The organism is Leisingera sp. ANG-DT (assembly GCF_000813785.1).
In the GTDB taxonomy this organism is placed as follows: domain Bacteria; phylum Pseudomonadota; class Alphaproteobacteria; order Rhodobacterales; family Rhodobacteraceae; genus Leisingera.
In genome coordinates, this window is the sequence record NZ_JWLE01000001.1 from 328,225 (window position 1) to 385,895 (window position 57,671).

Consider the following 57,671-nt stretch of genomic DNA (forward strand, 5'->3'; position numbering starts at 1 on the left):
CACTGTGGTGCTGCTGCTGATGTGCTGGGCCATCTTCCGCGGCCTGCAGACAGAGGCACGCTAGGGTATCTTGCAATGCGTGACAGAACACCCCGGCAAACCTGCCGGGGTGTTCTCTTTGTCAGCTATTGTACTTGAAGAACCCGAGCGAGTTGCCGTCCGGATCAATGGCATAGAAAAACCGCCCGGGCGGGATCTCGATGGTTTCGGAGACCACCTTGCCTCCGGCATCCGTGATCCGCTCCATCACGTCTTCCAGTTCGCCTTCTGCAGTCAGATGCAGAGTTGGGCCGCGGCCGTCGCCTGCGGGTTTGCCGGGATAGAGATGCAAGGCAACGCCGGTTGTCTCATCAGCAGGCTTGAACATCGCAATCGGATTGGGTCCGCTGCTGTCGATGGTCAGATCGGCGCCGGTCACCTTGCTGTAAAACGTGACCGCCGCGTCCAGGTCGCTGACGGGCAGTTCGCCCCAGACCAGAAAATCCTTTGGTGTGAAAGCCATATCTAATTCTCCATGATGTGATGCCGCCAGACTGCCATGCCCTGATGACAGTTTCCGGCATCAGCCTTGCCGCTTGACCGGACCTCAGCCGCTACGTTACGACCCTCGTGTCCTGCTATGGCTTTTCCGCCTTGCAGGGCTGCCTGCGATCCCTCAATCCTTGTGCGGGAGCGCGGCTCGGCTGGAAGACCTGCCATGTTCGGGGTGATCCCTGGCATGTGCCGGTCGCCCCCTGAACCGCAGCGATTGAGGAGACACGCGATGAGCGTTTTGGATATTGATTTCGTCCGGGCACAGTTCCCCGCCTTTGCGGAACCCAGCCTTGAAGGGCAGGCGTTCTTTGAAAATGCCGGCGGGTCCTACACCTGCCGCCATGTGATCGACCGGCTGACCCGGTTCTACACCCAGCGCAAGGTCCAGCCCTACGCACCCTATGAGGCGTCCCGCCTGGGCGGCGAGGAAATGGACGAGGCCCGCACCCGCCTGGCCGCGCTGATGGGCGTCGCCACGGATGAGCTGAGCTTTGGCCCCTCGACCACCCAGAACACCTATGTGCTGGCGCAGGCCTTCCGCAAACTGATGAAGCCCGGAGAAGCCATCATCGTCACCAACCAGGACCATGAGGCCAATACCGGCCCCTGGCGGCGTCTGGCCGAGGAGGGGATCGAGGTCCGCGAATGGCAGCTGGACCCGCAGACCGGCCATCTGGATGTGGCGCAGCTGGAAAACCTGCTGGATGAAAACGTCCGCCTGGTCTGCTTCCCGCATTGCTCCAACGTGGTGGGGGAGATCAACCCGGTGGCAGAGATCACCGCAATGGCCCATGCTGCGGGTGCCTTTGTCTGCGTCGATGGTGTCTCCTATGCGCCGCACGGGCTGCCGAACGTGGATGAACTGGGCGCCGACATCTACCTGTTCTCCTCCTACAAGACCTACGGGCCGCATCAGGGCGTCATGGTGATCCGCCGGGCGCTGGGCGAGCTGCTGCCGAACCAGGCGCATTACTTTAACGCAGGCGACCTCTACAAACGCTTCACTCCGGCCGGCCCCGACCACGCCCAGGTGGCGGCTTCGGCCGGTATGGCGGATTATTTCGAGGCGCTGGCGGTGCATCACGGCCACAGCGGCAGCGCTGCGGAGACCGGTGCCTTTGCCCACGACCTGATGCGCGCGCATGAAATCAAGCTGCTGCAGCCGCTGCTGGACGCAGTGAAGGACCGCAACGATCTGCGCCTGCTGGGTCCGTCCATCGCCGAAAACCGTGCGCCCACCGTGGCCCTGGCCCTCAGCCGTGCGGCAGAGCCGGTTGCGGCCCAGCTGGCAGAACACGGCATCATGGCAGGCGGTGGCGATTTCTACGCCGTGCGCGCGCTGGAAGCGATGGGGGTGGATCCAAGCGAGGGCGTGCTGCGTATCAGCTTTACCCACTACACGTCCGAGGCAGAGGTCGCCAAACTGACTGAGGCCTTGGACCGGGTGCTGTAACAGGAACCGCATAAGGACGAAGACATGAGCAGCCGTGCCCCGGTCATTTGGTGGATCAGGCGGGACCTCCGCCTGGCAGACAATCCGGCCCTTACGGCTGCCGTGAACAGCGGCGCCCCGGTGCTGCCCGTCTATATCCTCGACGAACAGGAGGCGGCGCTGGGCGCCGCCCCCAAGTTCCGTCTTGGCCTCGGGCTGGAGTGCTTTGCCAGGGCGCTGGAAAAGGCCGGATCGCGCCTGATCCTGCGCCGCGGTTCTGCACTTGCGGTGCTGCGGGAGCTGGCCGAAGAAACCGGGGCAGGGGCGGTGCATTGGTCCCGCCTCTATGACCCGCAGGCGATTGCCCGCGACACGGAAGTCAAGACGCAGCTCAAGAAGCAGGGTGTCGAGGCCAAATCCCACGGCGGGCGGCTGCTGTTCGAACCCTGGACCGTCGAAACCAAGACCGGCGGCATGTACAAGGTCTTCACCCCGTTCTGGAAATCCGTGCGGGTGCGCGATGTCTCCAGCCTGCTGCCTGCGCCGGGAAAGCTGCCCGCGCCGGACACGTGGCCCGCCAGTGAGAACCTCACTGCGTGGAACATGGGTGCCGCCATGCGCCGCGGTGCCGATGTGGTGGCCCGCTATTGCCGGGTGGGTGAGGCAGCAGCGCAGGACCGCCTGGACGAATTCCTGCAAGACAAGGTGTCCGCCTACAAGGACCGCCGCGACTTTCCGGGCGAAGATGCAACCTCCGGCCTGTCGGAAAACCTCGCCTGGGGCGAAATCAGCCCGCACCGTTTGTGGCACCGGGGCCGGGCAGCGATGGAACAGGCGAGCCAGGGGGCTGAGACCTTCCTGAAAGAGGTGGTTTGGCGCGAGTTCGCCTATCACCTGATGTACCACTCGCCGCATATCCTGACTGCCAGCTGGCGCGAGGAGTGGCAGGATTTCCCCTGGTCGCAGGAAGTTACGCCGCAAGTGCAGGCCTGGCAGCGTGGCCAGACCGGATACGGCTTTGTCGATGCCGCCATGCGGGAGCTTTTCGTCACCGGCAAAATGCACAACCGCGCCCGCATGATCGTCGCAAGTTTCCTGACCAAGCATTTGATGTCGCATTGGAAAATAGGCATGGAGTGGTTCGCGGACACGCTGGTGGACTGGGACCCGGCCTCCAACGCCATGGGCTGGCAATGGGTAGCTGGCTCCGGCCCCGATGCGGCACCTTTCTTCCGCGTGTTCAATCCCTCCGGCCAGCTGGACAAATTCGACCCCTCCGGCGCCTACACCAGCCGCTGGATTGCCGAAGGCCAGGGCAAGCCTCCGCAAACCGCGCTGGATTTCTACGACGCAGCCCCGCGGTCCTGGAACCTCGCCCAGGACATGCCGAGGGCAGATCCAATCATCAGCCTGCAGGCTGGCCGGGACCGCGCGCTCACGGCTTATCACGACAATCGTGACAGCCGCTAACACACAGTTTTCTTGCCTCAAAGCCCCCTCCGGCCTAGCTTTTTCCCTGTAGCACGCCCGTATCCTGCACAGGGGGAAGCGAATGAAGCTCACGTCCGTTGAGGGCCAGAAAGACCTGCCGCGCTATTTTCCGGCAGTGTTTGCCAAAGTGAAGGCCATGGAGGTCGGGCAGCTGGATATCCAGCTGCCGGACGGGCGCATTTTCACCGCCAAGGGCCGGAACCCGGGTCCGGCTGCGGATCTGATCATCCACCATCCCGACTGTTTTGCCCGCCTGATCCGCGAGGGCGACCTGGGCTTCTCCGACGCATATCTGGAGGGCTGGTGGAGCACCACGGACCTGCAGGCCTTTATGGACCTGGTGCATATGGGCGCGGATACCGTCTATGACGGTTTCCCGGGTCAGGGGCTGGCGCGGGCCTATGAACGCTTCCGCTTCTGGCTGCACCGCAACCACAAGCGCCAGGCGAAGAAGAACATTTCCTATCACTATGACCTGGGCAATGATTTCTACCGGCTGTGGCTGGATGACACGATGACCTATTCCAGCGCCCTGTTCCGCAGCGGCCAGGACAGCCTGGAGGCGGCGCAAACCGCAAAATACGCCTCTATGGTGGATCAGATGGAGGTGCAGCCTGGCGATCACGTTCTGGAGGTCGGCTGCGGCTGGGGCGGCTTTGCCGAATACGCCGCCAGGGAACGCGGGTTGAAGGTGACCGGCCTGACAATCAGTAAGGAACAGTTAAGGTTTGCCCGGCAGCGCATTGAAAAGGCCGGGCTTTCCGGACAGGTGGAGCTGCGTCTGCAGGACTACCGCGACTGCCGCGGCCAGTTCGACGGCATCGCCTCGATCGAGATGTTCGAGGCGGTGGGAGAGAAATACTGGCCTGCTTACTTTGGTGCCATCCGCGACCGGCTGAAACCTGGCGGCAAGGCCACCCTGCAGATCATCACCGTTGCCGACCGCAGATGGGAGATTTACCGCAAGGGGGTTGATTTCATCCAGAAACACATCTTCCCCGGCGGCATGCTGCCATCCCCGGCTGTGCTGCGCGGTCAGGTGGAAAGGGCAGGCCTTGGTGTTGTGAAGTCGATCGAATTTGGCAACAGCTATGACCTGACGCTCAGGCGCTGGCACGAGACTTTCAATGCCCGCTGGGAGCAGATCTCAGGCTTGGGGTTTGATGAGCGTTTCCACAAGATGTGGAACTTTTACCTCACTTCCTGCGCGGCTGCCTTTAAGACTGGAAATTGCGACGTGACGCAGATTACAGTTGCTCATCGCTGACTGATCTCCTGCCACGGAACCTGACCACACATGCCCACCGGAGCCCGCCTGACTGCCGCTTTGTCCCTGGCTTTACTGGCGTTTCTCGTTTCCTTCCTGGTCATGCCGCAAATGCCAGAGGGCACGGATTTCGGATACTTCGTTCATGTGAATGTGCTGCTGGGCCTGCTGTGCGGCTGGATATTCATGGGCCGGCGGGCAGGGGGTGGCCTGGTGCCCGCTATCAACAATGGCCTAACTGGTATGGCAGTGATGGTGCTGTGGGCCCTGTTCGTTCAGGGCACCTGGGAAATGTTCCGCCTTGCCATGCGGCACCGCTATGACGGCCCGTTTGAAGCCTTGTCGGCCATTTTCGTGATTGCGCTGGAATACTTCTTTGTTATCGCTGTGCCGTCAGTGCTGATTCCGCTGGTGGTCGGCGGCGTTCTTGCTGGCCTCGCCACTGAAAACGCTTCCCGCCGCTGGCGCTGAAATCTTTATCTAACAATAGGTTATTAATCGTGGCTGATCTGTTTTTCTTTGGCACGCTGCGCCATATCCCTTTGCTTGAGCTGGTTTTGGGCCGCAGCGGGGACGCCCTGAATGCGCAATCCGCGAAACTGCCCGGTCACGGTGTGTATCAGGTGGCCGGGCAGCCGTTTCCCGCAATCGAGGAGCGCGATGGCGCTATCGCGGATGGTGTTCTGGTGCAGGGTCTGTCACCGGCTGACCTGGACGCGCTCAACTTTTACGAAGGCGGCTTTGGCTATGCCCTGAAGCCTGTCACCGTGCAGCTGGCAGATGGCAAATCTGCCGGGGCGGAGGTGTATTTTCCAGAGCCTGGCCTGTGGCAGACAGCCGAGCCTTGGGACCTGGCTGCATGGGTGGCTCAGTGGGGCGCGCTGTCTTTGCGCGCAGCAGAAGAAGTCATGGCCTATCACGGCAGGATGAGCGCCGAAGAGGTGGCCCGCTGCTTCCCTTCCGTCCGCCGCCGGGCCGCTGCCTGGCTGGCCGGGCAGGCCCGGCCCGGCGACGGGGAGCACGACCTGTCCCGCGACGTGATCGTGCACAACCATAAACGCGCCTATCTGAACTTCTTCGCGACGGAGGAGATGGACCTTCAATTCCGCCGGTTCGATGGCAGCATGAGCCCGGTGATGAACCGCTGCGCCTCCATGGCGGGCCACGCAGCGGTGGTATTGCCCTACGACCCGGTGCGTGACCAGGTTCTGCTGGTGGAACAATTCCGCGCACCGCCCTTCATCATGGGCGACGCGCACCCCTGGATGTGGGAGCCGGTTGCCGGGGTGATCGACCCGGGCGAAACGGCTGAGGAAACCGCGGTGCGCGAAGCGGTGGAGGAGGCGGGCGTTACAGTCCAGCATCTGGAAACCGTTGCGCGGGGCTACCCATCCAGCGGGGCGCTAGCGGAATATATCCATATTTTCATAGGTATATCCGACCTTTCTGATGTCTCGGGCGGCGGCGGCGTTGCGGGCGAGGGCGAGGATATCCGCAGCCGGATCCTCGGTTATGATGAATTGATGGCGGGGATTGACGCGCAGGCCTATCAGGACATGCCGCTGATGACGGCTGCGCTGTGGCTGTCACGGCACCGTGAACGGCTGCGCAAAGGCAATAGCTGACCCGCTTCCCGCCTTGTGATCGACGGACCGCTTGGATACACCATGGGGGAACGATCGAAAGGGATACCATGCGCATTGCACGCGATCTGGCTGATGCCGTCGGCCATACACCTCTTATCCGCCTGAACCGCGTCAGCGAAGAGACCGGCTGCGAGATCCTGGGCAAGGCGGAATTCATGAACCCGGGCCAGTCGGTCAAGGACCGCGCCGCGCTCTACATCATCCGCGACGCCATCGCCCGCGGTGATCTGAAGCCGGGCGGCACCATTGTCGAAGGCACCGCCGGCAACACCGGTATTGGCCTCGCGCTGGTCGGCGCTTCGATGGGCTTCAAGACGGTGATTGTGATCCCGGAAACCCAGTCCGAGGAAAAGAAGGACATGCTGCGCCTGGCGGGCGCCCAGCTGGTTCAGGTGCCCGCGGCGCCCTACAAGAACCCCAACAACTACGTCCGCTATTCCCAGCGTCTGGCGGAAAAACTGGCCAAGACCGAACCGAACGGCGCGATCTGGGCCAATCAGTTCGACAACGTGGCCAACCGCCAGGCCCATGTGGAAACCACCGGCCCGGAAATCTGGGAGCAGACCGGTGGTAAGGTCGATGGTTTCGTCAGCGCCGTTGGCTCCGGCGGCACCATCGCGGGCGTGGCTGAGGCGCTGCAGCCCAAGGGCGTGAAAATCGCACTGGCCGACCCGATGGGGGCGGCGCTCTTTTCTTATTACACCAAGGGCGAACTGGCCTCCGAAGGCAGCTCAATCACCGAGGGCATCGGCCAGGGCCGGATCACCAAGAACCTCGAAGGCTTCACCCCGGATTTCAGCTATCAGATTTCCGATGCCGAAGCCGTGCCTTACGTCTTTGACCTGCTGCACGACGAAGGCCTGGTGCTGGGCGGCTCCACCGCGATCAACATCGCCGGTGCGGTGCGCATGGCCAAGGATATGGGACCGGGCAAGACCATTGTCACCGTGCTTTGCGACTACGGCACCCGTTACCAGTCGAAGCTGTTCAACCCGGACTTCCTGCGTGAAAAGAACCTGCCGGTGCCGGAGTGGATGACCCACACGCCCGCATCGATCCCCGGTGTTTTTGAGGACGTATGACACCCATTCTGACCGCATTGCGGACTGCATTGCTGGGGCTGGCCTTTGCGGCCGGCCTCGCTTTGCCTGCGCTGGCCCAGTTCACGGCTGAATCCCGCGCCTATTACCAGGACTGGCTCAAGACCGCGAGCCGCGCGGAAGAGGTGATTGACGCCAGCCGCGCCTCCAGCGCCGCATTTGAGATGCTGCGCAAGGAGCTGACCAGCTACCGCCAGCGGTTCCTGGAAGGGCGCACCAAGAACGCCGATCGCATCCGGACGCTCCAGGGACAGCTCAGCGCCCTTGGCAAGGCGCCGGAAGAGGGCGAGAGCGAGCCGGAAGATATCGCCCGGCTGCGTGCCACGCTGGAAACACAGCTGCGCGACCTAGAAGTGCCGCGCATCGTTTCCGAGGAGGCCTACAGCCGCGCCAACGGCCTGATCTCCGAAATCGACAAGATCATCCGCGAGCGCCGCACCCGCAAGCTGCTGGAGCGCGGCCCCTCGCCGCTGAACCCCGAACACTGGCCCGGCGCCCTGCGCACGCTCAGCCGGTCGGTCAGCTCCATCTGGAATGAAACCGCCTCCAGGATCGGCAGCGCCACCACCGCCGAGCGGGTCAGCAACAGCCTGCCGGCGCTGCTTCTGCTGCTGGCAATTGCGGCATTTCTGCTGCTGCGCGGACGTCCCTGGGCCCATGCGGCGGGCGATTACCTGCGCCAGTTCGGCAGCAGCGGCCGCGGCGTCTGGGGCTTTATCGTGTCCCTGCTCGAAGTCATCCTGCCCTTCATCGGCATCATCTGCCTGGCCGCCGCGGTGGAACTGTCGGGCATCCTCGGCAGCCGCGGTTCGCTGCTGCTGGATTACGTCCCGGGCTGGGCACTGCTGATCCTGTCGTTCCACTGGCTGGGCAATCAGCTGTTCTCCAGCCGGCTCGAAAATGATCTGGTGCCGGTGCAGGAGGGGCGGCTCAATGAAACCCGGCTGATGGTGGATATCCTGGCGGTGATCCTGGTGCTCCAGGACGCGTTGGTGAATCTGGAGAATATCGAAACCATTCCCACCTCCGTCCATGCAGTTGCCAGCTTCCCGCTGATCACGGCGGCGGCGCTGGTGATGCTGCGGCTGCACCGCATCGGCGCCAAACGGCGCCAGAAGCAAACTTCGGACGCCGAAGAGGATGGCGCCATCGCTGCCGGGGCCAACCGCATTCTTACACTGGTGCGCCGCGCCTCCTATCTGCTGGGGTTCATTTCACCGCTGCTGGCTGCGCTTGGCTATGTGAATGCCGCCGAGGCGCTGATCTACCCGGCGGTTTCCACTCTGGCACTGCTGGCCGCGCTGCTGGTGTTCCAGCGGTTCCTGGGCGATCTCTACGGCTGGCTGTCGGGCAAGGGGTCCGAGGCGCGGGATTCTCTCTTTGCGGTGATGATCGGTTTCCTGCTGGCCGCTCTGGCACTGCCGCTTCTGGCGCTGATCTGGGGCGCGCGGGTGGCGGATATGACCGAACTGTGGTCGCGCTTCCTTGAAGGTTTCCAGATCGGTGATACCCGTATATCGCCCACCGCCTTCCTGACCTTTGCCGTGGTCTTTGCCGCCGGTTACGCGCTGACCCGGCTGATCCAGGGGTCCTTGCGCAACTCACTGCTGCCCAAGACCAAGATCGACCCGGGCGGCCAGAACGCCATCACCTCGGGCCTCGGCTATGTCGGCATCTTCCTGTCGGCGGTGATCGCCATTTCCATGGCCGGTCTCGACCTGTCCTCCCTCGCCATCGTTGCCGGTGCGCTGTCGGTCGGCATCGGTTTCGGCCTGCAGACCATCGTCTCCAACTTCGTCTCCGGCATCATCCTGCTGATCGAGCGTCCCATTTCCAAGGGCGACTGGATCGAGGTTGGCGGCCTGATGGGCTATGTGCGCGACATTTCCGTGCGTTCAACCCGGATTGAGACCTTTGACCGCTCTGACGTGATCGTGCCGAACTCGGACCTGATCTCCGGGACCGTCACCAATTACACCCGCGGCAATACCGTGGGCCGGGTGATCGTGCCGGTCGGCGTTGCCTATGGCACCGACCCCCGCAAAGTCGAGGCCATTCTTACCGAGATTGCCAAGGCGCATCCGATGGTGCTGCTCAATCCGGCGCCCTATGTGGTGTTCCAGGGCTTCGGCGCTGACAGCATTGATTTCGAAATCCGGGCGATCCTGCGCGATGTGAACTGGGTGCTGTCGGTGAAATCCGACATGAACTATGAAATCTCCAAGCGGTTCCAGGAGGAGGGGATCGAGATCCCCTTCATGCAGCGCGACATCTGGATCCGCAATCCAGAGGCGCTGACGCCGTCCAAGCCGTCCGCTGCGGGGCAGCCTGCGGCGGCCTCCGCTTCCGCTCCGCCCAAGCCGGATCTGGATGATCTGCAGCAGGACGCAGGAGATGATGCTGATTCCGATGGAGACGCTGATGCCGACAAGTGAACCGCTGTTCCGCAAAGACGCCTATGCCCGGATAACCGAGGCGGAGGTGCTGGCCCATTCCGACCAGGGCGGGATCGTTTTGGACCGGACCTTGTTCTATGCCACCGGCGGCGGCCAGCCCGGCGACAGCGGCCAGCTCCTGTGGGCGGACGGCCAATGCTCCATCGCAACCACGGTCAAGGGCGAGGATGGCGCGATTATTCTGGTTCCGCATGAAGGGGAGGTGCTGCCTGCCGTGGGCACCACCGTGACCCAGACGCTCGACTGGGACCGCCGCTATGGCCACATGCGGATCCACACGGCGCTGCATCTCCTGTCCGTGGTGATTCCGCTGGAAGTGACTGGCGGCTCGATCGGTGCAGAAAAGGGGCGGCTTGACTTCAACATGCCGGAGGCGCCGGAGGACAAGCAGGCGCTGCAGGACCAGCTGCAAGCGCTGATCGACCGCGATCTCGCAGTGACAGAGGACTGGATCACCGACGCCGAACTGGATGCCAACCCGCAGCTGGTCAAGACCATGTCGGTCTCGCCGCCGCGCGGGGCAGGGCAGGTGCGGCTGGTGCGTATCGGCACGGAAGACGAACAGATCGACCTGCAGCCCTGCGGCGGCACCCATGTGAAGCGCACCGGCGAAATCGGCCGCATCCGCCTTGGAAAGGTTGAGAAAAAGGGCAAACAGAACCGCCGCGTGTACCTGCATCTGGAGGCCTGAAAAAGTTTTGGGGGTAAGTGAAGTTTTTGCAGTTTCAGCCCTTGCAATTCCCCGGCTGATCCTTCAAAAGCCCCCTCAACGGAGAGGTGGCCGAGTGGTCGAAGGCGCACGCCTGGAAAGTGTGTAGGCGGGAAACCGTCTCCAGGGTTCGAATCCCTGTCTCTCCGCCATAATCCCAAAATGGCACCCGGATATGCGCTGCGACGCACGCTGTGCGCCCGCGCACTGCGCTTTGCGGACTGTATCCGGTTTGATTAAATTCCCCGGCAATATCTTCTTGCGCCCCAGGCTGCAGCAGCTGGCCGTTTTACCTGTTTGATTCGTGTGCCGCGGAGGCATGTTTTGCTGAAACGCGAGACAAAACAGCGCGTTTTCCGCGATTGTTCGTGAGCCAAGTGTTAGTCCCGCTGCGGATGAGAAGGAATGCGGCAAGGGGCCGGTGGTTTGCCCCGAAATCTCCATGTTTCGATTTCGGAAACCTAGGGGCCTCCAAAACAGCCGTTACAGAACTTTGTGCGCATGTTTCTTCGCTTAGGGCAGCAGTTTTGGCCGAGATATGGAAACAGTCGGCGGAAACCTGGACCAGTTCAGATTGCATTTTCAATGCGGAGCGGCGCAATGCGGGGAATTTTAGGCAATTTTTTGGCTTTGTGGCCCGCTGAGGCTAAAGTATGGATGGTTTCGCCCATTGGGGGGCACGTTCTGCAAGCTGCTGGACTGTGGTGGACTGCTAAAATTTAATTTAAGTCTTCGTGCTGCGACGCGCGCACTCCACTGATCCGAAATGCTTCTGAAAACCGGCTGCGTGCTGCCTGGCACGCAATCCAGAGCGCATGTGCGGTCTGGCCCTCTGCCTGCATGGGCTGGTGTTTTTGATAACGGCATTCCGCGTGAGTGCCCGGCTGGTCCGAACGATGTGGCTTGGGTCCAGTCCGGCGAGGAGAGGGTGAAGAAAATGAGTGACAACAATCCGAATCCGGAGCTGGATGGAATTGTAGAAGGCACCGCAGGCAATGACCTGATTGACGGCGCCTATACCGGTGATCCCGAAGGCGACATGGTCGACAACGCGGATGCGTTCGACCCGTCGGCGGGACCGGATGATGATGTCATCATCGCGGGCAGCGGCAATGACAGCGTCTATGCCGGTTCGGGCAGCGATACCGTCGTTGGCGGCAGCGGCGACGACCTGATCCTCGGCGATGGCGTCTCCGGTGTCTATGAGCCGGTGAAAATCACCATCTCCTCGACCAGTGCTTCCTTCCAAAACCAGGTCTTTGCCTACACCATTGATCCGGAAACCGGCGAAATCAGCAATGTTGTCGTTCTGTCCGAGAACGCCAGGGCGGATGCCGGCGAGACCTACACTTACGACGCGCCTGCCGGTGCGGTGGTCGGCGTTGGTATTGTCAGCCCGCATGGCACCTACTACTCCTCGGGTTACGGCGACAATGCGGACCTGAACCCGGATGGTCTGGACCACACCAAGGGAATCTACCAATTCCCGGACGGCTCCGTGCAGCTGGGGTTCGAGGATCTGCACAATCTGGGCGACCGGGATTTCAATGACGTCAAGCTGATCATTGATCTCGGCACCTCCGGCACCACCCTGGATACCGCACATTACGACTATTCTTCCGAGCCGCAGGATCCAGTGGTTCCGGGCGGCGACAGCCTGACCGGCGGCGAGGGCGATGACACCATTCTGGGCGGCGGCGGCGATGACACCATCGACGGCGGCGACGGTTCTGACTCCGTGGACGGGGGCGAGGGCGACGATGTGATCGACACCTCCAAGGACAGCGGCGTGCCGCTGCCGGACCGCGGATTTCCGGGTTACACCGGCACCGATCCCGATATCCCGTTCATCCCGGCGGATGCAGACCCGTTTGATGACATGGACACCGTTTTCGGCGGTGCCGGGAACGACACCATCTCGACCGGCGATGACGCCGACTTGATCGATGGCGGCACCGGCATGGATGTGATCGACGGCGGCATCGACGACGACACCATCGACGGCGGCGCCGACAATGACCTTCTGATTGGCGGTGAAGGCTCCGATGTCCTGACCGGCAGCGGCGGCGATGACACCATCTATGGCGGCTTGGATCCGGCCTTCCCGGACGGGCTTAACATCACCGACGACGGCAGCGATGGCCGCCCGGCCGACCCCGATCCCACCAACGGTATGGACACCATCAACGGCGGGTCAGGCAATGACGTGATCTTTGGCCAGGATGACGATGATGACATCCGCGGCGGCTCGGGCGATGACACCATCGACGCAGGCATCGACGACGACATCGTGCGCGGCGGCTCCGGCAATGACGTGATCACCGGCGGCCATGGCGCGGATACTCTGATTGGCGGCGCCGACCGCGACACGTTCATCGGCGGCACTGCAGGCGATATTGTTGACGGCGGCTCTGACGGGGACGACTTCGACACCCTGGACCTGCGCGGTTCCGGCCCGTTTGAGCTGACGGATGTCACCGAGGATCCGGATGGCAACAGCCTCTCGGGCACCGTCAACTTCCTTGATGAAGATGGCGCCGTGACCGGCACGATGACCTTTGGCGAGATTGAGCAGATCATTCCCTGCTTCACGCCGGGCACGCTGATTGCAACCCCGCAGGGCGAGCGCAAGGTCGAGGACCTGCAGGCCGGCGACCGGGTGATTACCCGCGACAACGGCATCCAGGAAATCCGCTGGATCGGCGCCCGCTCGCTGGAGGCCGCCGACATGAAGGGGGCCGCGCATCTGCAGCCGGTTCTGATCCGTCAGGGTGCACTGGGCAACGGGCTGCCGGAGCGTGACATGATGGTCAGCCCCAACCACCGGGTGCTGGTCGCCAATAACAAGACCGCGCTCTACTTCGAGGACCGCGAAGTGCTGATTGCAGCCAAGCACCTGACCGGGCTGGCGGGCGTGGACATCGTGGAGACCACCGCGATCACCTATATCCACTTCATGTTCGACCAGCATGAGGTTGTGCTGTCCGATGGCGCCTGGACCGAGAGTTTCCAGCCTGGCGACCAGTCGCTGCGCGGACTGGACAAGGCACAGCGCAATGAACTGTTCGAGCTGTTTCCGGAACTGAAGTCGCAACAGGGCCGTGCCGCCTATTCTTCGGCGCGCCGGTCTCTGCGCAAACACGAGGCGCGGCTGCTTGTGCACTGAATGGTGCAGCCGCCGTCTTGGGGGAGGCGGCGGGTAAGAGCGTAGCGCAGGAAGGCAGGGTCTTGTGCCCTGCCTTCTCTGCTTTTGTGGGAGTGTCAGCGCTGCTGGCGCCAGGCGGCCCAATCTTCCGGTGTGTCGAGATCCGTCAGCGCGTGGCGGCCGGGCAGGGGAACTGTCCGGACGGTCTCTGCCGTCAGGATGCTGCGGGCGCCCTGATCGCCCTGCAGGCACTGCAGCACCTCGAAACAGCGCCGCGGAAACAGCACCGGGTGGCCGGGTGTTCCGTCCTCCGCAGTGGCGCGCAGGACGGGGCTGTCGGGGCCGCCGAAATGCGCCGCCAGGTGCAGCATGTCCTGGGCTGTGATCTCCGGCATGTCGGCGGGCAGGATCATCACCGCCTGCGTACCATCCAGCAGCGCGGCGGTGCCGCGGCGGATCGAGGCGGACATGCCTTCTGCCGCGTCTGGCACCAGTACCTGGGTTGCGTCGCCAGTTGCTGCCGCCCGCGGGTGGGATGGGCCTGGCAGAGTGACGTAGACCGGCAGGCCGGTCAGCGCGGCGCGGCGGCACATCAGGGTGAGCAGGGGCTGGCCGTCCACCTCTTCCATCAATTTGTCGCGGCCTTGCATCCGGGAGGACGCGCCGGCAGCGAGCAGGAGAATGGCGATGGCAGTCATGCAACCCGGTCCTTGGTTCTTGGCCGCAATGGCGGATGCCTCCGGCGGGAGTATTTTTGCAAAGAAGAAGGGCGGCGGCCAGTGAAAGCCGCATAGGTCAGCAGGGTTGACCAAATGTTTCGCGCGCGAAACATTCGGGTGCCGGCGCTGACCTATGTGTTGCGCGGGTTTCGTGGCGTCAGCGTGCGCTGCCGTGGCAACGGGGTGGATTCAGGTCAGGCGGGCTGACCTGAATTCAATGCTTTTGGGGCTCAGCCGCGCATCCGGGCGCCGTCGGCGTCGAATAGCGGCTCAGTGATGAGGCGGGCCTTGTACATCTTGCCGAGGATTTCGATTTCCACTTCCAGGTTTTCCCTGGCTGTCCCCGTGGGGACAAACCCCAGCGCGATGGATTTCTGTGCGTGGTGTGAATAGCCGCCGGAAGTGCAGAAGCCCACAACTGCGCCGTCGAGCCAGATCGGCTCATAGGCGACCACATCGGCGTCATCCGCCGCGACCTCAAAGGCGCAGAGCTGGCGGGCGGGGCCTGCGTCGCGTTCGGCCTCGGCGGCGGCGCGGCCGATGAAATCGACGGGTTTCTTGAAGGAGATGAAGCGGTCCAGCCCGGTCTCAGCGGCGGTGTAGTCAGGCGAGAACTCGCGCAGCCAGGAGCCGAAGAACTTGTCCAGGCGCAGCGACATCATTGCCCGCATGCCGAAGGGTTTCATGCCGTGCGGCTGGCCAGCGGACCACAGGGCATCCCACAGGGCGCGCTGGCTGGGCAGGTCGCAGTAAATCTCATACCCCAAATCGCCGGTATAGCTGACCCGCTGCACGATACAGTCGGCCATGCCCACGGTCAGGTGGCGGACATCCATGAAGCGCATGTCCGAGATGTCCTGGCGGGTGCAGGCCTGCAGCACCTCGCGCGCTTTGGGGCCTGCGATCTGGAAACCGTTGCGGGTGTCGGAGATGTTTTCGAGGCTGACGCCCGCGTCCAGGTTCTGCAGGAACCAGCGCATGTGGTAGGCCTGCGAGCCGTAGGAGGCAGTGAGCTGGAATTCTTCCTCGCTGAGGCAAGAGATGGTGAAGTCACCGATCAGGCGGCCCTTGGGGGACAGCATCGGCGTGAGCGACAGGCGGCCCGCCTGCGGCACCCGGCCCGCCATGATGCGGTCGAGCCAGGCGCGCGCACCTGCGCCCTTGACCAGGTATTTGCCGAAGTTGTGGACCTCGTTGATGCCGACGTTTTCTCGCACCGCTTTGACTTCGCGCGCGGTGGCCGCAAAGGCGTTGGAGCGGCGGAAAGACGGGGTCTCATACCGCGGCTCGTCGCCTGTCGCGAAGTAGTTCGGGACCTCCATGCCGTATTGCGCGCCCCAGACCGCGCCCATGCCGTCAAAGATGTCGTACATCGGGGTGGTGCGGAACGGGCGGGCCGCGGGAAGCTCCTCGTTCGGGTAGGCGATGGAGAAGCGTTTCTGATAGTTTTCAATGACTTTCGGGCGGGTGTAGCCCGGGGTGATCCAGTCGCCGAAGCGGGCGCAGTCCATCGCAAAGGTGTCGCGCTCGCATTCGCCCTCGACCATCCACTGGGCCAGCATCAACCCGACGCCGCCGCCCTGGGAGAAGCCGGCCATGACGGCGCAGGCGGACCAGTAGTTGCGCATGCCGGGCACCGGGCCGACCAGCGGGTTGCCGTCGGGCGCAAAGGTGAAGGGGCCGTGGATCACCGATTTGACGCCTGCCGCCTCCAGCGCCGGGAAGCGGTTGTAGGCAAAGGCGATACTGTCCTCGATCTTGTCGAAGTCATCGGGCAAGAGTTCATGTCCGAAGTCCCACGGCGTGCCATCGACCGCCCAGGGTTTGCAGGGCTGCTCGTAGAATCCGATGCAGAGGCCGCGGCCCTCCTGGCGCAGGTAGCTTTCGCCGGCCGGGTCCATCACATGCGGATGCTCGCCGCCGCCGTCGATGATCTCGGCGATCATCGGCACCTCGTCGGTGACGATATACTGGTGCTCCATCGGGTGCAGCGGGAAGTAGACACCGGCCATGGCGCCGACCTCGCGCGCCCAGAGGCCGCCAGCGTTGACGACGTGTTCGGCGTGGATGGTGCCCTTGTTGGTGACCACATCCCAGGTGCCGTCCGGGCGCTGGTTGGTCTCGATCACCTTGCAGTGGGTCTCGATCGTGGCGCCGCCCATGCGCGCGGCTTTGGCGTAGGCGTGGGTGGTGCCTGAGGGGTCGAGGTGGCCGTCGAGCGGGTCGTAGAGGCCGCCGATAATGCCGTCGGTGTTGGTGACGGGGGCGATCTTCTTGATTTCTTCGGGGGAGACGATTTCGGTTTCCAGCCCCATGAAGCGGTGCTTGGCGCGCTCCGCCTTCAGCATGTCGAAACGTTCCTGGGTTTCAGCCAGGGTGACGCCGCCGACGTGATGGAGGCCGCAGGACATGCCGGTGATCTCTTCCAGCTCTTTGTAGAGCTTGATGGTGTAGCCCTGCAGCGCCGCCATGTTGGTGTCGCCATTGAGGGTGTGGAAACCGCCCGCCGCGTGCCAGGTGGAGCCGCTGGTCAGCTCTGAGCGTTCGATCAGCATGACGTCGGACCAGCCGAGCTTGGTCAGGTGGTAGAGGACAGAGCAGCCGACGACGCCGCCGCCGATCACTGCCACTCGGGTGGTGGTTTTCATGGGAGCCTCCCTGAACAGGTGTTTTCCGCATTCTGGACAGAAGTGAACAGTAGTCCAGAAGAAAAACGGCACGGCGTGCCGCTTCTGGGGGGGAACGGTTACTCAGAGGTGCGGAAGTGGCTGTTCTGGATCAGGAAAATTGCGGTCAGAGGAGCGGCCAATAGGATCACGCCGACGGTGATCAGCAGCATGCCCAGCTGCGAATAATCCGCGGCTGTGGTGATGGCACCGGCCGAATCTGTGACTTCGCGGGTCACGACGAAGATCTCATTCAGGTATTTGGTGCCCAGGCTGGAGGCCGAGAGCGCCAGATTGGTGAAGGAGGCCATGACCGCAAAGAAGGTGGCCTTGAGCCCGGAAGGGGCATTGCGGGCGATCCAGGCGAGCATCGGGATCATGGCGACCTGGCCCAGCGGGGATTCGACAGCGGTGTCGACCATGGCGATGAACCGGGCGTCGACCATGCCGCCGGTCACGGCGGCGGTCCAGTGGTGGGCACCGTAGTAGAGCGCGATGTTGGGCAGGCTGAGCGCGGCCTCGGTGATCGCCAGGAAGGCAACAATCCAGGCGATCGGGCGGCTGGCCATCAGCGGGCGGAAGATCAGCATGCCGGCGAGGGTCAGCAGCGAGGTGATTAGAGAGAGCACCGCGAGAAACTGCGCATCAAAGCCAAGCACGTCGATCTCGAACCATTTGGCACCTTCGCCGCGCAAGGGCGTTGCGCGGTAAACAAAGATGATGATGGCGGTGCCGATCAGGGCGCGGGCGTGGTCCACCGGCAGGACGGACACCAGCTGGCGCATCAGGAACAGGACGATGGCCATGGAGCCGGCAAAGACGATTTCCTGCGAATAGGGCACATCGCCGAGGCCCACGGCGAGGGACAGCGCGACAAAGGCGCCGCCGCCGATGAAATACCAGTGGTTCGGGGTGACCGGGTCGCGCGGGAGGTCGATGCGGCTGCGGATTTCTGATTCAGGCACACCAGCGCGGCGCAGTGCGGCGGCCTTGCGCCACTTTTGCCAGATGGCCAGGGCAACGCCTGACAAGGAAATCACCGGGATCAGCAGGGCAAGGGTGAAGACAAAGCCGTAAAGCGCGCCCTTGTCTGCCTGCGGCAGAGTATCGGCGCCATCGAACAGGGCGACGTTCAGTGCGGCGGCGGCGCTGGAACCGCCGATCAGAGCAATGCGGCCAAAGGTCTGCATGGTGGTGTGCAGGGATTTGGTCTCTGCCTCGGGCAGCGGGGCGCCGTTTGCGTCTGTATGCGGCACCGCCTCAACCGACATGGCATCCGCCACCACATCCTGCAGAACAAAGCCGCAAGGGGCCAGCAGGGCGGCGGTGACATACCAGGCATTGAGCGGCATCAGGCCGGACATCATGTCCGGGTGCAGGACCATTGCAGCCAGAATGGCGTAGCTGGCACCCATCAGCGCGGCGCCCGCGAGGATCAGCAGGTACTTCCAGCGCCAGATCAGGTCGACCAGATGGCCGAGCGGCATTTTCAGCGCCCAGGGCAGCCCGACCCAGAACGCCAGCCCGGCCAGAAAGGCGGCGGAAAGGTCGAGGTATTCCTTGACGTAGAACGAGGCGGCGACGGTGCTGATACCCTGTGCGCCATAGGCGAAATAGATCAAGAGCGGCGGCAGGAAGGACCAGCGCAGCTGGCGGAACAGTTCCAGCACGATGCTGTCGAACCAGCCCCAGGCCAGCACTGCCGCGCGAGTCATCGGTGTTCTCCCGTCAAGAGAGCGGCCGGATCTTCAGCTCGGTCACGCGGTTGCCTTCGCGCGCGGTGACTTCGAACCGGAAGCCGTGGAAGGAGAACACCTGGCCCTTGACCGGGATCATCTGCGCCTCGTGGATCACCAGGCCTGCGACGGTATTGGCCTCGTCATCCGGCAGGTTCCATTCAATGGCCCGGTTCAGGTCGCGGATGGTGGTGGCGCCTTCGACCAGATAGGAGCCGTCGGCGGTCTTCCTGGCGACGCTTTCCTCGGCCGGGTCGAATTCGTCTGTGATCTCGCCGACGATCTCTTCAAGGATGTCCTCCAGCGTGATCAGCCCCTGCAGGGCACCGTATTCATCCACCACCAGCGCGAAGTGGGAGCGCATGCGCAGGAACTGGCGCATCTGCTCGTCGAGGGTGGTGGTTTCGGGAATGAAATACGGGGCCTTGGCGACCTGGGCGACGTCGAAGGATTTCAGCTGGTCGGAATCTCCGCCTGCGCCGCCGGCCTGCTCATACATGGCCCGGAACAGGTCCTTTGCGTGAACCACACCGATAATGTTCTCCTGCTCGCCGCGGAACACCGGCAGACGGGTGTGCTGGCTGTGCAGGCATTGTTCCAGGATGGTTTCGGGCTCAGCATCTGCGTCGATCATCTCGATATTGGAACGGTGCAGCATGATCTCCTCGACAAAGCGGTCGGAAAGATCGAGCGCGCCCAGGATACGGTCGCGGTCTTCCTTTTCGACCACGCCTTCGGAATGTCCCAGCTGCAGGGCGCCCGCGATTTCCTCGCGCACAGCCATGATGTGGCTGTCCGGGTCGATCTGCACGCCGAAGACGCTCAGCACGCCGCGCACGAACAGCCGCACCGCGCCCACGACGGGCGAAAGGATCATGACCAGGAGGCTGATCGGCGCCGACACCGCAGAGGCGGCCTTCTCGGCGTTGGAAATGGCGTAGGTCTTGGGCAGGACCTCAGCAAAGACCAGCACCAGCAGGGTCATTACCAGCGTTGCCATTGCGACACCGCCTTCGCCGAAGATCCGGGTAAAAAGCGCGGTGGCGAGCGAGGCCGCGAGGATGTTGACAACGTTGTTGCCCAGCAGGACCGAACCGATCAGGCGCTCATTGTCTTCGGTGATGACCAGCGCGCGCTGAGCCCCGCGGGAGCCCTTGTCGGCCTGGGCGCGCAGCTTACCGCGCGACGCGGCGGTCAGCGCCGTTTCCGAGCCTGAAAAGAAGCCTGAAAAGACAAGGAGCAGCACGATGGCCCCGGCAGTGGTCCAGAAGGCGCTGTCGAGAACGGTGGAGGCAGTGTCCATGAGGGGTTCAGATGTCCGGTCTGTTGAAGGTTTGCCGTATTTATGGGGTCTTGGCCCCGCCGCTTCAAGCGTTGCGGTCAGCTGCGTTTGGCCAGCGGGTGGTGTTCCAGCACCAGTTCCTGCAGCCGGGCGTCCAGCACATGGGTGTAAATCTCGGTTGTGGCGATGTCGGCGTGGCCCAAGAGCGCCTGGATCGCGCGCAGGTCGGCGCCGTTTGCCAAGAGGTGGGTGGCAAAGGCGTGGCGCAGAGTGTGCGGCGTCACCTTGTCCGGGGAGATGCCGCCGGTCACCGCCAGTTCCTTGATCAGCAGGTAGAACCGGTGACGGGTCAGGTGGCCGGATTTGCCGCGGGAGGGGAACAGGAAACGCGAGGGCGGATGGCCCTTGGTTTCACGCTCAGCATCGGTCTCGTCGCGCACCAGCAGCCATTGCGCCAGTGCTTCGCGCGCAGGCGGCGACAGAGGCACCATGCGCTCCTTGCCGCCCTTGCCCAGGATCAGCAGCATCCGCGGGTCGCCGCGGGCGGCGGACACCGGCAGTGAGACCAGTTCCGTGACCCGCATGCCGGTGGCGTAAAGCAGCTCCATCAGGCAGGTGTTGCGCAGCCGGTCGGCCTCAGTCCGGCCGGTTTGGCGGGCGGCGTCCAGCAGGCGGTCGACCTCGATCACTTCCAGCGTTTTGGGCAGGCGCTTTTCCCGCCCCGGGCCGCGTATTTGGATGGCGGGGTTGTCCTCGCGCCAGCCTTCTTCAAACGCGAAACGGTAGATCTGTTTGACCGCAGACAGCCGCCGGGCGCGGGTGGAGCGGGCCAAGCCTTGCGCGTCGCAGTTGATCAGATAGGCCTCAATGTCATCCTGGCAGGCGCTTAGGAAGCTGAGCTTGCGGTGTTCCAGCCAGGCGGTCAGGTCCTTGAGGTCGCGGCCATAGGCCAAGAGCGTGTTCTGAGAGGCGCCGGTCTCCGCCGCCTGGGCGTCGAGGAAAGTGGAGATCCACTGGAAATTGTCGCGCGGGGCCGCCATGTCAGCCGCGCTCCAGCAGCATCAGTTGCAGGGCGGCGCGGCGGGCGGTGTCCTCCAGCCCGACGGCGCGGAAGGCGGCCAGTGCAGTGGTCAGATCGCCAAGGTTGCCGTCGGCGCCCTGGGCAAACAGCACCATGCTGCGCAGGATCGCCTCGCCCAGCTGGCCGTTGTCCAGCAGCTGGCGGATAGATGGCGGTGCGGACGAGTCCGCGGCAAACCCCAGCGCGATTGCTTCTGCCAGCGGCGACGGCGCGGCGGCATCTCCGGGACGGCCCTGAGCCAGGGCGGCCAGGAAATGGTCTGCCGCACCGGAGGCTTTCGCGTCGTGGGCGGCAAGCTCATATGCGGGCGAGAGCAGGCGGATGCGCCAGGCCAGCTCCTCAGCCGGGCCTGTGAGTTTCGCCCGTGCCAGTTGCTCGGCAAAGATGTCGGCAAAGACGGTTTCGGTTCCGGCCTCCTGCATCGCGTCCCAGGCACGGGGCAGGGATTTTGCGATAGCTTCCGTATTCCCGGCGTTCAGGTCGCTCTCCAGCTGCTGCACCGCCGAGACCCGGTCCCAGATGCCGCCGGAGGCGGCGGGTTTGCGGGCGCTGAACAGGCCGAGGTACTGGTTCGGGTTGAGCGCACCGGCGCGGGCCAGCCGCTCTGCGGCTTCCAGCTGGGCCTTCCAGCCGGCGATATCGCGCAGATCAGCAGCGGCGAAGGCAGGCGGCAGCGGTGCGGTGGGCATGGTCTCGCCAATGGTTTCAAACAGCCGGAAGGTCAGCGGGTCCGGATCAGCAGGGCGGCGCAGCGGCGGCGCCAGTTCAAACAGATCCGGGTTCAGGTACCGGTCCAGCAGGTCCATCTGCTCCTTGGGCAGCAGGTCCAGCGCGTGGGCCGTTTCCAGCATCAGCGCCGCCGTGGGCCAGTCGCTGCGGCGTGCCGCGCAGAAGATCCGGGCGGCATAGCTGTCCGACAGATGCGGTGAGGCGGTGAGGGCCGCGCAGGACGCATCCTCGCTGCCGGTCAGAAGGGTTGCATCGAACCAGCGGGCGAAACGGTCCTTGCTGTCCGTGGGGCCTGCGTGTTCCACCAGCGCCTGCGACGGGTCCGTCGCCCCCAGCGCCAGCAGCCGGTCGAGCCGGGCCAGCAGGATCTGGTCGCCCGTGGCCGCGGGCGGGCGGGTCTCGGACAGCAGCAGGGTGAACAGCAGCGCTTGCATCGCCGGGCTGCCGCGCACCGGCACGGTTTCGATCAGATGAGTGATGTCATCGGCCGCGCTGCCGCGCCACAGGTCTGCCGGCAGGCCGGTGGCCGCGGCCGGCACCAGCCCGATCGGCGGCAGCAAAGCTTCCAGCGGGGTGACGGACACCCGCGGCAGTGCAGCAGTGCCCGCAACAGGCGGCTCCAGCAGCACGGTGCCGGGCAGGGCGTCCCTGGGCTGCGGCTGGTTCAGCCAGTCAATTGCCGCCAGCGGCTCATTGGCAAGCGCGCTGCCTGCCAGCATCACCCCGGCGGCAGCCGCCTTAATCCGCATTCAGCACCACCGGCTTGCGCACCTCGGTGGCGGGCGCGCTGAAATCGGCCCCGAACCAGGGACCGACATAGGCATAGCCCACCAGCCCGATAGCAGCCAGAACCAGCAAGTAGACCAAATACTTAATCAATCGCCCCATAGTGCATCCAATGCCTGTTTCCTGCTCTTTTGCCCAAGTTATATATTCCCTTTTCGGCAAGATCACGTCATTCACTGAAGAATGAGCGAAAAAGAGCAAATCAGCGGCCAGAAGGCAGCAGCGCCGGTGCCGGGGAAACTGAAGAAGACCATCGTTATGGTGGGCATGATGGGGGCGGGCAAGACCGCCGTGGGCCGGGCGCTGGCGGCGCGGCTGAACGCCCCTTTCCTGGACAGCGATCACGAGATCGAAGCCGCCGCCAACATGACCATCCCGGAGATTTTCGCCCGCGACGGCGAGCCGTTTTTCCGCCAGAAGGAGCGCCAGGTGATCGCGCGGCTGCTGGAGGAGGAGCGCGGCGTGCTGTCCACCGGCGGCGGCGCCTTTCTGGCAGAGGAAAACCGGCAGGTGATCACTTCAAAAGGTGTCTCGGTCTGGCTGAATGCCGACCTTGAGGTGTTGTGGAACAGGGTGCGCCACCGCGATACCCGGCCGCTGCTGCGCACTGCCGACCCGCGTGCGACACTCAGCAACCTGTATCACCAGCGGGTGCCGCTGTATTCCAAGGCCGATGTGTCGGTTGTCTCGGACGGGCAGGCCTCGATCGAGACCATGGTGGACCGCGTGCTGGACGCCTTGAAGGCACGCCCTGATGTATTGGAGTGGAACTGATGGAGCGCACGGTTCATGTGCCGCTGGGCGAACGCGCCTATGATGTGGTGATCGGTCCCGGCCTGCTGGCGCAGGCGGGGGAGCGGATCAAGCCGCTGCTGAAGCGGCCGCAGGTGGCGGTGCTGACGGATGAAACCGTGGCGGAGAAACACCTGGAAGCCTTGCGTGCCGGGCTGGCGGCTGCGGGTGTTGAGATGACCGCGCTGGCGCTGCCGCCGGGAGAGGCGACCAAGGGCTGGCCGCAGTTCACCCGGTCGGTGGAATGGCTGCTGGAACAGAAGGTGGAGCGCGGCGACGTGGTTGTGGCCTTCGGCGGCGGAGTGATCGGCGACCTGGCGGGTTTTGCCGCGGCAGTACTGCGCCGGGGGGTGCGGTTCGTGCAGATCCCGACGTCGCTGCTGGCGCAGGTCGACAGTTCGGTGGGCGGCAAGACCGGCATCAACGCGCCGCAGGGCAAGAACCTGATCGGTGCCTTCCATCAGCCGTCGCTGGTGCTGGCGGATACCTCGGTGCTGGAAACCCTGACCGCGCGCGATTTCCTGTCCGGCTATGGCGAAGTGGTGAAATACGGGTTGCTGGGCGACGCGGAATTCTTTGCCTGGCTGGAACAGAACGGCCCGGCGCTGGCTGCAGGCGATGTTGCCGCACGGGTTGAGGCGGTGGCGCGTTCGGTTCAGATGAAGGCGGACATCGTAGTGCGGGACGAGACCGAGCAGGGCGACCGGGCGCTGCTCAATCTGGGTCATACCTTTTGCCACGCGCTGGAAGCAGCGACGGGCTATTCGGACCGGCTGCTGCATGGCGAGGGCGTTGCGATTGGCTGCGCGCTGGCGTTTGAGCTGTCGTCGAAGCTAGGCCTGTGCTCGCAGGAGGATCCCAGCCGGGTGCGGGCGCATCTGAAGGCGATGGGGATGAAGACCGACCTAGCCGACATTCCGGGCGACTTGCCCGGGGCAGAGGCTCTGCTGGATTTGATGGGGCAGGACAAGAAAGTGGTGGCCGGCCAGCTGCGGTTCATCCTGGCGCGCGGCATTGGCGAGGCGTTTGTGACCGGTGATGTGCCGCCGGACGCTGTGCTGGAGGTGCTGCGCAGCGCAGGTGCCTGAACCGGGGCACTGAGTGCAAAAGTCAAAGGGCAGCCGCTGAGGCTGCCCTTTTTTGATGGCTGCAAATGCCTGCTCAGGCGGCAGTGCTGCTTTCGATGATGTCCTGGTCCCAGCCGTCGTCCTCCGCATCGAAGTCGATGGCGAGGGGCGGATGCGCAGCGGGCGCGGGCAGGGCGGCTGTGGCGTTTCCGACAGTGAACTGAGTCACCTGCTCCCGCAGTTCCTGTGCCTGTTCGGACAAGGAGGTCGTCGCCGCAGTGGTCTGTTCGGCCATGGCAGCGTTTTGCTGCGCCATCATCTCCAGCTCGCCCACGGCGGTGTTGACGTCGCCCATCTGCGCCGACTGCTCCTTCATGTTGCCGGCAATCTCCACCACCAGGGAGGAAATCTCGCCAACCTGCTGGTTCACGGTGGCCATCGCCCGGCCGGCCTGATCCACCAGTTCCGCACCGTTCTTGACCTGTTCGGAGCTGCGGGCGGTCAGTTCGTCGATCTGCTGCACCGCATCGGCACAGCGCTGTGCCAGCATCCGGACCTCGGAGGCGACAACCGCAAAGCCGCGGCCTGCTTCGCCGGCGCGGGCGGCCTCGACCCCGGCATTCAGCGCCAGCAGGTTGGTCTGGAAGGCGATGTCCTGGATCACCTTGGTGATCTGGGAAATCTCCTGCGAGGATTCCTGCAGCTTGTCCATGGCGGTAATGGTGTCCTTCACCACCGCGTCGCAGGATTTGACGCCGTTCTGGGCGCTGTCTGCAAGTTCTTCGGCGCGGCCGGCGTTTTCGGCGGAGCGCTGCACGTTGCCGGTCAGCTCGCCCATGGCGTGGGTGGTTTTTTCCAGCGTGGCCGATTCCGCCTCGGTGCGGTGGGCCAGGTCCATCGAGGCCTCGGCAATCGACTTGGTGCTTTCGTCGACGCTGCTGGTGAGTTCCGCAATCGTGGAGACCGCAGCGCTCAGCGCATTCAGCGAGTCGTTGAAATCCATCCGGATAGATTTGAATTCGACCGGGAAATGCGCCTCGATCGGGTTGTCCAGCCGCTTGTGCTGCAGGTCGGCAAGAGCTTCGCCGATGCTGCGGGTGACGGTCAGAATCTCCTCGCGGCGCTCCTTCTCTTCCTGCACGCGTTCTTCCTGCTTGCGCTGGGTGACGGTGCGCAGGTCCACAACGTTGCGGGCGACCTCGCCGATTTCGTCGCGCCGGTCTGCACCGGGGACCTCGACCTCCGTCTCGCCGGAGCCTAGCTTTTGCAGCGCCACGTTCAGGACGGCCAGCCCCTTGGTCATGTTGCGGGCGATGACCAGGCTGAGCAGCAGAACGCCCGCCAGCATGACGGCCGCAAAAATGGCCATCTCGATCAGCATCAGCTTGTTGTGCGCATCAAAGGCCGCCATGTCGCGTTCCAGGTGCTCGATCAGCAGCATTTCCTTTTTCTGCAGTACCTCAATCGCCTTGGTGGCTGCGGCAAACCAGTCCTCAGCCGTGACGCCTTCGCCGCCGTTGCCATGCAGGATGGCTTCGCGCATTTCGTCGAATTTCTTCATGGCAGGATCGCTGAGCAGAGTCTTGACCGCGTCCCTGTCCTCTGCGGTTGCAAAGTTCTTGAAAGCGCGCAGGCGTTCCTTGAACAATTCATGGTCGGCAAAGAATTCTTCGCGGTCCTGAGGTTTCCAGCCGTGTTTGAACCCCACGGCGCCCGCTGCACGTTCCAGTCCCGCCGCATCAATTGCCTGCATGAAGAAGGACAGTGCCACGGCTTCCTGCGAGATCTTGGGATTATCAATGCCCTTGGCCATCGCCAGGCCGGTCTGGATCAGCGCTGCGTTCAGGTCCGTGTAATAGGAAATCAGTGCCTTCAGCTTCAGCGAATGGGTGTCGATCTTCTGGCGGATGTCCTTCTTGCGGGCCAGCTCGGATTTCGCAAACGCGATCGCCTCAATGGATTCCCGTGGCAGAAGCTCCATGTCGACCCGGCTGATCTCCTCCAGATAGGCGGCCATCTTGGCATCATTCGCCTGGCGCACCTTGACCAGCTTCTCCGGCGGGGAGCTGGCGGCACTTTCAAGGTAGCTTGCGCTCAGCCCGCGTTCCAGCTGCAGATTGTGAACCAGGCTGCTCATATGTTCCAGCACCTCGCCTGCTTCGGTAGTGTCCACCTGGGCCTTGCGTTGCAGGTCGAGCAGGGTTTGCCCGATGAACCAAAGGCTGAGAAGCAGCGGAGCCGCCAGGAGCATTCCGATCTTGGTGCTGATCGAGAGATGCTGCAAAAAACGCATACCCATATTCCGAATCCTTGATGTACCTTTTTACGACCGATCCATTCAGCATCCGTGATATGTCTTAATTTTTGCCTAGCCGTGCGGTGCGCTGTGTTAAGGGGCCGTTTAGGATTTGCAGCAGGCACGCAGCATCGCCAAACGGGGCACCCTTACGCATACGATGGGTAGCCCTTTGAAATATAATCTGAAAATCCTGTCCCAGCGTAAGCGGCAGATGCTGCTGAGTAGTCAGGAAGAACAGAATCGGCGCTGACGTAGCGCCGTTTCGCTCCGGTGGCGGAACCTTCGTAAAGCCCGCGAAAATGCTGCGTTAACAGAAAAGCCCTCCACCCCGGTCGGGGCGGAGGGCTGCAGCGCAAAGCTGTCGTAAATTATGATTCGCCCTGGCCGGCTTAGAACGGGATTTCGTCGTCGTCGATGTTGTGGGACGCGCCGCCGCCATAGCTGCCGCCACCGCCGCCGCCTTGCGAGCCGCTGTCGTAACCGCCGCCGTAGCTGCCGCCCTGATTGCCGCCGCCATAGCCGCCACCGCCCTGGCCGCCGCCACCGCCGCCTTCGCCGCGGCCATCCAGCATGGTCAGGGTGGAGCCGAAGCCCTGCAGCACGACCTCGGTCGAATACCGGTCTTGGCCGCTCTGGTCCTGCCACTTGCGGGTCTGCAGCTGGCCTTCGATATAGACCTTGGAGCCCTTGCGCAGGTATTGCTCGCAAACACGCACCAGGCCCTCGCTGAAGACGGCGACGGAGTGCCATTCAGTCTTCTCGCGGCGCTCGCCGGTGTTGCGGTCCTTCCAGGTTTCCGAGGTGGCAATGCGCAGGTTGCACACCTTGCCGCCGTTCTGGAAGCTGCGCACCTCGGGGTCGCGGCCCAGGTTGCCGATGAGCATGACTTTGTTGAGTGAGCCGGCCATGAAGTTCCGTCCTTCCGTCCTGAATTTCTTATCCTGCAGCGGGCTGGGGCGAATCCGGCCGCGCCGCGTTTCAGGCACAGTATAGTTCTGTGCCAACTGTGAAAAGCAGGCATCTGTGGATGGTTTCGGCCGATTTTGCGCTGGCAGAGCGGCGGTTCACGCCTGTGTTGCTTTAAATTTGCTCCGCATCCGCTATATTTGCGCAAAAGGGACAGTGCGGGACAGCATAAATGCGCAAAGCCATTGCGGGTTTGGTTATAGCCATGGTTGGTGCAGGGCAGCCTGCGGCCTCCGATATCCTCAGCACCAAGAACCGCCGTGATCTGTTCGCGGCCCATACCAGGGTGCTGGATGGGCGGGCGGCGTCCCAGTACAAGAACTCCTCCCGGCTGCAGCCCAAGACCTACAGTATTCCGTCCGCCGGCGGCACGCTGCCCTACAGCGGCAAGTACCGGGGCCAGTACCTGGAACTGGCGCGTGATGCGGCGCGCCAGCATGGGGTGCCGGAGGATCTGTTCCTGCGCCTGGTCCAGCAGGAGAGCAACTGGAACCCCAATGCCAAGTCGCACAAGGGGGCGCTGGGGCTGGCGCAGCTGATGCCGGCCACGGCGCGGGCGCTGGGGGTGAACCCGGCGGTGCCGAAGCAGAACCTGGAGGGCGGCGCCCGCTATCTAGCGCGCCAGTTCCGCAAATTCGGGTCCTGGCGTCTGGCGCTGGCGGCCTATAACGCCGGTCCGGAAGCGGTGCAAAAATATGGCGGGGTGCCGCCTTACAAGGAAACCCAGAACTACGTGCGGAAGATCTGGGGCAGTTGATGCCGCGCAGCTGTTAACGTGTGGATAACTTTCCTTAATGCCCCGTTAACTCCGCCTGAGCGTCAAGCATTTGCCTTAATTTTTCGTAAATCTGTGCGCAGGTTCTGGAGGGAATGCCTTGTATATCAACAGCTTCGACGAACGCCTTGAGCGCATTGACTGGCAGCCAAGCGCGGTGCCGACCCGCCAGATGATCGACAGCGTTCTGGCAAGCCGCCTGCCGCTGCAGCCGCGCAGTGCGGTGCTGAGCCTGGCCGGGGCTGTGACGGGCATTCTGATCGGCGTTGGCGTGAAGGGCATGGGCATCGCGGGTTCGGCCTGGGGGCCGGAAACCGGGCTGGCTGGACTGCTTGGCGGCGGGCTGGCGCAGGTTGGGCTTGCGGCGTCGGTGGCTGCAGCTTTGCTGGCCGCCGCCAAGGGCAGCAAGGCGCCGCGGCTGATGCAGTTCGCCTCGATCAACCTGCTGATGATTGCAGTTCTGCTGCTGAGCTGAACCAGGTTTCCCCCGTGGGAGTGGGGGAGTGATGTGGAACCCCATGTGCTGCCGCCTGGCACCGCATGGGGTTTTGCTTTGCGGCGATGCCAGCGCATGAAAAAGCCGGGGTGCTGAAACCCCGGCTTTGTTGTCACGTTTTGATCTGGCGCCTTACTCTGCTGCGACCTTGATCACCGGCTTCATGCGCTCCAGCACGTCGTCGCTGAGGTGGCATTTGATCTGGTGGCCGCCGTCCAGTGTGCGCACCGGCGGAACCTCCTTCTCGCACAATCCGCCCGGCACCTCGGATTTCCAGCGGCAGCGGGTCTGGAACGGGCAGCCCGGCGGCGGGCTCATGGCTGACGGAATGTCGCCTTCCAGAACGATGTGCTCTTTCTCCACGGAGGTGTCGGCAATCGGCACCGCGCTCAGCAGTGCCTCGGTGTAGGGGTGGTAGGGCGGCGCAAACACCTGATCGGTGTCGCCTAGTTCCACCACATGGCCGAGGTACATCACCATCACACGGTCGCTGAGATAGCGCACAATCGATAGGTCGTGGGAGATGAACAGAAGCGTTGTCTTCTCGTTCCTCTGAATCTCCATCAGGAGGTCAGTGACCGCGGCCTGCACCGACACGTCGAGCGCTGAGACCGGCTCATCCGCCACCACGATGCGGGCGCCGCCGGCAAAGGCGCGGGCAATGCCCACACGCTGCTTCTGGCCGCCCGACAGCTGCCGCGGCATCCGGTCGGCAAAGGCGCGGGGCAGTTTCACCAGGTCCAGAAGCTCCAGCATCCGCTTGCGGCGTTCAGCCTCGGAATTGCCAATACCGAAGATTTCCAGCGCCCGCATGATCTGGCGGCCGACGGTCATTGAGGGGTTCAGCGTATCAAAGGGGTTCTGGAACACCATCTGCACGTCGGAAACAGTTTTGGTGTCGCGTTCCTCGATCGGAATCTGCTCGATATTGCGGTTGTCGAGCAGGATTTGGCCCTCCGTGGCGGTCTCAAGTCCCATCAGCACCTTGGCGAATGTTGACTTGCCGCAGCCGGACTCGCCGACGATGGCGAGGGTTTCGGACTCGCGGGCCTCGAAGCTGAGGGTTTCGTTGGCTTTCACCACCTTGGTGTCGCCGCCGCCGAACAGGGCATTGGCGGCCACCTCGTAGTATTTCTTGAGGTTGTCCATCTTCAGGACAACCTTGCCCGGTGCGGTCTTTTCCTTCTGCTCGCCCACCGTGATCGGGGCGTTCCAGTCGATTTCCTGGAACTTCAGGCAGCGGGTTTCGTGCCGGTCGTTGCCGTGCACAGGGGACATCGGGATCACCATGTCCTGATCGCAGCGGCCCTCTTCGAAGTAATCGCAGCGCGGGCCGAAGTTGCAGCCGGGCGGGCGTTCATGGGGCAGGGGGAAGTTGCCCGGGATCGCCACCAGCGGGCGCGAGTTCTTGTCGGCGCCGGGCAGCGGGATCGAGCGGAACAGCGCCTGGGTATAGGGATGCTGCATTTCGTCGAACACATCGTGGATCGAGCCGCGTTCAACCGCCTCGCCGGAATACATCACGCAGAGGCGGTCGCAGGTTTCCAGAACCAGGCCCAGGTTGTGCGAGATGAACAGCATCGAGGTGCCGTATTTCTTGCCCAGATCCTTGACCAGCTCAACCACCGCGGCCTCCACCGTCACGTCGAGCGCGGTGGTGGGTTCATCGAGGATCAAGAGTGCAGGCTTGGACATCAGCGCCATCGCAATCACGATCCGCTGCTGCTGGCCGCCCGACAGCTGGTGCGGGAAGGAGTTGAGCATCCGCTCCGGGTCGGGCAGGCGCACGTCTGTCACCACTTCCAGCGCGCGGGCATAGGCTTCCTTTTCGCTGACGCCCTCGTGGATCATCGGCACTTCCATCAGCTGCTTGCCGATCTTCATCGCCGGATTCAGCGAGGCCATCGGCTCCTGATAGATCATTGCTATCTCATTGCCGCGGATGTCGCGCAGTTCTTCGGCGCTCATCTCGGCCAGGTCGCGGCCTTTGAACTTAATGGTGCCGCCGACGACGCGGCCGTTCTTGCCCAGATCCTGCATGACGCCAAGCGCCACGGTGGATTTGCCGCAGCCGGATTCGCCGACCAGGCCCACGGCCTCGCCGGGCTGCACGGTGACCGAGAAATCCATCACCGCGGGAATTTCCCGCAGGCGGGTGAAGAAGGAGATCGACAGCTTGTTAATCTCGAGGATCGGGCCGTCGTATTCTGCCAGTTTGTTCATATTCTATTCTCCCTGTTGGAGCGGGCGGGGAAAGGATCCCCTTCATCTGGCTCCAATTTACCGGGGGACCGGGCGGGCCGGTCCCCCAGCCGGATCAATCCTTCAGGCTTTCTTCGCGCAGGCCGTCGGCCAGCAGGTTGAGGCCCAGAACCAGCGTCAGCAGCGCAAAGGCAGGCGGCAGCGCCGGGTGCAGGTAGATCGACAGCAGCTTGCGCCCGTCATTGATCGTGGAACCCCAATCCGGGCTTTCCGGCGGCAGGCCAAGGCCGAAGAAGCCGAGGGTACCAAGCAGGATGGTGGTGTAGCCGATGCGCAGGCAGAAATCGACAATCAGCGGCCCGCGGGCGTTCGGCAGGATCTCCCACAGCATGATGTACCAGGGGCCTTCGCCGCGGGTCTGGGCAGCCGCCACGTAATCGCGGGTTTTGATGTCCAGCGTCAGGCCGCGCACGATACGGAACACCGTGGGCGAGTTGACGAAGACCACCGAGACGAACACCACCAGGATACCGCCGGGGATGTCGAACATATCCATCACGCGGGGCAGGCCCGGGATCGAATAGGCCGGGGTGTTGATCAGGTAGCCGCCATTGGAAACCAGCTGCAGGTAGAACCAGATGATGATCCCCAGAACCAGCGGCAGCACCAGGTTGCGCACTTTGGGCCGGGTGTAATAGCGCGAGTTCAGCAGCACCCCGACAAAGACAATCGGGAAGATGAACAGAACGATCGCCATATAGTTCGGAACACCGGTGGCGACGATTTCAGGCGTGACCAGCAGGTAGAACAGCAGGATCACCGGGAAGGCCAGGATCAGGTTGGCAGCAAAGGACAGCGTGGTGTCCAGGCGTCCGCCGTAGTAGCCCGCAGGCAGGCCCAGGGTGATCCCCACCATGAAGGCAAAGACGGCGGCCATCGGGGCGATCTTGATGACTTCCCAGGCGCCTTTGACCAGACGGCTGAACACGTCGCGCGCCAGGTTGTCGCCGCCAAGCAGGTAATAGGGGTAGTCCGCTTCGGTGGCGCCGTTCATCGGGGTGCCGGGGACCTTGTTCTTCATGCCCGAGACCTGCACCAGCGGGTCATGGGTAATGATCATGTCCATGGCGCCGTAGATGCCGGTGAACACCCAGAACATCACCAGGCCAAAGCCGATCATGCCGATGGGGCTGTCAAACAGCTTGCCATAAAGGCCAAGGCGCCGTTTGAAGCCGATGGAAGCTGCGTAGAGGATTACCAGCGAAAACCAGACCGGGGACAGCTGGTAGATGATACGCCCCGCAATTTCGAATGTGCTAAGAGGTTCCATGCTCTGCTGCCTTCCTTAAGAGATCCGGATACGCGGGTTCAGATACACATAGCCGATGTCGGAAATCAGCTGGGTGATCAGCACCACGAAGACTGAGACCACGGAAACGGCCAGCAGCAGTTCAATGTCGTTGTTGCCTGCGGCTTCCACTAGGATCCAGCCGAAGCCCTTGTAGTTGAACAGGGTCTCGACGATCACCACGCCGTTCAAGAGCCAGGGGAACTGCAGCATGATGACGGTGAAGGGGGCAATCAGTGCGTTCCGCAGCGCGTGCTTCAGAACGATGTTGTGAAAGCTCACACCTTTTAGGCGGGCGGTGCGGATGTATTGCGCGGTCATAACCTCGGTCATCGAGGCGCGGGTCATCCGGGCGATATAGCCCATGCCGTAAAGCGCGATCGTCAGCACCGGCAGGAAGAAGTTCTCGAAGTTCGGGTTGTCCATCGCCGAGGTGGCGGTGCCCTTGAACCATTTGAGGCCCACGGTGGAGGAGGTGAAGACGGCGATAAAGATCACGCCGGAAACATATTCGGGTGTTGCCGTGGTCAGGATCGAGGCGGTTGAAAGGCTTCGGTCGGTGACAGAGCCTTCTCGCATGCCCGCCAGCACCCCGATGATCAGGGCAGAAGGCACCATCAGCACCAGCACCCAGAACATCAGGCGGCCTGTATTGCCGAGCCGTTCTGCGATGATGGTGGAGACTTCATCCTTGAACCGGGTCGAATAGCCCCAGTCGCCTTGCAGAATGCCGCAGAAGGTCGGCGCTTCAGCGGCTTCCTCAGCGCTGACCGCGCCGGTCATGCAGCGTCCGGTGAACCCTTTCTCGGTCTCGCGGGTCCAGCCCGGCAGAACGCCCAGCCATTGTCCGTATTTCGAAACCATGGATCCGCCATAGCCGTTGGCGTCCAGCCAGCTGGCCACGGCCTCATCCGACATGCGGAAGTTGCCCTGGGTTTTGGCGAGTTTTTCGAGGTTGGGGTAGAGGTTCGTGAGGAAGAACACGATGAACGTCAGGCACAGGGCCGTCAGCAGCATCACGCCCGAACGGCGGAGAATGAAAAGTCCCATTTGGGTCCCCTGTCAGTCTGGCGGATCGGACCCGGCTCAAAGGGCGGGTCTCTTATCTTTTGAGCTGGAAAGCACCGCCCCGGAGGAGGGGCGGTGCAAGAGGCGGGAGCCGGCGGGGCTTAGGCTGCCCAGCCCCACTTGTAGTGGTGATGCTCGAAGGAGACGTGCATGTCGGCACCGACAACACCTTCGCGCATGTGGCGGTACAGCGAACGCCAGTAGGGCTGAATGGTCACGCCCTCTTCCTGGATCAGAGCCTGGCCCTTGGCAGAGATTTCGCGGCGCTTGTCGGCGTCAGCGATCGACAGGGCTTGCTCTAGCAGGGCGTCGAATTCCGGGTTGGACCAGCCAAACTCGTTCCAGGCTTCACCGGATTTGTAGGCCAGCGCCCAGATCTGCACGCCCAGCGGACGGTGGTTCCAGTTGGTCGAGGAGAACGGGTATTTGGCCCAGTCGTTCCAGAAAGTCGAGCCCGGCAGAACGGTCCGTTTAACCTTGAAGCCAGCATCGCGCAGCTGTGCCGCCACCGCATCGGTGGTGTTCCGGCGCCAGTCGTCGTCGATCGACAGGATTTCATGCTCGAAATCCATCATGCCGGCTTCTTCCATCAGTGCCTTGGCACCTGCGGGGTCAACCTTCTGCGGCGGCAGTTCGGCGTATTCCGGGTGGATCGGGCCGACGTGATGGTTTTCCGCAGTTTCGCCGCGGCCGCCGTAGCCCAGCTCCAGGCAGACGGAGTTGTCGACCGCCATCTGGATCGCCTTGCGGACGCGCTTGTCGGCATAGGGCTGCTTGCCGTCGATTTCCGCCAGCTGGTTGGTGCGGATCACGATCGAGGACATGGTGACAACTTCGGACTTCTTGTAGCCGAGGCCGTCCATCACGTCGATGAATTCGCCCACCGATTCATAGAGCATGTCGACTTCGTCGGATTCCAGGGCCGCCAGCCAGGAGGACGGGTCGGTGCCGAAATCGACGTATTCGATGCGGTCCAGTGCCGGCTTGCCATAGATCGCCTCGCCCCACCAGGTGTGGTCGTCGTTGCGTTCCAGAACAGAGCGCACGCCGACTTCCAGTTCGGTCAGCAGGAACGGGCCGGTGCCGACGTTCTGGGTGAAGTCGTTGGTCTGGAAGGAGGAGTGCACGATGGCCGCCGGATAGTCGGCCATGCCCGCGATCAGCGAAATATCGGAGGCCGGCAGGTTCAGCTTGACGGTGTGGCTGTCGACGACTTCGATGCCGCCCTCGACTGCCTGGCCGGTTTCGCTGTCGATCAGGGTTGCGAAACGGCCGGCCATGGAGTTGCCTTCCAGGCCCTTGTCGCACCAGCCTGCGATGTTGCGGGCAACGTCGTCGGCGGTGAAGTCGTCACCGTTGTTCCACTTGACGCCCTGGCGGACGTTCAGGGTGTAGACGGTGGCGTCTTCGTTGATCTCCCAGCTTTCCAGCAGCATGCCGGTGAAGGAGCCGTCGTTGTTGTATTCCACCAGGTATTCGATGGTGCCGCGGGTCTTGTTGGCCATCTGCGACCAGTCAAAGGTGCGCGGGTCCTTCAGCGGGCGGACTTCGGTTTGCACCCGAAGTGTGCCGCCCTGCTTTTTCTCTTCTGCCGCCTTAACCGGGGCGGCCAGGCCGATCATGCCATAGGCAGCGGCGGCAGTGACGCCCAGCGAGGTGGCGCGGGTCAGGAATTCCCTGCGGTCCAGCTTGCCGTCCAGCACTTCCTTGGCGTGCATCTTGGCGGCCCAATGGATCGGGGCTCCGTTGATGGTGTCTTTGGTCATTTAAGTCTCCCTGTCGTACCGTTCGGTCATTTTTGTGCGAAACGGATATTGGCCCGGCGGTGTGCCAGGCGATTTTGGTTCAGGTTTTGGATTAAAGTTTCCCCATGCCTGCATTCCGGCAGAGATACGGCGTTTCGTCAATGCACAGTTTCGTCGTTTCCGTGTAAAAATACGACATTTCCGGCGTCGGTTTTATTATTCGGGGCGGCATACATCCGCATACTGTTCAAAACTGCCCAGTAATAGGGCCAGCATTTGAAGGGATTTCCGGTGTGGCGGGCCATGCGGCAGGATTCTGCTGACGGATCAGGCTATTGCAGTTTTTTGCGGGCGGAATCGCGCAATCCGCTGGGGGGCTGGCCGGTATGCTGCGTGATGAAGCGTGTGAAATAGGCGGCGCTGCCAAAGCCCAGCCGGGCGGCAATGTCGCGAATGGGTATATCTGAAGTGATCAACAGTGTCCGTGCGGCGTGCAGCTGGCGCTCTGTCAGAAGGGACGCTGCGGTCTTGCCAGCGGCAGCTTTGCAGACCCGCGTCAGATGTGTCGGGGTCACGTTCAGGGCCTCAGCATGCGCAGCCATTGTGGTCTGGCAGCCCTGCACCCCGGAAATGCGCTGGCAGTAGGCCCGGCACAGGCGCAGCGCCGCAGATTGCCGAGGTGCCGTGTCCGGCTGACGTTGCAGAGCGACGGCTGCAAGCTCGCTATGGGCTTGCACGGCGCGGTGCCAATGCTGCCCTTGTGCAGCCTGCTCGCGGCTGATCGCCTCGAAGTGCCCGCCCAGGCCGGTTTGCTCCTGCAGGCTGGTGAAGCGCTTGTGCACAGGGGCTTCAGGAAAGGGCGGCAGCAAGGGGCCTGTCATCGATAGCACCTGGCCCAGGCACTGGCGGGAGAATTCGGCCGACCAAAGTGCCCCGGCCGGCACAAAAATGACACTATGCAGGCCGAAGCCGCGCTGCTCCCCATTCAGGAAGAAGCGGCCTTGCCCGCGCGTGATCCAGATCAGCAGGTGTTCGTTTCGGCTGTGGGCCAATGCAGTCTGCCAGCCGCCGTCCGGTGCCAGCCGGACCAGCGGCGCGGCATGGAACTCTCTGGGAAGATCTGAATCAAAGGGCATCAGCAATCTTAAGCAGCAGAACCGGTTTTGGTGGCCGCAGCAGGTCACGGATCGCTGATTCTGGCAAGATTCCGCTTGCTGAAGGCTGAAATGATGAAAGTTTTAGGGGCTGGCGCGAGACGGTGCGGGCTCAATCGAGCGAGATCTGGTGCCAATCCTTCATCCGGGCGCGGAACCAGCTGCGCTGCCGTTTGGCAAACTGCCGGGTGGCGACGGCGGCGCGCTCTTCCGCTTCCTCAAGCGTCAGGCGGCCGTCGGCGTAGCCCATCAGTTCCGGCACGCCGATGGCTTTGCAGGATGGCAGCGCGGGGTCATAGCGGCTGCGCATGGCGTCGATCTCGGCCATCGCTCCCTGATCCAGCATAAGTCCGAAGCGTTTGCGGATGCGCGCCTCCAGCCATTTCTTATCCGAGTTCAGAACCATTGCCGTGCAGTTCTGCAGCGGCAGCGCCGGGGCAGGGGTATCGTCCTGCCAACTGGCCAGGGGGCGTCCGGTGGCTTTCAGCACTTCCCAGGCGCGCTGCACCCGGGCGCGGTTCATCAGGTCGATACGGCCCGCGGTCTCCGAATCCAGTTCTGCACGCAGCGCATCCAGCGGCAGGCTGTCGCCTTCGGTGCGCACCGCGGGCGGGGTGGCGGGGATTTCGGCCATGCCCTCTGTCAGGGCGGTGAAATAGAGACCGGTGCCGCCGACAATGATCAACCGTTCCGGCCCGTCCAGAAGCGGAAGCACCTCGCGCAGCCAGTGGCCGGCGGAATACTCAGCGTCGTAAGGCACATGGCCATAAAGCGCGTGTGGCGCCTGCGCCTCTTCCTCTGCCGAGGGGCGGGCGGTGATCACCCGCCAGCAATCATAGACCTGGCTGGCGTCTGCGTTGACAATGATTCCGCCCTGACGGGCCGCAATTTCCAGTGCCAGCGCGGACTTTCCAGAGGCCGTGGGGCCTGCGATCAGCACAGGTTTGCCGGGGTCGATGTCGGGCAGGTTCATCGGGGTGCAGTCCATCTTTGATGCCAGTTCCGCAAAACTGCGGGGAAAGCGCGCTGCGTGGATTGAAACTGGCAGCGAATTCCTTCATTTTGCCGCGCAAATTAACCCTCACATCTTCTGGAGCGCAACATGCCTCAACCGCAAGAAAAGCCGGAACTGGATCCGGCCGCCGCCTATAAACGCGTCATGCTGAAAATTTCGGGCGAGGCACTGATGGGCGACCAGGGGTTCGGCCTGCATCCGCCGACCGTGCAGCGCATCGCCCGCGAGGTGAAAACCGTGCACGACATGGGGGTGGAAATCTGCATGGTGATCGGCGGCGGCAACATTTTCCGCGGGCTGTCCGGCTCTGCCCAGGGGATGGAGCGCACCACCGCCGATTACATGGGGATGATGGCCACCGTGATGAACGCGCTGGCAATGCAGTCGGCGCTGGAAGGTCTGGGGGTGTTCACCCGGGTGATCTCAGCTATCCGCATGGATGAGGTCGCCGAGCCCTATATCCGCCGCCGCGCTGTGCGCCACCTGGAAAAGAAACGGGTTTGCATCTTTGCTGCCGGCACCGGCAACCCCTATTTCACCACCGACACTGCTGCGACGCTGCGCGCCAACGAGATGGCCTGCGAGGCGATCTTCATGGGCAAGAACGGGGTTGATGGCGTCTACGACAAGGACCCGGCGCAGCACGATGATGCGGTCCGTTATGACGAAATCAGCTATGACGACGTATTTGCCAAGCGGCTGAAGGTGATGGATGCCTCCGCCATCGCGCTTGCCCGCGACAACAACCTGCCTCTGATCGTGTTCCCGCTGGATGAGCCGGGCGGTTTCCGCGGCATTCTGGCGGGCAAGGGGACCTATACCAAGGTTCACGGCTGAGCTGCCGAGCAGCCGGCTGAAACCGCGGGCTGTGATCGCCCGCGGTTTTTTGTGATCTGACCTGAGTGCCTGTGCGGGGCTGATCCCGTGAATTCCGCGGCAGGCAGGCTAGATCGTGCATCACGGAGGGCGCGGCCAAAGCGCAGGAGATGCCGCCCCGGCGGCACCAAATCCTCCGCTTGATCGCTATACATCAGCCTTCCAATGGCTTATGAGCCAATGGAAGACCGCCTCAGATAAGGGGAGAGAGCAGCATGTCTGATGATTTTGAACTGGATACCGACGATCTGAAACGCCGCATGGATGGCGCCATGGCCAACCTGCGCACCGAATTTGCGTCGCTGCGCACCGGCCGGGCTTCGGCCTCGATGCTGGAGCCGGTGATGGTGGATGCCTACGGCTCGCCGACGCCGATCAACCAGGTGGGCACCGTCAACGTGCCGGAGCCGCGCATGGTCACCATTAACGTCTGGGACAAGGGCCTGGTCGGCAAGGTGGAGAAGGCGATCCGCGAATCCGGCCTGGGCATCAACCCGCAGCTCAACGGCACCATCATCATGCTGCCGATCCCGGAGCTGAACGAGGAGCGCCGCCGCGAACTGGGCAAGGTGGCCGGCCAGTATGCCGAACACGCCCGGGTGTCGATCCGCAACGTCCGCCGCGATGGCATGGACCAGATCAAGAAGGCCAAGGCCGACGGCATGTCGGAAGACGATCAGAAGTTCTGGGAAGCCGAGGTGCAGGAGCTGACCGACAAGATGATCAAGCATGTGGACGAGGCGCTTGAGACCAAGCAAGCCGAGATCATGCAGGTCTGACGGGCAGTATGCCAGGAGACACAAACCCGCACGCGAGTGCTGCCGGAGAAGTTCCGGCGGCCCGCTCCGGCCCGCGCCATGTGGCCATAATCATGGACGGCAACGGCCGCTGGGCGCAGGCCCGGGGCAGGCCGCGGCTGTTTGGCCACCATGCAGGTGCGCGCCGGGTCCGTGAAGTTGTCGAGTGCTGCCCAAGTCTGGGCGTGGAATACCTGACCATCTTTGCCTTCTCGACTGAGAACTGGAAACGGACGCAGACCGAAGTTGCCGGTCTGATGAGCCTGTTCCGCCGCTACATCTCCAAGGAAATGAACGCCTTGGCTGAACAGAACGTCCGTGTGCGCTTTATCGGCGACCGGGTGCGGCTGGATGCCAAGCTGATTGATCTGATGGACAAGCTGGAGCGTAAGACCGAAGGCAACAGCGGCACCCAGCTGACCATTGCGCTGAACTATGGCGGCCGGGATGAGGTCGCACGCGCCACCAAGCGGCTGGCGCGGGATGTGGCCGAAGGCCGGCTGGACCCTGATCACGTCGATGAGGAAACCCTGCCGCGCTATCTGGACACCCATGTGCTGCCGGATCCGGACCTGGTGATCCGCACCAGCGGCGAGGCGCGGATCTCAAACTTCCTGCTGTGGCAGTCGGCCTATGCGGAATATGAGTTCATCGACACGCTGTGGCCTGATTTCTCGGGCGAGGAGCTGGAGCGGCTGTGCAACAGCTATGGCCGCCGCGACCGCCGGTTCGGGGCGGTCAAGACATGAGTGCTGCCAAGGACCGGTGGGCGGACCTGCTGCCGCGGGCTGTATCTGCCATCGTGATGATTGCCGCAGGCGGTTTTGCGGTCTGGGCTGGCGGGTTCATTTTCAATGCTCTGATCGCGCTGTGCTGCGGCGGCATGGTGTGGGAGCTGGTACGGATGCTGATGCCGTCACGCAGCGGCACGGCGCTGCAGCTTGGCGCGATCTCAGCCGTTGCGGTACTGCTGGCGTCGCTGCTGCCCGCCCTGTGGGTGCTGCCGGTGCTGGCCGCACCTGTGGCCGCCGGTTTCAGTCAGATCCGTGAACGGCGGCAGTACTTCACCGGGTTCGCGCTGTGGGTGCTGCTGGCAGGGTTCGGTTTTATCTGGCTGCGCGGCCAGATGGGCATGGCTTGGATGCTGTGGCTGATCTGCATTGTGGTTGCGACAGATGTGGCCGGGTATTTTGCGGGCAAGGCCCTTGGCGGACCCAAGTTCTGGCCCCGTGTCAGCCCCAAGAAAACCTGGAGCGGCACCGCGTCGGGCTGGATTGCGGCTGCCATTGTCGGGGCTGTCTTCGCCGCGCAGTTGGGGCAGGGCTTTGGCCTTGTCGTGCTGTCGGTTCTTCTGTCGATGGCCAGCCAGGCCGGCGATGTGGCGGAAAGCGCCCTGAAGCGCAAGATGGGCGTCAAGGATTCCAGTGCGCTGATTCCCGGCCATGGCGGGCTGTTTGACCGCTTTGACGGGATGCTGGGCGCAGCGGCCATGTTCCTGGCCGTCGCTGCCTTCTGGGGATAACCAGTCAGGAAAGACCATGCGGAAAATCTCGATCTTCGGCGCCACCGGGTCGATTGGACAGAACACCATCGACCTGATCCGCCGCGCGCCTGACGCCTATGACGTGGTGGCGCTGACCGGCGGAGCGAATATCGCCAGGCTGGCCGAAGACGCCATAGCCTTGCGTGCGGATGTTGCCGTTACCGCCTTTGAAGACCGCCTGCCGGATTTGCGGGCCGCGCTGGCGGGCTCTGATGTCGAAGCGGCAGCGGGGCAGGCGGCGCTGGTTGAGGCGGCGGCGCGCCCGGCAGACTGGATCATGTCGGCGATTGTCGGCGCTGCGGGGCTGGCCCCGGGGCTGGAGGCGCTGAAACACGGCACCACGCTGGCGCTTGCCAACAAGGAATCGCTGGTCTGCGCAGGCAGGCTGCTGCTGGAAACCGCGGAACAACACGGCGCCCGGCTGCTGCCGGTCGACAGCGAGCATTCGGCGGTGTTTCAGGGGCTGGTGGGGGAAGACATTGAAGCGGTTGAGCGGATTGTCATCACCGCATCGGGCGGTGCCTTCCGGGATTGGCCGCTGGAGGATCTGGCGAAGGCAAGCCTGGCGCAGGCGTCCTCGCATCCCAATTGGGACATGGGGCAGCGGATCACCATCGACAGCGCGTCGATGTTCAATAAAGCGCTGGAAGTCATTGAAACCCGGGAATACTTCGGTGTCCGGCCCGATCAGATCGAGGTGCTGGTGCATCCCGAGTCCCTGGTGCACGCGCTGGTCGGCTTCAATGACGGCGCGCTGATGGCACATCTGGGTGCTGCCGATATGCGCCATGCCATCGGCTATGCGCTGCACTGGCCCGCGCGCCAGAACCTGCCGGTGGAGCGGCTGGACCTGGCCCGCATCGGCCAGCTGAATTTCCGCGCCCCGGACCTGGCCCGCTATCCGGCGCTGCGCCAGGCCTATGAGGTGATGGAGCGGGGCGGGCTGATGGGCGCGGCGTTTAACGCGGCCAAGGAACAGGCGCTGGACGAGTTCATTGCCGGGCGCATCCGGTTCACCGATATGGCCGCCGTGACCGCTGCAGTGCTGGAGCGGATCGAGGCGGATGGCGGCCTCATAGATGCCGCAATGACACTTGATAACGTGACCCGGGTTGACCATGTCGCCAGGAAACAGGCGGCGCGCGCCGCAGAAGAACGCATAGGGTAGAATTTTGGACGTACTTTCTTTTGTCCCGCAGTTTGGCGGTTTTCTCTATACAATCGCCAGCTTTGTCGTCGCTTTGTCGGTGATCGTGGCGGTGCATGAATACGGCCATTACATCGTCGGCCGCTGGTCGGGCATTCATGCTGAGGTGTTCTCCATCGGGTTCGGCCCGGTGCTGTGGAGCCGGATGGACAAGCGCGGCACCCGCTGGCAAGTGGCGGCGCTGCCCTTTGGCGGTTACGTGAAATTCCTGGGCGATTCCGATGCGGCCTCCGGCAAGGATGCGCTGGCGATGGAGGCCGCCGCCGCGGATCCCGCCGCCCTGCGCCGGACCATGCACGGTGCGCCCTTGTGGGCGCGGGCGGCGACGGTTGCGGCAGGCCCGGTGTTCAACTTCGTGATGTCCGCCATCATCTTTACCGCTGTAGCGCTGTCGCAGGGCAATATGCGCGAACCTCTGACCATTGGAGCCCTGGCGCCGCTGCCCGGGCTCGAGAACGGTTTGCAGCAGGGGGATGAGCTGATCAGCGCAGGGGGAGTTCCTGTTCCGAACTACCAGGACAGCGATGCGTGGGAGGCATTCCGGCAGGCGCTGCCGCAGCAGCAGCCGCTGGAGTACGCCGTTCGCCGGGGCGGTGACGAGATCGTGGTCGACGGGCCCTTTCTGTATCCGCCTTACGTGCACGGCGTAGTGCCGCGCAGCGCGGCGGCTGATGCAGGGCTGCAGCCGGATGACGTGATTGTTGCAGTGGACGGCACCCCGCTGGTGTCTTTTGAGCAGCTGAAGGAACTGGTTGAGGCGGCTGATGGCAAGGTGCTGGTGCTGGATGTCTGGCGCGGCGGCGAAACCGTCGAAATGGCGCTGGCACCGCGGCGCACCGATGAGCCGCAGCCGGATGGCGGCTTTGCCACCCGCTGGCGGATCGGTATCGTCGGCGGGCTGGCCTTTTCGCCGGCAACCGAAGCCGCGGGATTTGGTGAAGCTCTTGCGGCAGGCAGCTATCAGGTCTGGGCGGTGGTGGAGACCTCGCTGTCTGGCCTGAAGCACATGATCACCGGGGCGATCAGCACCTGTAACCTGTCGGGGCCGATCGGCATTGCCGAAACCTCCGGCGCGATGGCCAGCCAGGGGGCGGAGAGCTTTATCCGCTTCATCGCGGTTCTTTCGACTGCAGTGGGCCTGCTGAACCTGTTTCCCATTCCCGCATTGGATGGCGGCCACCTGGTGTTCTATGCCTATGAGGCCGTGGCAGGGCGTCCGCCCAGCGACCGGGCGGTGCGGGTGCTGATGACCTTTGGCATAGCTGTGGTGCTGTCGCTGATGGTGTTTGCCTTGGGCAACGACCTGTTTTGCTGATCAACGACAGCTGAAGCACTAACAAAGGGCGGCCATAGTGCCGCCCAAGTGCTGCCACATTCCCCCGTTAACTTTTCCTCAACCTGCAGCCCGCGCCGCTGAGCGCCGTGCTTGCGGGCGGGTGAAGAACTGGGGGATATCCGATGCACACACTCTCGCAATCCTATCGCGGCCTTGGCCTCTTGGTGCGCCTGAACTGGGACCGGGCATTGACCGGATTCGCCATTGCCGGAGCGTTGACAGCAGGCACCTGGCTCGCCACTTTGTGATTCCCGTACCCGGCGCGCCAGCCCGCCGCGCCGGTTGCCCTCAAGTTGCGCCTCAGTTGGTTTTGACAAGCGCTTTCAAACCCGGTACGCACGTCGCAAAGCTGCTATAAAAATCGGGTTCTGAAAAATGGTTTGGGGGAAAATCGCAGGCAAGTCCTGTGTCGAGCGCAAGTCGGGCATCAATATCTTGTACCGCAAAGTTTCTGCTATTTCTCTGGCAGTTGCGCTGGGTTACGCGCTGGCACCGCTGCCGGCAGAAGCGCAAAGCTACCGCTTCAATTCGGTGCAGGTAGAGGGCAATCAGCGCATTCAGACGTCGACCGTTGTCGCTTATACCGGCATCGAGCGCGGCCAGACGGTCAGCGCAGGCGAGCTGAACGACGCCTACCAGCGCATTCTTGACAGTGGCGTATTTGAAACAGTGGAAATCGTGCCGCGCGGCAGCACGCTGGTGATCAAGGTCACTGAGTTCCCGACCATCAATCAGATCAGTTTCGAAGGCAACAAGCGCCTCAAGGACGACGCGCTGGACCAGATCATCGAATCTGCGCCGCGCCGGGTGTTCAACCCTACGCAGGCAGAGCGTGACGCCGCCGCAATTGCCGAAGCCTACAGCGTGCAGGGGCGTTTGGCCTCGCGCGTGACCCCGCGGATCATCCGCCGCAGCAACAATCGCGTTGATCTGGTGTTCGAGATTTCCGAAGGCGACACCATCGAGGTGGAGCGCGTGTCGTTCACCGGCAACCGGGTCTATTCGGACCGCCGTCTGCGCCGGGTGCTGGAAACCAAGCAGGCCGGCCTGCTGCGCGGCTTCATCCGTTCCGACACCCTGATCGAGGACCGGCTGGAATTCGACAAGCAGGTGCTGCGCGACTTCTACCTGTCGCGCGGCTATGTCGACTTCCGGGTGAACAGCGCCAACGCAGAAGTGACCGAGGAACGCGATGCCGTGTTCCTGGTTGTTGACGTGACCGAAGGCCAGCAGTTCAAGTTCGGCAATATCACCGTCACCAGCGAAATGCCGGAAGCGGATGCGGATGAATTTGCCTCCACGCTGAAAATCAAGCCGGGTGTGACTTACACACCGTCTCTGGTTGAAAATGCGATCGACCGGATGGAGGGCCTGGCCGTCCGCAATGAGATCGATTTCCTGCGGGTTGAGCCGCGGGTCACCCGCAATGACCGTGACCTGACCCTGGACATCGAATTCGTGCTGACGCGCGGCCCCCGTGTCTTTGTCGAGCGGATCGATATCGAGGGCAACACCACCACCCTGGACCGGGTTGTCCGCCAGCAGTTTGCATCGGTTGAAGGCGACCCCTTCAACCCGCGCTCCATCCGCAACAGCGCGGAGCGGATCCGCGCGCTGGGTTTCTTTGCCAATGCGGACGTCGAAACCCGCGAAGGCAGCTCCGCCGATCAGGTGATTGTCGATGTGGATGTCGAAGAACAGCCGACCGGCTCGCTGAACCTTGGCGGCGCCTACTCGGTCACCGACGGCTTTGGCCTGAGCATCGGCCTGACGGAAAACAACTTCCTTGGCCGCGGCCAGCGGCTGTCGCTGAACATCGCCACCGCGACGGAATCCGACTCCTACGTGCTGGGCTTCACCGAGCCTTACCTGCTGGGCCGGAAACTGCGGTTTGATCTGGACCTGGGCCTCAATGAAACCGACTCCAGTTTCTCCGAATACAAGACCAAGCGAGTCTTCTTCCAGCCTGCGCTAACGTTCGATACCGGCGAGGATACCTCGCTGCAGGTCCGTTACACTTGGGACGCGGACGAGATGCAGTTTGACGACGATGACACCAACCAGAATCTGGCTGGCCCGATTATCCGCAGCGAGATTGGGCAGGGTGAACGGAATGCCAGCGCAATTGGCTTTACCTACCGGTATGACAGCCGCCTGACCGGGCTCGATCCGACTGCTGGTTTCCTGGTAGAAATCGGCGCTGACTATGCAGGTCTGGGCGGGGACTCCGAATACGTCAAGGCAACCACAAAACTCGTTGCTCAGAAACAGATTTGGAACGAAGAAGTCACCATCCGCGCCACGCTGGAGGCTGGTGCATTCCAGTGGGAAGGCAGTGGAAACAGCCGGACGATCGACCGCTTTGTTCTGACGCCTTCTGTCATGCGCGGGTTTGAGCCGGGTGGTATCGGGCCGCGGGATCGGTCCTCTGGCGGTCCCAATGGCCCGTACAACGACTTCCTGGGCGGCAACTACTATGCGGTTGCGCGGTTCGATGCAGAATTCCCGCTTGGTTTGCCCGAAGAACTGGGGATGCGCGGTGGCATTTTCTATGACGTCGGCGGCCTGTGGGGGCTGCAAAATGTCGATACCATCAAAAGCAACAGCATTGTCGGACACGAGAAATCCTTCCGCCACGTGGTTGGTGTCTCGCTTCTTTGGACCACCGGGTTCGGCCCGCTGAGGTTCAACTTCTCCAAAGCCCTCAAGAAAGAGGACTTTGACGAGGAGCAGAGCTTTGACCTGACCTTGCAGGCGAGGTTCTGATCTGGTGCGGCAGCCGAAGCCCGGAGCCAGGGCAGCGCTGGGGCTTGTCCTGGCGCTGATCTGCGCCGGCACTGCACCCGTCCGCGCACAGGAGACTGCGGGCAGCAGCGGGGCCGAATTTCAGCTGGGGCTGCCGCAAAGCGGCATCCTCACGATTCAGCCGGACCGGCTGTTCTCGGAAAGCGCCTTTGGCAAGCGGGTGGAACGCGAGATTGAGGCCGAAGGCGCGGTTCTGACCGCGGAGAACCGCCGTATCGAGGCGGAACTGCGTAAGGAGGAGCTGGACCTGACCGAACGGCGCAGCGAGATGGAGCCGGAAGCTTTCCGCGCTCTGGCGGATGCCTTTGATGAGAAAGTCCAGGAAACCCGCCGCCGCCAGGACCAGAAGCTGCGCGAGATAACCCAGATGGGCGAGGATGCCCGGCGGGAGTTCATTAAGGCGTCTCTGCCGGTGCTGCAGCAAATCATGCGGGAAGCCGGGGCTGGGGCGATCCTCGATCATTCCTCGGTGTTTCTGAGTGCCGACGCGGCCGACATCACGGCCTTGGCAATCGCCAGGATCGATGCCGTTCTGGGTGACGGCGCCGCAGATGAGGACGGCGACCGCTGAGTGCGCGAACTTGCCCAAAGCCTGTCCGCTTGCTAGGGACAGCGCAGTATTCTTGACGTAAATGGGAAACCAAGCATGACCACCGAGCTGCAAAGCGCTGACATTCAACTGATCCAGCGGATCCTGCCGCACCGTTATCCGTTCCTGCTGGTCGACAAGGTGGTCGACATCGACAGCTATAAATCGGCGCGCGGGATCAAGAATGTCACCATGAACGAGCCGCATTTCCAGGGTCATTTTCCGGGCACGCCGATCATGCCGGGCGTGACCATCGTCGAGGCGATGGCGCAGACCGCCGGCGTGATGCTGGGTGTCGGCATGGATATGGTCGACACCGACCTGCTGATCTATTTCATGAACATCGACAAGTGCAAGTTCCGCCGCAAGGTGGTGCCGGGCGATGTGCTGGAGATGCATGTGGAAACCCTGCGCGGCAAGCCGGGCGGCAAGATCTTCAAGTTCCTGGGCCGTGCGACGGTTGAGGGCGAAGTGGCTGCAGAGGCTGAATTTACCGCAATGGTCGACCGCCAGGCCGAGGAAAGCTGAAATGAGCAAGATCCACCCCAGTGCCGTGATTGAAGAGGGTGCCAAGCTTGGAAAGGACTGCGAGATCGGCCCGTTCTGCGTGGTTGGCCCCGAGGCGGTTCTGGGGGACAGGGTTGTTCTGAAATCCCATGTAGTTGTCACCGGCGATACCGAAATCGGTGACGAGACCGTGGTGTTCCCCTTTGCGGTGCTGGGGGAGATCCCGCAGGACCTGAAGTTCAAAGGCGAGAAGTGTAAGACCGTGATCGGCAAGCGCAACCGCATCCGCGAGCATGTGACGGTGAATGCCGGCACCGAGGGCGGCGGCGGCGTGACGCGTATTGGCGATGACGGTCTTTTCATGGCCGGCTGCCATATCGCCCATGACGCCCAGGTCGGCGACCGGGTGATCGTGGTGAACTCTGCCGCTGTGGCGGGGCACTGCGTGCTGGAGGACGATGTAATCATCGGCGGGTTGTCCGGCATCCATCAATGGGTGCGGATCGGCAAGGGCGCCATCATCGGCGCGGTTACCATGGTGACCAACGACGTGATTCCCTATGGCCTGGTGCAGGCGCAGCGCGGCGAGCTGGACGGTCTTAACCTGGTGGGCTTGAAGCGCCGCGGAGTCGCCCGCAGCGACATCACCGCCTTGCGCGCAGCGTTTCAGATGCTGGCCCAGGGCGAAGGAACCTTCCAGGAGCGCGCCAAGCGGCTGGGGGATGAGACCGACAGTGAATATGTGCAGCGTATTGTTGCCTTCATCACCGGCGGAAGCGATCGCTCTTTCCTGACACCGGGAGGCTAATGCGATGCTGGCAGTGATTGCAGGCACCGGCGCGCTGCCGGCTGAAGTGGCCGCGCATGCGCCGGGCCGTCCGCTGATCTGTGCGATGGCAGGGGCGGAACCGGATATGGTCGATCCGGAAATCACCTTTCGCTTTGAACAGCTCGGCAGTTTTCTGGAGCGGCTGAAGGCGGCGGAAGTGACCGAGATTTGCCTGGCTGGCGCTGTGCGCCGCCCGCATATTGATCCCTCTGCTATTGATGCGGCCACGATGCCGCTGGTGCCGGTGCTGCAAGCGGCGCTTGCGGCTGGTGACGATGGGGCCTTGCGCGCGATTATCGGGATTTTCGAACAGGCAGGCTTTGCCGTCCGCGCGGCTCATGAGGTGGCGCCGCGGCTTCTGATGGCAGCGGGTGTGCCGACCAAAGTGCAGCCCGGTGAGCTGGACAAGGCAGACGCTGAACGCGGCGCCGAGATCGTCGCGGCCATGTCTGTTGCCGACATCGGCCAGTCCTGCGCCGTGCGCAAAGGGCAAGCGATTGCGGTCGAAAACCTGTTTGGCACTGACTGGATGCTGACCTCGCTGCAGCATCGTCCGGACGGGCAGGGCGGTCTCTTGTTCAAGGCGCCGAAACCGGCACAGGACCGCCGCGCCGATCTGCCCACGATTGGTGTGGAGACGGTTGAGGCTGCAGCTAAAGCCGGGCTGTCCGGCATTGTGCTGGAGGCGGGCGGTGTCATCGTTCTGGATCAGGACGCGGTGATTGCGGCCTGCGACCGGCTGGGCTTGTTCCTCTGGCTGCGCGAGGCATGAGCCTTCGGGTCTTTATCCTGGCGGGCGAGCCTTCGGGCGACCGGCTGGGCGGAGCGCTGATGGCAGGACTGAAACAACTGGAGCCCGGCGTCAGTTTTGACGGCATCGGTGGCACACTGATGGCGGAGCAGGGGCTGGTATCGCGCTTTCCAATGGATGAGTTGTCGGTCATGGGGCTGGCGGAGGTGCTGCCCAAGTACCGCCACCTGAAGCGCCGGATCCGGGAAACGGCGGACGCGGTGCTGGAAACCAGGCCGGACGTGCTGATCACCATCGACAGCCCTGACTTCTCCCTTCGCGTGGCGCGGCTGGTCAAGGCGCAAAGCAATATCCGCACCGTGCATTACGTGGCGCCTTCGGTCTGGGCGTGGCGGCCCAAGCGGGCCGGGAAAATGGCGGAAGTCATTGATCACGTGCTGGCGCTCTTGCCGTTCGAGCCGCCCTACATGGAAGCGGCGGGCATGGACTGCGATTTCGTCGGCCACCCGGTGGTGTCGGAGCCTCAGGCCACAGATGCAGAGATCCAGGCCTTCCGCAGTGAATTCGGTTTGGGTGATGCGCCGTTTGTCTTGGCACTGCCCGGATCGCGCCGGTCTGAAGTGTCGCGGCTGGCGCCGGACTTTGGCGGGGCCCTGGAGCAATTTTGCGCAAAGCATCCTGATTACCGGATTGTGATTCCTGCCGCCGCGCCCGTCGCGGGTCTGGTGCAAGACGCACTGAAGGATTGGCCGGCGGGCACTGTCATGGTTGATCCGAACCGGTATACTCCGGACCGTGCCAAAGCGCATAAACGCGCCGCCTTTGCCTCCGCCAGCCTGGCGCTGGCTGCCTCTGGTACCGTTTCGCTGGAACTGGCCGCCGCCCGAACACCGATGGTGATCGCCTACAAGTTCCAGTGGCTCACCTGGCAGATCATGAAGCGCATGGCGCTGATCGACACGGTGACGCTGGTCAATCTGGTAAGCGATACGCGGGTGGTGCCGGAATGCCTGGGGCCGGACTGCACGCCGGAGAACATCTCCGCCCGGCTGGAGGAATCTGCCGGAAATCCCAGTGCTCAGCGGGAGGCGATGGAACTGACCATGCAGCGCTTGGGACAGGGCGGAGAAGAGCCCGGTCTGCGCGCCGCCCGTGCGGTTCTGGACCGGTTGCCCGGCAGGTAAGCCGGAAGCACGCCGGATGCAAAGCCTCCGCCGCGCGGCTTCTGGTTGCGCGGGAGCTGCGCTCCCGCGCGGAGTGCGCCGCTCCGCAGCCGCAGAACGCAGACGGTTGGGAAACACGAGAATTTTGCAGGATATTCTGCTGAGAAGCACTTATGGGCAGGTCTGCCCTTAAGGCGCTCTTCCGATTTTGTTTTGAAGATGCCGCGTCAAGGACAAGCCGCGCCTGCCGCGCGGAGGCTTCGCCTCCCTTGACCCGGCGGGCAGTGGATCAGTAGCCGCGCCAGATCCAGCCGCCGCCGAAGATGCGGCTGCCCTCGCTGGCGTAGAACACGCAAGCCTGGCCGGGGGAGACGCCTTCTTCCGGCGTCAGCAGCTCTACCTCGGCAGTGGTCTCAGTCAGCGGCCGGATGATCGCCTCGCGCGGCGGGCGGGTGGAGCGGACCTTGACCTTCAGATGCCATTCTTTGCGGCTTGTGAAGGGTTCATCGCCCAGCCAGTTGATCTCGCGCACCGGGATGGTGCGGGTGGCCAGCAGCTCCTTGGGGCCGACAACCACCTGTTTTGTGTCCACATCCAGTTTCACCACATAAAGCGGTTCGCTGAGCCCGCCGATACCCAGCCCCCGGCGCTGGCCGATGGTGTAGTGGATGACGCCCTCGTGGCTGCCCAGCACCCGGCCGTCGGAATGCACGATCTCGCCCGGCTCCGCTGCGCCGGGGCGCAGCTTCTCGATCACGCTGGCGTAGTTGCCGTCCGGCACAAAGCAGATGTCCTGGCTGTCAGGCTTGTCGGCCACCGCCAGACCGTATTGGGCCGCCATCTCGCGGGTGGCGTCCTTGGAGGGCAGGTGGCCCAGCGGGAAGCGCAGGTAATCGAGCTGCTCCGGCGTGGTGGAGAACAGGAAGTAGCTCTGGTCGCGGTTGGCGTCTTCAGCAGAATGCAATTCCGGCCCGTGCGCGCCCATCTTGCGCTGGATGTAATGACCGGTCGCCATGCAGTCGGCCTCAAGGTCCTTGGCGGTTTCCAGGAGATCCTTGAACTTCACCCGCTCATTGCAGCGGATGCAGGGTACCGGGGTTGCACCAGCCAGATAGCTGTCGGCGAACTCGTCAATCACCGCATCCTTAAAAATGTTCTCATAATCCAGAACGTAGTGCGGGAAGCCGCGTTCCTCTGCCACGCGCCGCGCATCATGGATATCGATGCCCGCGCAGCAGGCGCCTTTTTTCGCCAGCGCCGCGCCGTGATCGTAGAGCTGCAGCGTCACGCCGACCACGTCATAGCCCTGATCGGCCAAATATGCAGCAACAACAGAGCTGTCGACGCCGCCTGACATCGCCACAACCACCCGGGTTTCCGAGGGCGGTTTGGCAAAGCCGAGTGAATTGAGTTCCGTGTCGTGGTCCAGCGCCATGGGGCAGCTCCTGAAGGCAAGGGGGCAGGCGCCGCAGAATATATGAAAATCCTAAGGACTCTCAAGGGGCGTGGTTCATGCGGCGTTAAGCCTGTTGGGAAATTCTGGTGCCAGACCCAACGAACAAGATCTTCAGAGGGAAGAAAGATGTTTTTGAAGAAAGTCGACGGGCCGCGGGCAGTCACCCTGCCGGACGGCACCATCATGACCCGGGCGGATTTGCCGCCGGAAACCACCAAGCGCTGGGTGGCCTCGCGCAAGGCAGCCGTGGTGCGCGGTGTGCTCTACGGGCTGCTGCCGCAGAAGGAGGCGATGCGCCGCTACGGCCTGAGCGAGGAAGAGTTCCGCAGCTGGGTTGCAGCCGTTGCCGATCATGGCGAAGAGGCCCTGAAAACCACACGTCTCAAGAAATTCCGTGATCAGGACGCAAAATAAATCAGGCCGCCCTTGAGTTGAAATTCTAAATTAACCATCATGGTAACGAGGCATTAACTTTTTTCCACCAAGGTTAACGCGACCTGAGGGAAACAGTGTACAGGCGGAGAAAATAATATGCGCATTCTGCTGGTTGAGGATGATCCGACCACGGCCAAGAGCATCGAGCTGATGCTGACCCATGCCAACCTGAACGTTTATACGACGGATCTGGGGGAGGAAGGGATCGATCTGGCCAAACTTTACGACTATGACCTGATCCTCTTGGATCTGGGGCTGCCGGATATGAACGGCCATGAGGTGCTGCGCCAGCTGCGCATGTCCCGCATCGAAACGCCCATTCTGATCCTGTCCGGTGCGGACGATACCGACAACAAGATCAAGGGCTTCGGCTTTGGCGCGGATGACTATCTGACCAAACCCTTCCACCGCGAGGAACTGGTGGCGCGGATCCACGCGATTATCCGCCGGTCCAAGGGCCATTCGCAGTCGATCATCAAGACCGGCAAGATCGCGGTCAATCTGGACGCCAAGACGGTGGAGGCCGGTGGCAAGGCGGTGCATCTGACCGGCAAGGAATACCAGATGCTGGAGCTTCTGTCCCTGCGCAAGGGTACCACGCTGACCAAGGAGATGTTCCTGAACCATCTTTATGGCGGCATGGATGAACCAGAACTGAAAATCATCGATGTTTTCATCTGTAAGTTGCGTAAGAAACTCAGCAACGCGACAGACGGCGAAAACTACATCGAAACTGTCTGGGGCCGCGGCTATGTGCTGCGTGATCCGCAGGAAGATCATATGTCAGGCGGTCAGCGGATGGCTGTCGGCGCCTGAAAGGAAGAACACCCGGGTGGCGCGTGATGATGCGCCACCGGTTGCAAAGACCTGCCTTTGGGCGGGTCTTTTTGTTTTTAACGGCTGCGGTGCGCCGACTGTCAGATGCGCTGGACGCGGCGCGCGTGGAGCCTTATCACCGGAGGGGAGAACGAAGAGGGACCGCGCGTGGCAGAATTGACAGAAAAAGACGTGGCCAGCCTGACAGCAGATGACGCTAAGGCGGAATTTGAGGCGATTGAAGAGCAGTTGCGGGCGGCTGATCTGGCCTATCACCAGGACGACGCGCCGGAGATCAGTGATGCAGAATATGATTCGCTTAAGCGCCGCTACCGGGCTCTTGCGGATGCTTTCCCTGAACTCGCGGAAGCGGCCAGCCAGCTGGACGCGGTCGGCGCGCCTGCCGCGTCCGGCTTTGGCAAGATCACTCATTCCGTTCGGATGCTGTCGCTGGGCAATGCCTTTGAGGATGAAGACGTCGCGGATTTCGACCGCAGCATCCGCAAGTACCTCGGCCTCAGCCCGGCGGATGCCCTGGCCTTCACGGCGGAGCCTAAAATTGACGGGCTGTCGCTGTCCCTGCGTTATGAAAACGGCACGCTGATCCAGGCGGCGACCCGCGGCGATGGCAGCATTGGCGAGAACGTGACCGCCAACGCCCGCACCATTGCCGACATCCCGCAGCAATTGGAAGGGGCGCCGGACGTTCTGGAAGTGCGCGGCGAAGTTTACATGAGCCACGCGGATTTCGAGGCGCTGAATGCCCGGCACGAGGAACGCGGCGGCAAGACCTTTGCCAATCCGCGCAATGCGGCTGCGGGCTCCTTGCGGCAGCTGGATGCGGAAATCACCCGTGCGCGGCCCTTGCGGTTCTTTGCCTACAGCTGGGGAGAGCTGAGCGAACCGCTGGCAGAGACCCAGATAGAGGCAATCGAACGGCTGAAGTCCCTGGGCTTTCAGACCAATCCGCTGACCCGGCTCTGTGCGTCCACCGAAGACATGATCGCGCATTACCGCAGCATCGAGGAGCAGCGAGCTACGCTCGGCTATGACATCGACGGCGTGGTCTACAAGGTCAATGATCTGGCGCTGCAGGCGCGGCTGGGGTTCCGCTCCACCACACCCCGCTGGGCGATTGCGCACAAATTCCCAGCCGAACTTGCCTGGACCCGGCTGGAGGCCATCGACATTCAGGTCGGCCGCACCGGCGCGCTCAGCCCGGTGGCGCGGCTCACCCCGGTGACGGTTGGCGGGGTGGTGGTATCCAACGCCACGCTGCACAATGAGGACTACATTCAGGGGCGCGATTCAAAGGGCGAGGAAATCCGCGGCGGCAAGGACATCCGCATCGGTGATTGGGTGCAGATCTACCGCGCCGGCGATGTGATCCCCAAGGTGGCCGATGTGGATCTGGCCAAACGCCCGGATGGCGCAGAACCTTACCAGTTCCCGCACATCTGCCCGGAGTGCGGCAGCCCGGCGGAACGGGAAGAGGGCGATGCGGTGCGCCGCTGCTCCGGCGGCATCATCTGCCCCGCCCAGGCGGTGGAGAAGCTGAAGCATTTCGTCTCCCGAGCGGCCTTTGACATCGAAGGGCTGGGCGCCAAGCAGGTGGAGCAGTTCCACGGTGATGAATGGATCAAGGAGCCTGCAGATGTCTTTGATCTGCAAGCGAATTATGGGTCTGGCTTGCAGCAGCTGAAGAACCGCGAGGGCTGGGGAGAGAAGTCCGCCGAGAACCTGTTCGCGGCGATCGAGGAAAAGCGAACCATCCCGCTGGCCAAGCTGATTTTTGCCCTTGGCATCCGCCACGCCGGCGAGGTCGCTGGCCGTGATCTGGCGTTGCACTACCGGGATTGGCAGGCAATGGCGGAGGCGATTGATACTGCCCGCCCGGCTGCGCTGGCCCACCGGGCCGCGGATGAAGCCGAAGAGGCGGAGCGTCAAGCCGCAGCTGACGAAGGCAGGCGCGCGAAGATCTCTGAAACCCGTGCGGCAGCCGTTGCGGCTTGCAATGTTCCCGCGGACGCCTCGTCTGCCTGGGCCGACCTCATTGGCGTGGACGGGATCGGCGCAGTTTTGGGCCTTTCCCTGTCCGACGCCTTTGCCAACGCAGAGGAGCGCGCGGCGTTTGACCGGCTGGTGGCAAAACTCACCATCGTGCCGCCGGATGCCCCGGCCGCGGACAGCCCGGTGGCTGGAAAGACCGTGGTCTTCACCGGCACGCTGGAGAAGATGACCCGGGCCGAAGCCAAGGCGCGGGCAGAGGCGCTGGGGGCCAAGGTTTCCGGCTCAGTCTCCAAGAAGACCGACATCCTGGTGGCGGGTCCGGGCGCTGGCTCCAAGGCCAAGAAGGCGGCGGAACTAGGTATCCGGACTATGGACGAAGACGGCTGGCTGGAGCTGATCGCAGAGGCATGAGCGGGCGTCCCGAGATCCTGTTTCCGCTGTTTGCCGGCGCTGAGACCCTGCAGGGTGTCGGCCCGAAAACGGCGCAGAGCCTCAGCCAGATTGATATCGAAACGCCGCGGGATCTGCTGTTTTCGCTGCCGTATTCGGTGGTGGACCGGCGCCGCCGCGACACCATCCTCGGGGTAGAGTTGCCCGCCACTGTGACGGTGGAGGTGACCATTGGCCGTCACCGCCCGGCGCGCAACCGCGGCGGGGCCTACCGCATTCATGTCGAGGATGCGGAGACAGAGTTCCAGCTGGTCTTCTTCCACGGCCGTAGCCGCTATCTGGAGGCGCAGTTGCCCGAAGGATCCCGGCGGGTGGTCTCGGGTAAGCTGGAGCTATTCGACGGCCTCGCGCAGATGGTGCATCCGGACCACATGCTGCCGGTGGAAGAGGCGCATGGCATCCCGGAGTTTGAACCGGTCTACAGCCTGACCCATGGGGTCACGCAAAAGACCATGTACAAAGCGGCGCAAAGCGCGCTGGCGCGGATGCCGGAACTGGCAGAATGGATCGACCCGGCGCAGATGCTTAAGGAGAACTGGCCCGCCTGGCATGAGGCGCTCCAGTTTGCCCATGCGCCGCAAGGGCCGGATGACCTCAGCCCGCAGGCGCCGGCCCGGGCGCGTTTGGCCTATGACGAACTCTTTGCCCATCAGCTGACCCTGGCGCTGGCGCGCCAGAAGGAGCGCAAGGCGCGTGGTATCCAAAGTGCGGCCACCGGACGGTTGCAGTCCAAGGTGCTGCAGGCGCTGCCGTACCGGCCCACAGGCGCACAGGCCCGCGCGATCGAGGAAATCTCTGCCGATATGGCCTCGGACAAGCGCATGAACAGGCTTCTGCAGGGCGATGTGGGTGCTGGAAAAACGCTGGTTGCTTTCATGGCCTTGCTGGTAGCTGTTGAAGCGGGCGGGCAGGGGGTGATGATGGCCCCAACCGGCATTCTGGCGCAGCAGCACATGGAAGGCCTGGCGCCGCTGGCCGAAGACGCGGGCGTGGTGATCGAGATCCTGACGGGCCGCGACAAGGGCGCTGAGCGAAAGGCAAAATTGGCCGCGCTGAAGCGCGGCGATATTCACATTCTGGTCGGCACTCATGCAGTGTTCCAGCATGACGTGGAATTCCGTGACCTGCGCCTTGCGATTGTCGATGAACAGCACCGCTTCGGCGTGCGCCAGCGAATGGAGCTGGCGGAAAAGGGCAAGGGCGCCGATGTTCTGGTGATGACTGCGACACCGATCCCGCGCTCACTGGCGCTGGCGCAGTATGGCGACATGGATGTCTCGGTGCTGGATGAGAAACCGCCGGGGCGCAAGCCGGTCAAGACAGCCGTGATCAGTACGGAGCGGATGCAGGAGGTGGTGGACCACCTGCGCAAGGCGATTGCCGAGGGGCGGCAGTGCTATTGGGTTTGCCCGCTGGTGGACGAATCCGAGCTGAGCGACCTGACGGCGGCGGAAGAACGCTTCAAGCACCTGCGCGCTATTCTCGGCGAAGGAACAGTTGGACTGGTGCACGGCCAGATGCCCCCCTCTGAGAAGGACGCGGCGATGGCGGCGTTTGTTGAAGGAAAGACAAAGGTTCTGGTGGCCACCACGGTGATCGAAGTGGGGGTAAACGTGCCCAATGCCTCGATCATGGTGATCGAGCGGGCCGAGATTTTCGGCTTGGCCCAGCTGCACCAGCTGCGCGGCCGGGTCGGGCGCGGCAGCGCCGAGTCGACGTGCCTCTTGATGTATCAGCCGCCGCTGACCGAGGGCGGCCGCAAGCGGCTGGAGGTGCTGCGCGAGACCGAAGACGGGTTCCGGATCTCCGAGACCGACCTTCAGATGCGCGGGGCGGGCGATATGATCGGCACCGCGCAATCCGGGCTGCCGCGATTCCAAATCGCCGACCTGGAACGCCAAGCCGGGCTGATGGCTGTGGCGCAAAGCGATGCGCGGGCGCTGCTGGCTGCCGACCCCAAGCTGGAGGGGGAGCGCGGCAAGGCGGCGCGCGTTCTGTTGTGGCTGATGAAACAGGATCAGGCGATCCGTTTGATTTCAGTGGGTTAGCCTCCGCTCCCGCGACTGTTCCGCTGCGGTGTTCTCTTGTGTTCGCAAATGTTCTCAAAAAGTTCTTTACAGGCGCGCCTGAAAATGAGAACAAAGAGGCAACAAGATTGCCAGAGAGCAGCGACACAGACTGGAGGAGGCCCGAGCCATGATTGCACAGATCAAGACCACCATTCAAAACGCCCATTCAACCCTGCTGCAGGACGCCATCGGTGCGGCCTCGCTGATGGTGATGCTGGTGGCGGCGCTGCACCTGCCGGGGCTGTTCTGACGCCTGTACCGTTTTCCTGAATGCCTCTGCTGTGCCGGGCCGGCCCTTTCCTGTCCCGGACTGTTCTTAGGGGATC

49 protein-coding genes and 1 tRNA gene (1 of these 50 running past the window's edge) are annotated in these 57,671 nt (G+C 63.0%); 33 read left to right on the forward strand and 17 right to left on the reverse strand.

All coding sequences use genetic code 11. From position 1 onward, the window contains the following. Positions 1-64, forward strand: partial view of a BCCT family transporter gene (locus tag RA21_RS01655; protein ID WP_039145705.1) — the end only. Its footprint begins 1,577 nt before the window's first position; 64 of the gene's 1,641 nt are visible here — the last part of the coding sequence; its start codon lies off the left edge, out of view; its stop codon occupies positions 62-64. 57 nt (positions 65-121) lie between these two features. Here RA21_RS01655 and RA21_RS01660 read toward each other — a convergent pair whose 3' ends face one another. Next, positions 122-502, reverse strand: coding sequence for a VOC family protein (locus RA21_RS01660; protein ID WP_039145707.1), 381 nt, complete (start codon positions 500-502; stop codon positions 122-124). Between the two features lie 261 nt (positions 503-763). Between RA21_RS01660 and RA21_RS01665 the strand changes: the two genes are divergently transcribed. The 10 genes from RA21_RS01665 to RA21_RS01710 all read left to right on the forward strand — a co-directional run bounded on the left by RA21_RS01665 (position 764) and on the right by RA21_RS01710 (position 13,801). Continuing rightward, a complete protein-coding gene (locus RA21_RS01665) occupies positions 764-1,987 on the forward strand; it encodes an aminotransferase class V-fold PLP-dependent enzyme (RefSeq protein WP_039145709.1) in 1,224 nt (407 codons plus the stop codon). Between the two features lie 24 nt (positions 1,988-2,011). Continuing rightward, positions 2,012-3,436, forward strand: coding sequence for a cryptochrome/photolyase family protein (locus RA21_RS01670; protein WP_039145711.1), 1,425 nt, complete (start codon positions 2,012-2,014; stop codon positions 3,434-3,436). A gap of 82 nt (positions 3,437-3,518) precedes the next feature. Beyond that, complete coding sequence (locus tag RA21_RS01675; RefSeq protein WP_039145713.1) at positions 3,519-4,724, forward strand: SAM-dependent methyltransferase; 1,206 nt, start codon at positions 3,519-3,521, stop codon at positions 4,722-4,724. A gap of 30 nt (positions 4,725-4,754) precedes the next feature. Next, positions 4,755-5,195, forward strand: a complete 441-nt coding sequence (locus RA21_RS01680) for a TrgA family protein (RefSeq protein WP_019297488.1) — start codon at positions 4,755-4,757, stop codon at positions 5,193-5,195. A 29-nt stretch (positions 5,196-5,224) separates the two neighbouring features. Continuing rightward, on the forward strand, positions 5,225-6,349 hold the full coding sequence (locus RA21_RS01685) for an NUDIX domain-containing protein (protein WP_039145715.1): 1,125 nt from the start codon (positions 5,225-5,227) through the stop codon (positions 6,347-6,349). A gap of 68 nt (positions 6,350-6,417) precedes the next feature. Next, the gene (locus RA21_RS01690) at positions 6,418-7,452 is read left to right on the forward strand and encodes a cysteine synthase A (protein ID WP_019297490.1); all 1,035 of its coding nucleotides are present in this window, start codon (positions 6,418-6,420) and stop codon (positions 7,450-7,452) included. Further along, positions 7,449-9,905: a DUF3772 domain-containing protein gene (locus RA21_RS01695; protein ID WP_019297491.1), complete on the forward strand. Its 2,457-nt coding sequence runs from the start codon at positions 7,449-7,451 to the stop codon at positions 9,903-9,905. Before RA21_RS01690 ends, RA21_RS01695 begins: the two co-directional genes overlap by 4 nt. Then, positions 9,865-10,617: an alanyl-tRNA editing protein gene (locus tag RA21_RS01700; protein WP_193748043.1), complete on the forward strand. Its 753-nt coding sequence runs from the start codon at positions 9,865-9,867 to the stop codon at positions 10,615-10,617. The genes RA21_RS01695 and RA21_RS01700 overlap by 41 nt, the downstream gene beginning before the upstream one ends. Positions 10,618-10,697: 80 nt before the next feature. Next, positions 10,698-10,787: transfer RNA gene (locus RA21_RS01705), tRNA-Ser, on the forward strand. Positions 10,788-11,572: 785 nt separating this feature from the next. Beyond that, positions 11,573-13,801 carry a Hint domain-containing protein gene (locus RA21_RS01710; RefSeq protein ID WP_039146466.1) on the forward strand — a complete coding sequence of 743 codons (2,229 nt, stop codon included), beginning with the start codon at positions 11,573-11,575 and terminating at the stop codon, positions 13,799-13,801. A 95-nt stretch (positions 13,802-13,896) separates the two neighbouring features. Here the strand turns inward: RA21_RS01710 and RA21_RS01715 are convergent, their stop codons facing one another. The 7 genes from RA21_RS01715 to RA21_RS22790 form a co-directional block, all read right to left on the reverse strand. Beyond that, positions 13,897-14,478, reverse strand: a complete 582-nt coding sequence (locus tag RA21_RS01715; protein WP_039145717.1) for a nucleotidyltransferase family protein — start codon at positions 14,476-14,478, stop codon at positions 13,897-13,899. A 251-nt stretch (positions 14,479-14,729) separates the two neighbouring features. Continuing rightward, positions 14,730-17,147 carry a GcvT family protein gene (locus RA21_RS01720; RefSeq protein ID WP_039145718.1) on the reverse strand — a complete coding sequence of 806 codons (2,418 nt, stop codon included), beginning with the start codon at positions 17,145-17,147 and terminating at the stop codon, positions 14,730-14,732. 98 nt (positions 17,148-17,245) lie between these two features. Beyond that, positions 17,246-18,880, reverse strand: a complete 1,635-nt coding sequence (locus tag RA21_RS01725) for a membrane protein (protein ID WP_039145719.1) — start codon at positions 18,878-18,880, stop codon at positions 17,246-17,248. A gap of 13 nt (positions 18,881-18,893) precedes the next feature. Then, positions 18,894-20,204 carry an HlyC/CorC family transporter gene (locus tag RA21_RS01730; RefSeq protein WP_039136025.1) on the reverse strand — a complete coding sequence of 437 codons (1,311 nt, stop codon included), beginning with the start codon at positions 20,202-20,204 and terminating at the stop codon, positions 18,894-18,896. A gap of 77 nt (positions 20,205-20,281) precedes the next feature. Then, positions 20,282-21,223, reverse strand: coding sequence for a site-specific tyrosine recombinase XerD (locus RA21_RS01735; protein WP_039145722.1), 942 nt, complete (start codon positions 21,221-21,223; stop codon positions 20,282-20,284). Between the two features lies 1 nt (position 21,224). Then, positions 21,225-22,742, reverse strand: coding sequence for a hypothetical protein (locus tag RA21_RS01740; protein ID WP_039145724.1), 1,518 nt, complete (start codon positions 22,740-22,742; stop codon positions 21,225-21,227). Further along, the gene (locus RA21_RS22790; RefSeq protein WP_019297500.1) at positions 22,732-22,881 is read right to left on the reverse strand and encodes a hypothetical protein; all 150 of its coding nucleotides are present in this window, start codon (positions 22,879-22,881) and stop codon (positions 22,732-22,734) included. Before RA21_RS22790 ends, RA21_RS01740 begins: the two co-directional genes overlap by 11 nt. 81 nt (positions 22,882-22,962) lie before the next feature. Between RA21_RS22790 and RA21_RS01745 the strand changes: the two genes are divergently transcribed. Both RA21_RS01745 and aroB read left to right on the forward strand, forming a co-directional pair. Continuing rightward, positions 22,963-23,553, forward strand: a complete 591-nt coding sequence (locus RA21_RS01745) for a shikimate kinase (RefSeq protein ID WP_039145726.1) — start codon at positions 22,963-22,965, stop codon at positions 23,551-23,553. Continuing rightward, entirely contained in the window at positions 23,553-24,659 is a 1,107-nt protein-coding gene (gene aroB / locus RA21_RS01750) for a 3-dehydroquinate synthase (RefSeq protein ID WP_039145728.1), read from the forward strand. Before RA21_RS01745 ends, aroB begins: the two co-directional genes overlap by 1 nt. Positions 24,660-24,732: 73 nt before the next feature. Here the strand turns inward: aroB and RA21_RS01755 are convergent, their stop codons facing one another. Next, on the reverse strand, positions 24,733-26,937 hold the full coding sequence (locus RA21_RS01755; protein ID WP_052257566.1) for a methyl-accepting chemotaxis protein: 2,205 nt from the start codon (positions 26,935-26,937) through the stop codon (positions 24,733-24,735). A gap of 389 nt (positions 26,938-27,326) precedes the next feature. Beyond that, positions 27,327-27,845 carry a single-stranded DNA-binding protein gene (ssb, locus tag RA21_RS01760; RefSeq protein WP_039146472.1) on the reverse strand — a complete coding sequence of 173 codons (519 nt, stop codon included), beginning with the start codon at positions 27,843-27,845 and terminating at the stop codon, positions 27,327-27,329. A 230-nt stretch (positions 27,846-28,075) separates the two neighbouring features. On the opposite strand from ssb, the gene RA21_RS01765 reads away from it, so the two are divergent. Continuing rightward, positions 28,076-28,660 carry a lytic transglycosylase domain-containing protein gene (locus tag RA21_RS01765; protein WP_019296147.1) on the forward strand — a complete coding sequence of 195 codons (585 nt, stop codon included), beginning with the start codon at positions 28,076-28,078 and terminating at the stop codon, positions 28,658-28,660. A 118-nt stretch (positions 28,661-28,778) separates the two neighbouring features. Further along, on the forward strand, positions 28,779-29,153 hold the full coding sequence (locus RA21_RS01770; RefSeq protein ID WP_039145730.1) for a hypothetical protein: 375 nt from the start codon (positions 28,779-28,781) through the stop codon (positions 29,151-29,153). 153 nt (positions 29,154-29,306) lie between these two features. Here the strand turns inward: RA21_RS01770 and RA21_RS01775 are convergent, their stop codons facing one another. From RA21_RS01775 to miaA, 6 genes are all read right to left on the reverse strand, one after another. Next, a complete protein-coding gene (locus RA21_RS01775; protein WP_039145732.1) occupies positions 29,307-31,397 on the reverse strand; it encodes a dipeptide ABC transporter ATP-binding protein in 2,091 nt (696 codons plus the stop codon). Positions 31,398-31,491: 94 nt separating this feature from the next. Continuing rightward, complete coding sequence (locus RA21_RS01780; protein ID WP_019296150.1) at positions 31,492-32,706, reverse strand: ABC transporter permease; 1,215 nt, start codon at positions 32,704-32,706, stop codon at positions 31,492-31,494. Between the two features lie 15 nt (positions 32,707-32,721). Continuing rightward, complete coding sequence (locus RA21_RS01785) at positions 32,722-33,774, reverse strand: ABC transporter permease (protein ID WP_019296151.1); 1,053 nt, start codon at positions 33,772-33,774, stop codon at positions 32,722-32,724. 119 nt (positions 33,775-33,893) lie between these two features. Further along, entirely contained in the window at positions 33,894-35,558 is a 1,665-nt protein-coding gene (locus RA21_RS01790) for an ABC transporter substrate-binding protein (protein WP_039145733.1), read from the reverse strand. A 311-nt stretch (positions 35,559-35,869) separates the two neighbouring features. Next, on the reverse strand, positions 35,870-36,673 hold the full coding sequence (locus RA21_RS01795; protein WP_039145735.1) for a helix-turn-helix transcriptional regulator: 804 nt from the start codon (positions 36,671-36,673) through the stop codon (positions 35,870-35,872). A gap of 130 nt (positions 36,674-36,803) precedes the next feature. Continuing rightward, on the reverse strand, positions 36,804-37,679 hold the full coding sequence (miaA, locus tag RA21_RS01800) for a tRNA (adenosine(37)-N6)-dimethylallyltransferase MiaA (RefSeq protein WP_241483459.1): 876 nt from the start codon (positions 37,677-37,679) through the stop codon (positions 36,804-36,806). A gap of 114 nt (positions 37,680-37,793) precedes the next feature. On the opposite strand from miaA, the gene pyrH reads away from it, so the two are divergent. From pyrH to lpxB, 13 genes are all read left to right on the forward strand, one after another. After that, on the forward strand, positions 37,794-38,543 hold the full coding sequence (gene pyrH, locus RA21_RS01805; RefSeq protein ID WP_019296155.1) for a UMP kinase: 750 nt from the start codon (positions 37,794-37,796) through the stop codon (positions 38,541-38,543). A 254-nt stretch (positions 38,544-38,797) separates the two neighbouring features. Further along, positions 38,798-39,361 (forward strand): ribosome recycling factor, encoded by a 564-nt coding sequence (gene frr, locus RA21_RS01810; RefSeq protein ID WP_019296156.1) that lies wholly within the window; start codon positions 38,798-38,800, stop codon positions 39,359-39,361. Between the two features lie 8 nt (positions 39,362-39,369). Continuing rightward, positions 39,370-40,128, forward strand: a complete 759-nt coding sequence (locus RA21_RS01815; protein WP_039145736.1) for an isoprenyl transferase — start codon at positions 39,370-39,372, stop codon at positions 40,126-40,128. Continuing rightward, positions 40,125-40,901, forward strand: a complete 777-nt coding sequence (locus tag RA21_RS01820; protein ID WP_019296158.1) for a phosphatidate cytidylyltransferase — start codon at positions 40,125-40,127, stop codon at positions 40,899-40,901. The genes RA21_RS01815 and RA21_RS01820 overlap by 4 nt, the downstream gene beginning before the upstream one ends. 16 nt (positions 40,902-40,917) lie before the next feature. Then, positions 40,918-42,090: a 1-deoxy-D-xylulose-5-phosphate reductoisomerase gene (gene dxr, locus RA21_RS01825; RefSeq protein ID WP_039145737.1), complete on the forward strand. Its 1,173-nt coding sequence runs from the start codon at positions 40,918-40,920 to the stop codon at positions 42,088-42,090. Positions 42,091-42,094: 4 nt separating this feature from the next. Further along, positions 42,095-43,444 (forward strand): RIP metalloprotease RseP, encoded by a 1,350-nt coding sequence (rseP, locus tag RA21_RS01830; RefSeq protein ID WP_039145739.1) that lies wholly within the window; start codon positions 42,095-42,097, stop codon positions 43,442-43,444. Between the two features lie 143 nt (positions 43,445-43,587). Further along, positions 43,588-43,713: a hypothetical protein gene (locus RA21_RS23390; protein ID WP_275041215.1), complete on the forward strand. Its 126-nt coding sequence runs from the start codon at positions 43,588-43,590 to the stop codon at positions 43,711-43,713. 127 nt (positions 43,714-43,840) lie between these two features. Then, the gene (gene bamA / locus RA21_RS01835; RefSeq protein WP_039145741.1) at positions 43,841-46,231 is read left to right on the forward strand and encodes an outer membrane protein assembly factor BamA; all 2,391 of its coding nucleotides are present in this window, start codon (positions 43,841-43,843) and stop codon (positions 46,229-46,231) included. Positions 46,232-46,286: 55 nt separating this feature from the next. Then, complete coding sequence (locus RA21_RS01840) at positions 46,287-46,841, forward strand: OmpH family outer membrane protein (protein ID WP_443136561.1); 555 nt, start codon at positions 46,287-46,289, stop codon at positions 46,839-46,841. A gap of 75 nt (positions 46,842-46,916) precedes the next feature. Then, on the forward strand, positions 46,917-47,387 hold the full coding sequence (gene fabZ, locus RA21_RS01845) for a 3-hydroxyacyl-ACP dehydratase FabZ (protein ID WP_019296164.1): 471 nt from the start codon (positions 46,917-46,919) through the stop codon (positions 47,385-47,387). A 1-nt stretch (position 47,388) separates the two neighbouring features. Beyond that, on the forward strand, positions 47,389-48,174 hold the full coding sequence (gene lpxA / locus RA21_RS01850; RefSeq protein ID WP_039145743.1) for an acyl-ACP--UDP-N-acetylglucosamine O-acyltransferase: 786 nt from the start codon (positions 47,389-47,391) through the stop codon (positions 48,172-48,174). Between the two features lie 4 nt (positions 48,175-48,178). After that, positions 48,179-48,967 carry an LpxI family protein gene (locus RA21_RS01855; RefSeq protein ID WP_039145744.1) on the forward strand — a complete coding sequence of 263 codons (789 nt, stop codon included), beginning with the start codon at positions 48,179-48,181 and terminating at the stop codon, positions 48,965-48,967. Beyond that, on the forward strand, positions 48,964-50,130 hold the full coding sequence (gene lpxB / locus RA21_RS01860) for a lipid-A-disaccharide synthase (protein WP_039145749.1): 1,167 nt from the start codon (positions 48,964-48,966) through the stop codon (positions 50,128-50,130). The genes RA21_RS01855 and lpxB overlap by 4 nt, the downstream gene beginning before the upstream one ends. Before the next feature lie 268 nt (positions 50,131-50,398). Here the strand turns inward: lpxB and mnmA are convergent, their stop codons facing one another. Next, on the reverse strand, positions 50,399-51,544 hold the full coding sequence (gene mnmA / locus RA21_RS01865) for a tRNA 2-thiouridine(34) synthase MnmA (protein ID WP_039145750.1): 1,146 nt from the start codon (positions 51,542-51,544) through the stop codon (positions 50,399-50,401). Positions 51,545-51,691: 147 nt separating this feature from the next. Here mnmA and sciP point away from each other — a divergent pair, with 147 nt between their 5' ends. The 5 genes from sciP to RA21_RS23395 all read left to right on the forward strand — a co-directional run bounded on the left by sciP (position 51,692) and on the right by RA21_RS23395 (position 57,595). Next, positions 51,692-51,979: a CtrA inhibitor SciP gene (gene sciP, locus RA21_RS01870; protein ID WP_019296169.1), complete on the forward strand. Its 288-nt coding sequence runs from the start codon at positions 51,692-51,694 to the stop codon at positions 51,977-51,979. A 117-nt stretch (positions 51,980-52,096) separates the two neighbouring features. Next, positions 52,097-52,816: a response regulator transcription factor CtrA gene (ctrA, locus tag RA21_RS01875; protein ID WP_019296170.1), complete on the forward strand. Its 720-nt coding sequence runs from the start codon at positions 52,097-52,099 to the stop codon at positions 52,814-52,816. 168 nt (positions 52,817-52,984) lie between these two features. Further along, positions 52,985-55,237 carry an NAD-dependent DNA ligase LigA gene (gene ligA, locus RA21_RS01880; RefSeq protein ID WP_052257586.1) on the forward strand — a complete coding sequence of 751 codons (2,253 nt, stop codon included), beginning with the start codon at positions 52,985-52,987 and terminating at the stop codon, positions 55,235-55,237. Continuing rightward, on the forward strand, positions 55,234-57,324 hold the full coding sequence (gene recG, locus RA21_RS01885) for an ATP-dependent DNA helicase RecG (RefSeq protein ID WP_039145752.1): 2,091 nt from the start codon (positions 55,234-55,236) through the stop codon (positions 57,322-57,324). The genes ligA and recG overlap by 4 nt, the downstream gene beginning before the upstream one ends. A 148-nt stretch (positions 57,325-57,472) precedes the next feature. Further along, a complete protein-coding gene (locus RA21_RS23395; RefSeq protein WP_019296173.1) occupies positions 57,473-57,595 on the forward strand; it encodes a hypothetical protein in 123 nt (40 codons plus the stop codon). Positions 57,596-57,671 lie beyond the last annotated feature (76 nt).

What these genes read in the sequence shown, in the direction of transcription:
- RA21_RS01660 (WP_039145707.1), bottom strand. Translation starts at nt 502, where the DNA reads ATGGCTTTCACACCAAAGGATTTTCTGGTCTGGGGCGAACTGCCCGTC.
- RA21_RS01665 (WP_039145709.1), top strand. Translation starts at nt 764, where the DNA reads ATGAGCGTTTTGGATATTGATTTCGTCCGGGCACAGTTCCCCGCCTTT.
- RA21_RS01670 (WP_039145711.1), top strand. Translation starts at nt 2,012, where the DNA reads ATGAGCAGCCGTGCCCCGGTCATTTGGTGGATCAGGCGGGACCTCCGC.
- RA21_RS01675 (WP_039145713.1), top strand. Translation starts at nt 3,519, where the DNA reads ATGAAGCTCACGTCCGTTGAGGGCCAGAAAGACCTGCCGCGCTATTTT.
- RA21_RS01680 (WP_019297488.1), top strand. Translation starts at nt 4,755, where the DNA reads ATGCCCACCGGAGCCCGCCTGACTGCCGCTTTGTCCCTGGCTTTACTG.
- RA21_RS01690 (WP_019297490.1), top strand. Translation starts at nt 6,418, where the DNA reads ATGCGCATTGCACGCGATCTGGCTGATGCCGTCGGCCATACACCTCTT.
- RA21_RS01695 (WP_019297491.1), top strand. Translation starts at nt 7,449, where the DNA reads ATGACACCCATTCTGACCGCATTGCGGACTGCATTGCTGGGGCTGGCC.
- RA21_RS01700 (WP_193748043.1), top strand. Translation starts at nt 9,865, where the DNA reads ATGATGCTGATTCCGATGGAGACGCTGATGCCGACAAGTGAACCGCTG.
- RA21_RS01710 (WP_039146466.1), top strand. Translation starts at nt 11,573, where the DNA reads ATGAGTGACAACAATCCGAATCCGGAGCTGGATGGAATTGTAGAAGGC.
- RA21_RS01715 (WP_039145717.1), bottom strand. Translation starts at nt 14,478, where the DNA reads ATGACTGCCATCGCCATTCTCCTGCTCGCTGCCGGCGCGTCCTCCCGG.
- RA21_RS01720 (WP_039145718.1), bottom strand. Translation starts at nt 17,147, where the DNA reads ATGAAAACCACCACCCGAGTGGCAGTGATCGGCGGCGGCGTCGTCGGC.
- RA21_RS01725 (WP_039145719.1), bottom strand. Translation starts at nt 18,880, where the DNA reads ATGACTCGCGCGGCAGTGCTGGCCTGGGGCTGGTTCGACAGCATCGTG.
- RA21_RS01730 (WP_039136025.1), bottom strand. Translation starts at nt 20,204, where the DNA reads ATGGACACTGCCTCCACCGTTCTCGACAGCGCCTTCTGGACCACTGCC.
- RA21_RS01735 (WP_039145722.1), bottom strand. Translation starts at nt 21,223, where the DNA reads ATGGCGGCCCCGCGCGACAATTTCCAGTGGATCTCCACTTTCCTCGAC.
- RA21_RS01740 (WP_039145724.1), bottom strand. Translation starts at nt 22,742, where the DNA reads ATGCGGATTAAGGCGGCTGCCGCCGGGGTGATGCTGGCAGGCAGCGCG.
- RA21_RS22790 (WP_019297500.1), bottom strand. Translation starts at nt 22,881, where the DNA reads ATGGGGCGATTGATTAAGTATTTGGTCTACTTGCTGGTTCTGGCTGCT.
- RA21_RS01745 (WP_039145726.1), top strand. Translation starts at nt 22,963, where the DNA reads ATGAGCGAAAAAGAGCAAATCAGCGGCCAGAAGGCAGCAGCGCCGGTG.
- aroB (WP_039145728.1), top strand. Translation starts at nt 23,553, where the DNA reads ATGGAGCGCACGGTTCATGTGCCGCTGGGCGAACGCGCCTATGATGTG.
- RA21_RS01755 (WP_052257566.1), bottom strand. Translation starts at nt 26,937, where the DNA reads ATGGGTATGCGTTTTTTGCAGCATCTCTCGATCAGCACCAAGATCGGA.
- ssb (WP_039146472.1), bottom strand. Translation starts at nt 27,845, where the DNA reads ATGGCCGGCTCACTCAACAAAGTCATGCTCATCGGCAACCTGGGCCGC.
- RA21_RS01765 (WP_019296147.1), top strand. Translation starts at nt 28,076, where the DNA reads ATGCGCAAAGCCATTGCGGGTTTGGTTATAGCCATGGTTGGTGCAGGG.
- RA21_RS01775 (WP_039145732.1), bottom strand. Translation starts at nt 31,397, where the DNA reads ATGAACAAACTGGCAGAATACGACGGCCCGATCCTCGAGATTAACAAG.
- RA21_RS01780 (WP_019296150.1), bottom strand. Translation starts at nt 32,706, where the DNA reads ATGGAACCTCTTAGCACATTCGAAATTGCGGGGCGTATCATCTACCAG.
- RA21_RS01785 (WP_019296151.1), bottom strand. Translation starts at nt 33,774, where the DNA reads ATGGGACTTTTCATTCTCCGCCGTTCGGGCGTGATGCTGCTGACGGCC.
- RA21_RS01790 (WP_039145733.1), bottom strand. Translation starts at nt 35,558, where the DNA reads ATGACCAAAGACACCATCAACGGAGCCCCGATCCATTGGGCCGCCAAG.
- RA21_RS01795 (WP_039145735.1), bottom strand. Translation starts at nt 36,673, where the DNA reads ATGCCCTTTGATTCAGATCTTCCCAGAGAGTTCCATGCCGCGCCGCTG.
- miaA (WP_241483459.1), bottom strand. Translation starts at nt 37,679, where the DNA reads ATGGACTGCACCCCGATGAACCTGCCCGACATCGACCCCGGCAAACCT.
- pyrH (WP_019296155.1), top strand. Translation starts at nt 37,794, where the DNA reads ATGCCTCAACCGCAAGAAAAGCCGGAACTGGATCCGGCCGCCGCCTAT.
- frr (WP_019296156.1), top strand. Translation starts at nt 38,798, where the DNA reads ATGTCTGATGATTTTGAACTGGATACCGACGATCTGAAACGCCGCATG.
- RA21_RS01815 (WP_039145736.1), top strand. Translation starts at nt 39,370, where the DNA reads ATGCCAGGAGACACAAACCCGCACGCGAGTGCTGCCGGAGAAGTTCCG.
- RA21_RS01820 (WP_019296158.1), top strand. Translation starts at nt 40,125, where the DNA reads ATGAGTGCTGCCAAGGACCGGTGGGCGGACCTGCTGCCGCGGGCTGTA.
- dxr (WP_039145737.1), top strand. Translation starts at nt 40,918, where the DNA reads ATGCGGAAAATCTCGATCTTCGGCGCCACCGGGTCGATTGGACAGAAC.
- RA21_RS23390 (WP_275041215.1), top strand. Translation starts at nt 43,588, where the DNA reads ATGCACACACTCTCGCAATCCTATCGCGGCCTTGGCCTCTTGGTGCGC.
- bamA (WP_039145741.1), top strand. Translation starts at nt 43,841, where the DNA reads ATGGTTTGGGGGAAAATCGCAGGCAAGTCCTGTGTCGAGCGCAAGTCG.
- fabZ (WP_019296164.1), top strand. Translation starts at nt 46,917, where the DNA reads ATGACCACCGAGCTGCAAAGCGCTGACATTCAACTGATCCAGCGGATC.
- lpxA (WP_039145743.1), top strand. Translation starts at nt 47,389, where the DNA reads ATGAGCAAGATCCACCCCAGTGCCGTGATTGAAGAGGGTGCCAAGCTT.
- RA21_RS01855 (WP_039145744.1), top strand. Translation starts at nt 48,179, where the DNA reads ATGCTGGCAGTGATTGCAGGCACCGGCGCGCTGCCGGCTGAAGTGGCC.
- lpxB (WP_039145749.1), top strand. Translation starts at nt 48,964, where the DNA reads ATGAGCCTTCGGGTCTTTATCCTGGCGGGCGAGCCTTCGGGCGACCGG.
- mnmA (WP_039145750.1), bottom strand. Translation starts at nt 51,544, where the DNA reads ATGGCGCTGGACCACGACACGGAACTCAATTCACTCGGCTTTGCCAAA.
- sciP (WP_019296169.1), top strand. Translation starts at nt 51,692, where the DNA reads ATGTTTTTGAAGAAAGTCGACGGGCCGCGGGCAGTCACCCTGCCGGAC.
- ctrA (WP_019296170.1), top strand. Translation starts at nt 52,097, where the DNA reads ATGCGCATTCTGCTGGTTGAGGATGATCCGACCACGGCCAAGAGCATC.
- recG (WP_039145752.1), top strand. Translation starts at nt 55,234, where the DNA reads ATGAGCGGGCGTCCCGAGATCCTGTTTCCGCTGTTTGCCGGCGCTGAG.
- RA21_RS23395 (WP_019296173.1), top strand. Translation starts at nt 57,473, where the DNA reads ATGATTGCACAGATCAAGACCACCATTCAAAACGCCCATTCAACCCTG.